This is a genomic window from Candidatus Magnetominusculus xianensis (genome assembly GCA_001541255.1).
Lineage (GTDB): Bacteria > Nitrospirota > Thermodesulfovibrionia > Thermodesulfovibrionales > Magnetobacteriaceae > Magnetominusculus > Magnetominusculus xianensis.
Window position 1 is genome coordinate 1 of the sequence record LNQR01000117.1, and the last position, 57,470, is coordinate 57,470.

At 44.9% G+C, this 57,470-nt stretch carries 45 protein-coding genes and 1 tRNA gene; 19 read left to right on the forward strand and 27 right to left on the reverse strand.

Features of this window, described 5'->3' with window-relative positions:
* Window positions 1-201: 201 nt before the first annotated feature.
* From ASN18_RS14430 to ASN18_RS14485, 11 genes are all read right to left on the reverse strand, one after another.
* A complete protein-coding gene (locus tag ASN18_RS14430; protein ID WP_085053488.1) occupies window positions 202-588 on the reverse strand; it encodes a hypothetical protein in 387 nt (128 codons plus the stop codon).
* Between the two features lie 288 nt (window positions 589-876).
* Window positions 877-1,680 (reverse strand): hypothetical protein, encoded by an 804-nt coding sequence (locus ASN18_RS14440; protein ID WP_085053490.1) that lies wholly within the window; start codon window positions 1,678-1,680, stop codon window positions 877-879.
* Between the two features lie 82 nt (window positions 1,681-1,762).
* Entirely contained in the window at window positions 1,763-2,896 is a 1,134-nt protein-coding gene (locus ASN18_RS14445; RefSeq protein ID WP_085053491.1) for a type IV pilus twitching motility protein PilT, read from the reverse strand.
* 16 nt (window positions 2,897-2,912) lie between these two features.
* Entirely contained in the window at window positions 2,913-3,998 is a 1,086-nt protein-coding gene (locus ASN18_RS14450; RefSeq protein ID WP_085053492.1) for a P-loop NTPase family protein, read from the reverse strand.
* Window positions 3,995-4,603, reverse strand: a complete 609-nt coding sequence (locus ASN18_RS14455) for a DUF454 family protein (RefSeq protein WP_085053493.1) — start codon at window positions 4,601-4,603, stop codon at window positions 3,995-3,997. Before ASN18_RS14455 ends, ASN18_RS14450 begins: the two co-directional genes overlap by 4 nt.
* Window positions 4,596-5,207: a hypothetical protein gene (locus ASN18_RS14460; protein ID WP_085053494.1), complete on the reverse strand. Its 612-nt coding sequence runs from the start codon at window positions 5,205-5,207 to the stop codon at window positions 4,596-4,598. Before ASN18_RS14460 ends, ASN18_RS14455 begins: the two co-directional genes overlap by 8 nt.
* Window positions 5,204-5,440: a hypothetical protein gene (locus ASN18_RS14465; protein WP_085053495.1), complete on the reverse strand. Its 237-nt coding sequence runs from the start codon at window positions 5,438-5,440 to the stop codon at window positions 5,204-5,206. Before ASN18_RS14465 ends, ASN18_RS14460 begins: the two co-directional genes overlap by 4 nt.
* A 1-nt stretch (window position 5,441) precedes the next feature.
* Entirely contained in the window at window positions 5,442-5,675 is a 234-nt protein-coding gene (locus ASN18_RS14470) for a hypothetical protein (protein WP_085053496.1), read from the reverse strand.
* 65 nt (window positions 5,676-5,740) lie between these two features.
* Window positions 5,741-8,050 (reverse strand): heavy metal translocating P-type ATPase, encoded by a 2,310-nt coding sequence (locus tag ASN18_RS14475; protein ID WP_085053497.1) that lies wholly within the window; start codon window positions 8,048-8,050, stop codon window positions 5,741-5,743.
* A gap of 27 nt (window positions 8,051-8,077) precedes the next feature.
* Window positions 8,078-9,193 (reverse strand): calcium/proton exchanger, encoded by a 1,116-nt coding sequence (cax, locus tag ASN18_RS14480; protein WP_085053498.1) that lies wholly within the window; start codon window positions 9,191-9,193, stop codon window positions 8,078-8,080.
* Window positions 9,184-10,158, reverse strand: a complete 975-nt coding sequence (locus ASN18_RS14485; RefSeq protein WP_085053499.1) for a calcium/sodium antiporter — start codon at window positions 10,156-10,158, stop codon at window positions 9,184-9,186. The genes cax and ASN18_RS14485 overlap by 10 nt, the downstream gene beginning before the upstream one ends.
* 216 nt (window positions 10,159-10,374) lie before the next feature.
* On the opposite strand from ASN18_RS14485, the gene ASN18_RS14490 reads away from it, so the two are divergent.
* The gene (locus ASN18_RS14490; RefSeq protein WP_236861788.1) at window positions 10,375-11,667 is read left to right on the forward strand and encodes a cation:dicarboxylate symporter family transporter; all 1,293 of its coding nucleotides are present in this window, start codon (window positions 10,375-10,377) and stop codon (window positions 11,665-11,667) included.
* A 6-nt stretch (window positions 11,668-11,673) separates the two neighbouring features.
* Here the strand turns inward: ASN18_RS14490 and ASN18_RS14495 are convergent.
* Together ASN18_RS14495 and tadA are read right to left on the reverse strand one after the other, a co-directional pair.
* Window positions 11,674-11,763, reverse strand: a tRNA-Ser gene (locus tag ASN18_RS14495).
* Window positions 11,741-12,229, reverse strand: coding sequence for a tRNA adenosine(34) deaminase TadA (gene tadA, locus ASN18_RS14500; RefSeq protein WP_085053501.1), 489 nt, complete (start codon window positions 12,227-12,229; stop codon window positions 11,741-11,743). Before tadA ends, ASN18_RS14495 begins: the two co-directional genes overlap by 23 nt.
* A 154-nt stretch (window positions 12,230-12,383) precedes the next feature.
* Here tadA and nifJ point away from each other — a divergent pair, with 154 nt between their 5' ends.
* The 4 genes from nifJ to ASN18_RS14520 all read left to right on the forward strand — a co-directional run bounded on the left by nifJ (window position 12,384) and on the right by ASN18_RS14520 (window position 19,492).
* Window positions 12,384-15,962, forward strand: a complete 3,579-nt coding sequence (gene nifJ / locus ASN18_RS14505) for a pyruvate:ferredoxin (flavodoxin) oxidoreductase (protein ID WP_085053502.1) — start codon at window positions 12,384-12,386, stop codon at window positions 15,960-15,962.
* Window positions 15,963-16,424: 462 nt separating this feature from the next.
* On the forward strand, window positions 16,425-18,059 hold the full coding sequence (locus ASN18_RS14510) for an ArnT family glycosyltransferase (RefSeq protein ID WP_085053503.1): 1,635 nt from the start codon (window positions 16,425-16,427) through the stop codon (window positions 18,057-18,059).
* The gene (locus ASN18_RS14515) at window positions 18,052-19,128 is read left to right on the forward strand and encodes a molybdopterin-binding protein (RefSeq protein ID WP_085053504.1); all 1,077 of its coding nucleotides are present in this window, start codon (window positions 18,052-18,054) and stop codon (window positions 19,126-19,128) included. Before ASN18_RS14510 ends, ASN18_RS14515 begins: the two co-directional genes overlap by 8 nt.
* A 76-nt stretch (window positions 19,129-19,204) precedes the next feature.
* Window positions 19,205-19,492 carry a type II toxin-antitoxin system TacA family antitoxin gene (locus tag ASN18_RS14520; protein WP_085053505.1) on the forward strand — a complete coding sequence of 96 codons (288 nt, stop codon included), beginning with the start codon at window positions 19,205-19,207 and terminating at the stop codon, window positions 19,490-19,492.
* Window positions 19,493-19,615: 123 nt separating this feature from the next.
* On the opposite strand, the gene ASN18_RS14525 is transcribed toward ASN18_RS14520, so the two are convergent.
* The 6 genes from ASN18_RS14525 to ASN18_RS14550 all read right to left on the reverse strand — a co-directional run bounded on the left by ASN18_RS14525 (window position 19,616) and on the right by ASN18_RS14550 (window position 26,805).
* A complete protein-coding gene (locus ASN18_RS14525; protein ID WP_085053506.1) occupies window positions 19,616-21,427 on the reverse strand; it encodes a GspE/PulE family protein in 1,812 nt (603 codons plus the stop codon).
* Between the two features lie 6 nt (window positions 21,428-21,433).
* On the reverse strand, window positions 21,434-22,180 hold the full coding sequence (larB, locus tag ASN18_RS14530; RefSeq protein ID WP_085053507.1) for a nickel pincer cofactor biosynthesis protein LarB: 747 nt from the start codon (window positions 22,178-22,180) through the stop codon (window positions 21,434-21,436).
* Between the two features lie 11 nt (window positions 22,181-22,191).
* Window positions 22,192-23,190 (reverse strand): NAD(P)H-dependent glycerol-3-phosphate dehydrogenase, encoded by a 999-nt coding sequence (locus ASN18_RS14535; RefSeq protein ID WP_085053508.1) that lies wholly within the window; start codon window positions 23,188-23,190, stop codon window positions 22,192-22,194.
* Window positions 23,191-23,253: 63 nt separating this feature from the next.
* Window positions 23,254-25,131: a hypothetical protein gene (locus ASN18_RS14540; protein ID WP_085053509.1), complete on the reverse strand. Its 1,878-nt coding sequence runs from the start codon at window positions 25,129-25,131 to the stop codon at window positions 23,254-23,256.
* Between the two features lie 185 nt (window positions 25,132-25,316).
* On the reverse strand, window positions 25,317-26,177 hold the full coding sequence (locus ASN18_RS14545; RefSeq protein ID WP_236861789.1) for a cyclic nucleotide-binding domain-containing protein: 861 nt from the start codon (window positions 26,175-26,177) through the stop codon (window positions 25,317-25,319).
* A 190-nt stretch (window positions 26,178-26,367) separates the two neighbouring features.
* Complete coding sequence (locus ASN18_RS14550) at window positions 26,368-26,805, reverse strand: hypothetical protein (RefSeq protein WP_085053511.1); 438 nt, start codon at window positions 26,803-26,805, stop codon at window positions 26,368-26,370.
* 518 nt (window positions 26,806-27,323) lie between these two features.
* On the opposite strand from ASN18_RS14550, the gene kaiC reads away from it, so the two are divergent.
* From kaiC to ASN18_RS14565, 3 genes are read left to right on the forward strand one after another with little or no spacing between them, the layout of a single operon-like run.
* Window positions 27,324-29,027, forward strand: coding sequence for a circadian clock protein KaiC (kaiC, locus tag ASN18_RS14555; protein ID WP_085053512.1), 1,704 nt, complete (start codon window positions 27,324-27,326; stop codon window positions 29,025-29,027).
* A 28-nt stretch (window positions 29,028-29,055) separates the two neighbouring features.
* Window positions 29,056-29,208 carry a hypothetical protein gene (locus ASN18_RS14560; RefSeq protein ID WP_157073022.1) on the forward strand — a complete coding sequence of 51 codons (153 nt, stop codon included), beginning with the start codon at window positions 29,056-29,058 and terminating at the stop codon, window positions 29,206-29,208.
* Window positions 29,198-29,512, forward strand: a complete 315-nt coding sequence (locus ASN18_RS14565; protein ID WP_085053514.1) for a circadian clock KaiB family protein — start codon at window positions 29,198-29,200, stop codon at window positions 29,510-29,512. Before ASN18_RS14560 ends, ASN18_RS14565 begins: the two co-directional genes overlap by 11 nt.
* 188 nt (window positions 29,513-29,700) lie before the next feature.
* On the opposite strand, the gene ASN18_RS14570 is transcribed toward ASN18_RS14565, so the two are convergent.
* Complete coding sequence (locus ASN18_RS14570) at window positions 29,701-29,916, reverse strand: type II toxin-antitoxin system HicB family antitoxin (RefSeq protein ID WP_085053515.1); 216 nt, start codon at window positions 29,914-29,916, stop codon at window positions 29,701-29,703.
* Window positions 29,917-30,642: 726 nt separating this feature from the next.
* Here ASN18_RS14570 and ASN18_RS14575 point away from each other — a divergent pair.
* Window positions 30,643-32,553 carry an HD domain-containing protein gene (locus ASN18_RS14575; RefSeq protein ID WP_085053516.1) on the forward strand — a complete coding sequence of 637 codons (1,911 nt, stop codon included), beginning with the start codon at window positions 30,643-30,645 and terminating at the stop codon, window positions 32,551-32,553.
* A gap of 945 nt (window positions 32,554-33,498) precedes the next feature.
* Here ASN18_RS14575 and ASN18_RS14585 read toward each other — a convergent pair.
* From ASN18_RS14585 to ASN18_RS14605, 5 genes are all read right to left on the reverse strand, one after another.
* Window positions 33,499-34,026: a Uma2 family endonuclease gene (locus tag ASN18_RS14585; RefSeq protein ID WP_085053518.1), complete on the reverse strand. Its 528-nt coding sequence runs from the start codon at window positions 34,024-34,026 to the stop codon at window positions 33,499-33,501.
* Window positions 34,027-34,231: 205 nt separating this feature from the next.
* On the reverse strand, window positions 34,232-35,995 hold the full coding sequence (locus ASN18_RS14590) for a formate--tetrahydrofolate ligase (protein WP_085053519.1): 1,764 nt from the start codon (window positions 35,993-35,995) through the stop codon (window positions 34,232-34,234).
* A complete protein-coding gene (fdhF, locus tag ASN18_RS14595; protein WP_085053520.1) occupies window positions 35,985-38,678 on the reverse strand; it encodes a formate dehydrogenase subunit alpha in 2,694 nt (897 codons plus the stop codon). Before fdhF ends, ASN18_RS14590 begins: the two co-directional genes overlap by 11 nt.
* Window positions 38,679-38,699: 21 nt before the next feature.
* The gene (gene nuoF / locus ASN18_RS14600; protein WP_085053521.1) at window positions 38,700-40,508 is read right to left on the reverse strand and encodes an NADH-quinone oxidoreductase subunit NuoF; all 1,809 of its coding nucleotides are present in this window, start codon (window positions 40,506-40,508) and stop codon (window positions 38,700-38,702) included.
* A complete protein-coding gene (locus tag ASN18_RS14605; protein WP_085053522.1) occupies window positions 40,495-40,998 on the reverse strand; it encodes an NADH-quinone oxidoreductase subunit NuoE family protein in 504 nt (167 codons plus the stop codon). Before ASN18_RS14605 ends, nuoF begins: the two co-directional genes overlap by 14 nt.
* Before the next feature lie 449 nt (window positions 40,999-41,447).
* Between ASN18_RS14605 and ASN18_RS14610 the strand changes: the two genes are divergently transcribed.
* Both ASN18_RS14610 and ASN18_RS14615 read left to right on the forward strand, forming a co-directional pair.
* Window positions 41,448-42,692: a hypothetical protein gene (locus ASN18_RS14610; protein WP_085053523.1), complete on the forward strand. Its 1,245-nt coding sequence runs from the start codon at window positions 41,448-41,450 to the stop codon at window positions 42,690-42,692.
* Window positions 42,693-42,745: 53 nt separating this feature from the next.
* A complete protein-coding gene (locus ASN18_RS14615) occupies window positions 42,746-45,250 on the forward strand; it encodes a hypothetical protein (RefSeq protein ID WP_085053524.1) in 2,505 nt (834 codons plus the stop codon).
* Between the two features lie 53 nt (window positions 45,251-45,303).
* On the opposite strand, the gene ASN18_RS14620 is transcribed toward ASN18_RS14615, so the two are convergent.
* Together ASN18_RS14620 and ASN18_RS17295 are read right to left on the reverse strand one after the other, a co-directional pair.
* Complete coding sequence (locus tag ASN18_RS14620) at window positions 45,304-46,233, reverse strand: 1-phosphofructokinase family hexose kinase (RefSeq protein WP_085053525.1); 930 nt, start codon at window positions 46,231-46,233, stop codon at window positions 45,304-45,306.
* Between the two features lie 24 nt (window positions 46,234-46,257).
* Complete coding sequence (locus tag ASN18_RS17295; protein WP_157073023.1) at window positions 46,258-46,410, reverse strand: hypothetical protein; 153 nt, start codon at window positions 46,408-46,410, stop codon at window positions 46,258-46,260.
* A gap of 156 nt (window positions 46,411-46,566) precedes the next feature.
* Between ASN18_RS17295 and ASN18_RS14625 the strand changes: the two genes are divergently transcribed.
* The 8 genes from ASN18_RS14625 to ASN18_RS14660 all read left to right on the forward strand — a co-directional run bounded on the left by ASN18_RS14625 (window position 46,567) and on the right by ASN18_RS14660 (window position 57,253).
* Window positions 46,567-47,280 carry a cytidylyltransferase domain-containing protein gene (locus tag ASN18_RS14625; RefSeq protein WP_085053526.1) on the forward strand — a complete coding sequence of 238 codons (714 nt, stop codon included), beginning with the start codon at window positions 46,567-46,569 and terminating at the stop codon, window positions 47,278-47,280.
* Window position 47,281: 1 nt separating this feature from the next.
* Window positions 47,282-48,133: a radical SAM/SPASM domain-containing protein gene (locus ASN18_RS14630; protein WP_085053527.1), complete on the forward strand. Its 852-nt coding sequence runs from the start codon at window positions 47,282-47,284 to the stop codon at window positions 48,131-48,133.
* Window positions 48,130-49,266 carry a DegT/DnrJ/EryC1/StrS family aminotransferase gene (locus tag ASN18_RS14635; RefSeq protein WP_085053528.1) on the forward strand — a complete coding sequence of 379 codons (1,137 nt, stop codon included), beginning with the start codon at window positions 48,130-48,132 and terminating at the stop codon, window positions 49,264-49,266. The genes ASN18_RS14630 and ASN18_RS14635 overlap by 4 nt, the downstream gene beginning before the upstream one ends.
* A 4-nt stretch (window positions 49,267-49,270) precedes the next feature.
* Window positions 49,271-50,566 carry a UDP binding domain-containing protein gene (locus ASN18_RS14640; RefSeq protein WP_085053529.1) on the forward strand — a complete coding sequence of 432 codons (1,296 nt, stop codon included), beginning with the start codon at window positions 49,271-49,273 and terminating at the stop codon, window positions 50,564-50,566.
* Window position 50,567: 1 nt separating this feature from the next.
* Complete coding sequence (asnB, locus tag ASN18_RS14645; RefSeq protein ID WP_085053530.1) at window positions 50,568-52,232, forward strand: asparagine synthase (glutamine-hydrolyzing); 1,665 nt, start codon at window positions 50,568-50,570, stop codon at window positions 52,230-52,232.
* Between the two features lie 149 nt (window positions 52,233-52,381).
* Window positions 52,382-53,206, forward strand: coding sequence for an RpnC/YadD family protein (locus tag ASN18_RS14650; protein WP_085053531.1), 825 nt, complete (start codon window positions 52,382-52,384; stop codon window positions 53,204-53,206).
* Between the two features lie 53 nt (window positions 53,207-53,259).
* Window positions 53,260-55,077: an RCC1 domain-containing protein gene (locus ASN18_RS14655; RefSeq protein WP_085053532.1), complete on the forward strand. Its 1,818-nt coding sequence runs from the start codon at window positions 53,260-53,262 to the stop codon at window positions 55,075-55,077.
* 64 nt (window positions 55,078-55,141) lie between these two features.
* A complete protein-coding gene (locus tag ASN18_RS14660; RefSeq protein WP_085053533.1) occupies window positions 55,142-57,253 on the forward strand; it encodes a S8 family peptidase in 2,112 nt (703 codons plus the stop codon).
* The last annotated feature ends 217 nt before the right edge of the window (window positions 57,254-57,470 follow it).

The following is a 57,470-nucleotide window of genomic DNA, read 5'->3' on the forward strand; positions in this document are numbered from 1 at the left end:
TGCTGATAATTGTAGCTTTAGGACTGCTCTCAACCTCTACCGTAAATTGTTAAGCAATTCCTGTACCGCACAGTATTGGATGTGTCCCTAATACCCACTACTTCATATCCACCCCTCCTTGTCGGTTATGAAGATAGTATATCACAATTACTACGTCATATCATAGTTGACATGACACTATATAAGTCATCGCCATATTTTTCAGGTTTGTGAACGCGAAAAAAACTCGTGGCCGGGGGGGGTATGAAATTGAAATTGCTTGACTCCGTACTCTGCTTTGAGTTTGTTCTTAAAATAATCCACAGTTAAATTATTAAGCGCCATCTTGTTACAACTGGCAAATGCGGTTCGAATTTCACGGTTTAACAATAATATCTCAAGAGACATGGACAAATCCTGTTTCCTGGACTGTAACTCACTGCTATATACTTTCTCGAAAATAACAATAGATTCCCTGGCGTCATTAATAATCTTTATCTCCCCTTTCCTGTAGTCATCAGCAGTGAGAACTATTCCGAATACAGACATCACGATAACAATCACTAAGAGTATCTTTGTCTTAAAACTGGTAAATTTCTTACTATTCATAGCAGCCTATTATGCCCCCCATAATTAAGATAGCATTACTCCTTTTGTGATTGAAGTCATAGAATGCCATGATATAGGTATTTAAGTCAAGTGTAATGGCAGGCCTGCAGCAATTCCCAATTGAAAACGCTTGCGCACCAAAGGACAGATGTCTTTTTATCTTCATAAATAAACATATCATAATGATATGCTAAAAATATAGTGTCAATATTCTGACACTACTTGCCGCGCTCTTTGCGAAAAATATTTCTCATTTCCTTTGTACCCCCTTATTCTACGCCTTCTTTCTTATTCATTGAGAATTGCTGCTATGATATTACCATTTTGATTAACGATGAATGTATCCATAAGCACTATTTTGTCATTAGTGTCACTGTCAGATTCCTTGTTGGTATCGATTTCAATTCCACCAATGTAAATGATGTCTATCTCGTCTTTTTGGGCAAGTTTTCTCAGTTGTTTCTTCATCCAAGGAATCTGATCCTTATATGCATTGACAGTAACATCTAATAGATCATAGCCAAGCGGCTTCGGTTCTATATTATGAGTTGAAATAGTCTTCTTTATATACCTGCTAAGGGCTCTCAGGTCTGAGTCCGACGGCATTTTCATGCCCTTGAGTATTTGGTCATAGCAAGACGTTATAGCCCCACATGCCGCTGTGGAACTGTTGTGTCCATACCTTATAAATGCGCCAAACTCCTTTGTGTTTGCGTCATAGCCAATGTGTGATAGGTTTAAAATCATTAACTTATCGTCTTCTTTTACCGGCACATGATGCGCAGCAGGCATCAGGCTCTCGTAAGTCTTTATATGAGGTAAAAATAGTCCTCCAAAAAGGCGCATATTGTAGAACATTTCTATTTTAATCAACGTATCATTATTTGATATTTCTGGATAATACATTCTCATCCCATACTTGATATTGTCAATGACTGTAGTGCATTGCTCATCGAGGCAGTTGATTACAACGACAACGACATTTACACCGAGATATATTTTATATCTTTCCATTATACCATTGATGATTTTGCACAACTGGGGTATGTCAATTGCATTTTTAATAAAACTATCAACTGATACTTGTTCCATATTTACATCTCCAGTTGTTGAAGATAAAAGGGTAATTAAAATTTCAAAAAAGAACAATGCCCTGATGGGTCACATTCCGCCATCACAATAATGCCAGCAGGTACTTTCCATACCTGAATGCAAGTGATACGTTCTCCTCAAGTTCGTGAACGGTTTTAAGGAAATCAAATGACTGCTCCATTGTTTGCATCCCAAATGCGCTGCCCTTTCCAACTTCTTTGTTGATCTTCTCCAGTTGATTTGTCCTTATCAGTTCAGATATTTTTTTCGTGTTATGTAAGATTTCCATCGCCGGAACTGTCCCTTTGAAGTCTTTAAGAGGCAGGAGATGCTGCCAAATGATTGATCTTAAAACTCTTGAGAGTTGATATCTTGCGTACCGCTGTTCTCCTTCAGAGTAATAGTTTAGCATTCTGAATATTGCCTCGCCAGACCCGCCAAATGTCCGCATCACTGCAATTACCAGGGTACCTGCCTCTGCTGCGTTCATGGCCAGGTTTATGGCGTCTTTACACTGTACATCGGTAAGAATTATTACGTCTGCCTTGCTTCTGATGGCGGCATTTATTGCGTTTGAAAATTCAAGCGTGTGGACACCAACCTGGCGCTGTTCTATCAGAGAAGACTGGTTGGCATGATGAAATTCGATAATATCCTCTATGGTCACAATAAATTTCTTCTTGTTAATATTTATATGTTCAACTATGGAGGCAAGAGTTGTGGATTTGCCTGATCTGGCCTCTCCTGTTATCAGCACTAAACCGTCGTCAAGTTCAGCAATCTTTTCAAGCGATTCTTTTGGCCCTATGTCATGCAGCTCAGGGATTTTGCGTGGAATTATACGGCACGCCGCTCCAATGCCATCCTGAGCGTGGTACAGGTTAATCCTGATACTCCCGGTGTAGTCGCTTACGTACATCAGCTCCATATCCAGCCGCTTTTCAAATTGCTGTATCTGGGATTTATTTAAAATCCCGTATACCAGTTGTTTGAGTTCCTCACTACGGTAAAAAGGGCTTTCCAGGAGTTTATAAAACTTTCCATGCCGTTTGAGTACGGGACACTCATCAACAGAAAAATAAATGTCAGATGCGTTTATCTCACGTGCCGCTATAAAATAATTAACTATCTCAGGTGCATCGGCCTTGGGCTTTTTGGTCGCCTCGATTTTATATATAAAATCCTCACCCTCTGATCTGTGTTCTATATCATCCATTTCCTCTTTCCTCCATTCAAGAATATGCCTCTTTTACCGGATTGACATAATAGGTATAACTATATTCCCTGAATCTTTCTATGACCGCTTTACTGATAATCCCTGCAGTTGAGGCCTCAGCCAGTGCCTGGGTTATGCTCTTCATCCCTCTGCCTGCCCCTGCTGCCATTGTGGGCCTTAGTAGATGATATTGTTCATTGTATATCAAAGTCGATATCACAGGGTCGTTGAGGAGTATTTCAAAGACGGGTACAACTGCCGTACCTCCAGGTAACAGATTTTGCCAAAACAGCGCTTTCAGGGTCGTTGCGAGAACTTTTCTTGCTGTGTGTCTGTCGTTTTCAGGAAAGCACTCAATCATCAGTCTCAGAGCCTCGGAGACTCCGCCATTTGCACGTATCGCAGCTATTACCAAAAGACCTTTTTTCAGGGCTGAAAGAGAAAACTTTAATGTCTCATACATCGAAAAGCCATCGATGGCAAGCACCGATGCCTCACTTATTGTTCTTTCAAATGTGTTTGAAGAATCAAAAACTTCCGTCAAACTGACAAATGGCTGCTTTACTATCGAGAGCCAGTCTTTGTGAAAATACCTGGTAGGATTTTCCATCACAATGATTCTCTTGTTATAATGCTTATTTATGTAATCAACAAATGAAGCCAAAGTTTCGCTCTTGCCGGAATTGTGCTTTCCGATTGCCAGTATAAGCCCTGATTGTGTGTGTACAAGATTTTTGATTACGTCAGGCAAATCCAAAGAGTGTAGCTCAGGTATCTCCTGATAAATAGGGCTTATTGACAGCATGTAACCATTATGACCATTGGCTGCCAGCACCTTGAATGTCCCAGCCGCTTTGGATTCATAGTTAAAGCTTGATTCCTTTACAGGTTTTTCAATCTTTGCGATTGAGAGGGTTATGAGTAAGTTGACAAAATCAGAGGTCATTTTCTTATCAATCGGAGCGACCGTGTCGAGTCTTGAAATGGTATCTCCGATTCTTATATATGGACTGTCACCAGGGGCCAGGTAGAGCATCGAGCCTCTCTTTTCTTTTAAGAGGGTGCAAAAAGAATCAAACACATCAATTTTTTTTAATTTCATTTCTTAAAGCTGCCGGAAGGCGCAGGGGTAACCGCTTTCTTCAGGTACTTACCTATGTATTCATTTTCAAGCAGTTTTTTATATAAAGGACCAGAACTCCTCGACAGAAAATATGCAGAAAGAAGTAAAATCGGTATGCCAGGGATACCCGGTACTATGACGCCAATTACTCCAGCCCCGGCCAACACACCGCCGACAGCCTCATATAACCTGTTAGGTTTGCTGACCTGCTCAATCAGTGATTCAACCGGCGATTTATTCGGCGATTCATTGTAATGGCTGCTGGTATCTGACATACTGATAGTACTCAGATTCCTTAAGATGCAAGGCTCGCTGATTAATTTTTCGTCATAGAATATGGTCAGGCTGCCACAACTACCGTTTAAGGATGTCCCTGTTATACCGGACAGTGTGAGGAGTTTTGTGTTAACGGCATCAAAAAGTGCCTTATTTAATCTGAATGCCTCAGATACCACCCTCAGACGCCCGGGAATGGAATGTTTTACCTCAACAGGAATGAATATGTCAGCTCCTATGGCCCTTAAATTTTCAATCGGCCCTAAACTATCTTCAAACAAGACACACGGTGCGGTAGGGTTATCCATTGGCTGTAGTTTGCTCAGGCTTTAGTGTTTGTAACAGGAGCTGTTCTATCGCCTTAGTGGACTCGTATTGTTTAAGGGAACTATAGCCGAAAATCATTAGAACCAGCCACGCAGGGGTTGGAAGCGCAGGGGCCAGCAGAAGCGTAAGAAGCCCTGCTGATATAACAGATGCAGGAAGAACGGTGTCCTTAGCGAATGGTTTTGAGGCCAAAAATGATTTCACTACCTGTTGCGCCGGATACGCTACAGAGATTGAATTACCTTCGATATTTATCTCCATCTCATCTGCGCCATCGAAACACAGGGCATTTAATATCTCCTCGTAAGCGTTGGCAAAGTTTGAAAGCGACATGATAAAATCAATCTCGCTGCCAAGCTTCACCAATAAAGTTTCACGGGCATTGTCATTTTCGCCGCTGTCGTCAAAATAGAGTGTCACCGATGCCGCAAAACGATTCAACTGCGCCTTTTTTATCTTATTTACCCTTTTTATGGCAGCACTCAAAAAGATAAAAAAGACACGCATATCCATATCGGTTTCAACCTTCAGCCTGAGTCTGCCCCTTATATAATGGGCCGCTTTGAGTCCGAATGCGGCAGTCATTTCTGAGTGGCTCTTGTTTGTGCCTCTTTAATCTTCTCAAGCTCGTATTCTGCCCTGCTCTCTGCCGCTATATCTTTGAACTCCTCATACGAATGGCCTAAGGCAGAGAGTAAGGCGTCTTTCAACGAATAAAAGAGCTTTATCAGAGTCTTGATGAAACCTCTGTTAGGAACCATCTTTATAAAAAAAACTACGACCAGTCCCCCAACTATCCCTGCAATTACGTATCCCATATTACGCCTTGACTGCTGCCTCGGCTTTAGCGGCTTTTACGGCTTCATACTCGGCCTTGCTTTCAGCCATAATATCTTTTAGAGACTCCAAGGTCTCTCCTCCACCGGACGTAACGGCATCTGCAACTGAATATCCCATCTTTATTATCCCCTTTAAGGCACCACGCATGATATCAGACTTGCCTGCAACATAAACCACTGCCCCACCAAAAATACCGGCCAATAACTCCTCCATACCATACCTCCTTTAATCAATTGATTTATTTAGTATTACATATGGCGTTCACTAATTGCAAGATGTCAACGCCCCTTTAGCTTCATTCTTATTATAGGTTTCATCCCGTTTAAACACGCTATAATGGCCGAGCCATTGCTGATAAGAGTGCTGAGAACAGGAGATATCAGATTTAAGGCTGCAAGGGCATAAGCCGCTGCATTAAGCCCTCCGGTTATGGTATAATTCTCCTTGATGAGTGTTATGGTTTCCTTGCTTATCTCAAAGGCCATAGGAATCTTGTTAAGATTGTCGTCAAGCAGTATTACCCCGGCAGTCTCTTTTGTAATATCAGCGCCTCCTTTTACTGAAATCCCGATGTCTGCATAGGAAAGCGCTACTGAGTCATTTATCCCATCGCCAACGAAGGCCACTATATGCCCTTTGTTCTTTAAATCTATAACGACATCTGCCTTTTGCTCAGGGAGTACCTCGGCGATGCACTGGTCTATGCCCAGTGCTTTTGCTACAGGATAGGCCACTTTTTTCACGTCTCCTGTAAGCATGATTACGTTTTTAACGCCTACACGGTGAAGTTCGTCTATCATCGACTTAGCCTCTTTGCGTATCTGGTCTCTGAAGGAGATAATACCGCCAAGCCTTCCATCTATCGCAATATACAGCGCCGCCTTGCCGTCGCTGATAATCCTGTCGGTGATGTCTGCAATCTCGCCGTCTGTGGGTATAGCGTTTTCTTCAAGCATTCTCAGGCTTCCGACAAGTACGTTTTTGCCAGCAATCCAGGCATCGACGCCACGCCCGACACAGTACTGAACCGAATCACGCCTCATAAGCCTGATGTGATTGGCCTCAGCGTGTTTTACAACAGCCTCAGCTATAGGGTGCGTCATCTGAAGCTCCGCAGTAGCCGCAAATGAGACTATCTCCTCTTCCCTGTAGCCGTTAAAAGCAGTAACATCCTCCACTTTTATTACTCCGGTTGTAAGCGTCCCGGTCTTGTCGAATATTATGGTGTCGGATTTGTATAGTTTTTCCAGATAACTCCCGCCCTTTATTAATATCCCATGCGATGTAGCCGAGATCATACAGGACAGTACAGCAGTTGGCGCCGACACCCTTACTCCGGTGCCGAAATCCACTGTGAGAAGCGCTGCCAGATGGTAAAGATTTAATGTAGTAGCAAAAATTAAACCTGTTGTGATAAGCGAAGGCGCCACGATTCCATCTGCAAACTTCTCGGCGTGGTTCTGTATCTTGGTTTCATAAATTGGCGCTTCTTCCACCATTTTAACCACCTGAGCCACTTTTGTGTCATCGCCGGTTCTGAGCACTCTTACGTAGGCCTTGCCGTCCTTTATAACGGTTGCAGCAAGTACTGTATCTCCGGTTTCTTTATGAACAGGGAATGATTCGCCGGTCAACACCTGTTGGTCCACGATTATCTCACCCTCGGTTATCTGGCCATCAACCGGTATAAGATTTCCGACATTTAAGGAAACTATCTCACCCACCTCAATATCTTTAACCCGTACCTTTACCTCAACATCACCCCGTACCACCCATGCGTAATTTTCCTGAAAATCCAGGAGCTTTCGTATGGTTCGCTGCGAGCTTGACGCAGTGAGATCACGAATGTAATCGCCAAGGTGAATCAACCACACCATAGCTGAGGCATTCATAACGTCTCCGGTAAGCATCCCTACTGTCAAAGCGGCAGCATCAAGAAAGTCAACGTTAAACCTACGTTCAGTTGTTAAGCACTTGTATGCACGTTTATAGACTGGTATGCCGATATATATAATCACCGGATAGACTATGGCAAGCGCTAGTGGTGGAATGCCGCCAAGAGCGACGCTCAGGACTGTCGCAGCCGATGCCCACTTAAAATATGAGAGAGATATGTCCTTGTCCTCTTTTTTTGACAGCGCTGGTAACGTCTTCAGAGTCACAACGTCAGTGAGCGTAAGGCTGGAGACAGAGGCCATGATTATATCCGGGCGAACGGCATCCTTATCGTAAACAACGGTAAAACTCCCACAGAAGTGGTTAATGTTTACATCGGTCACACCAGGTTGTTTTCTTAGATAGCTGCCCAGCGTTCCACATAAATCCTTATATGACGCCAAAAGAGCAATATTAAAACGAAGCCGTCCCGTTATTGAGTGTTTAATTACACATTTAAGCTGCAATTTGAGCAAAGAGGTATTAATCTCTAAAAAAACAGCCGAATTTTTATGGATGTCTTTTTTGTATTCCTCTATATTGACAACGGCAGATTTAGCTGCCGGGACAGCCACATGGTCATCACTCCTGAAGACATTTTCCGATGTGCTGTAATAGGTGATTTGATCGAAATCACCGTCCGTTCTTAGCATTGTGTCCCCCTGGTTTTCACGATTCGTTTAATAAATAAAGAAATATGCAATGCCTAAAATTACATATAGTGCCAGCAGTTGTACCCCTTCCATCCAATGTGTCTGTCCGTCAGCGGAGATAAAATTGACCAACAGCACGGAGAACACTATGGATAGGGTCTCAAGGGCAGTAAAAGACAAATCCATTGGGGCAGGACCAATGAAGTAGCTTAGAAACACCATGATAGGAGCCAGGAACATGGCTACCTGAGAGCTGGAGCCAATAGCTATCGAGACCGAAACGTCCATTTTATTCTTGAGCGCCATAAAGATTGCTGTGCTGTGTTCGGCAGCATTACCAACCAGCGCCACAACTATAACTCCAACAAATACCTCGTTCATCCCTAGCGACTTAGTTGCCGATTCAAGAGATTTAACTAAAAATTCACTCATAAAGCTTATACCAACCGTTGCCGCCAGAAGTACGGACAGGGACTTACCGGTACTCCAGCCCTCTGCCCCTTTGTGGCCCTCTGCCTCTTCATCGGCAGCTCCGTACAAGTGTTTGTGGCTTTTTAGTGAAAACACAAGGCTGAACACATAGGTAGTAAATAGTACTATCGCAATGGCCAGGCTTATTGTGTTGTTCAGGCCATCTATAGCTGCGTTGGTTATCGATTGGTTTTTTAACAGCGAATGGATAACGGCTGGAACCACGAGGCCGGAAGTGCTGAGAATCAGCATCGTAGAGTTTAGATTAGCTGCCGTTGCATTGAATTTCAAAGATTTCTGTTTTAGCCCTCCGGCAAGGAAACTAAGTCCGAGGACAAGCAATATATTGCCGATTATCGAACCCGTTATCGATGCCTTGACAACACTAAACATCCCCTCTTTAATCGCAATGATTGCGATAATCAGCTCTGCGGCGTTTCCAAATGTTGCATTGAGAAATCCACCTAACCCCGGGCCGAGCTTTTCAGTCAGATGTTCGGTTGCCTTGCCCATAATTGCAGCCAGGGGTATAATGGAAATTGCCGATGCAGCAAAAATATATGTCCCGCTGCCGTGTGTAAGCTCAAGATACACCGCAACGGGGACGAAAATTAACAGGTAGTCCAGCAAACCTATTTCGATCTTTCCCAGTCCCTTTAAATTTAAAACCATTTCAGCATCCACCCAAGATAAAAAACATAGATTAGTAAAAACATAGCACCCTCATACTTTGACGGCTTCTTGTCGATAACGACAAAGGTAAAGATGATGGCGGCGAATGCCATCATCGGCAATCCCTTAGTTATAGTATCTTCAGCTACTAAAAGCACGCCGGGCTTGGGCGTAAAATAGCTGAACAGCGAGGCCACTCCGATTACTGAGAAAAAGTTAAAAATCCCCGAACCAACAATATTTCCAAGTGCAATATCCAGCTTACCCTTTCTTGCATACTTAAAGGAAATCATAAGTTCCGGCAAAGAGGAGGCAATGGCAACGGCCGTACCGGCTATGACACCTTGATTAATGTGATATATTTCAGCTATTTCATTGATATAATCGACAGTCCACTCGCCGCCAAAGTACAGCATCACGGCGCTGATGGCAAGCAGGACGTATGTAAACGCAGTTGCAGGGGCGGCCTCACCCTCATTCTCTTTTTCACCCTCCTGCTCAGAGTCGGTTTTTCTCGTAAACACCGACCAGATATATATAGCCGCACCGAAGAGAGAAAGGACTCCGTCGGCTGCTTCATAGTGACCATCATGGGTCATAAAGATAAAAAGGGCAGTGGCAGAGATATATAACGGGATATCCAGGCTGATAAGATTGATTTTTACATATTCGCCTTTAAAGAATAAAAAGGCTACCCCGAGTACTAAAAAAGTGTTAGTTATATTTGAGCCTATGACGCTGCCAGCAACGATTTCTGTCGTTCCCTTCATAACAGCAAATATTGATGCTATCATCTCGGGCAGGCACGTGCCTATTGATATTATTACAGCCCCGATAATAAATCCTGGGAGTTTAAGGGTTTTGCCTATGCGTTCGGCGCAATATGTAAACTTATCTGCCCCAAATATTAAAAGGGCAATCCCTACGGACAGCATAAAAAAAACGGCGGCGACACTATGACCCATTTATGAAGTCCTCATGAAGTACGGCTTTGCTGTGTTCAACCATAGCAGTACTATAACAAATCGTAACGTTCAAAATAAAGTGTTTGCCCTGGGTGCAATTCGCAATGTGGAAAAAAGTTGACACATATGTTATCATTAACAGCGAAACCATTACAGGGGTCGGTCATAATATGCAAACATCGCTTCAGTAACAGACAGCAGCCAGAGAGGGCAGCAGTGAATTATAGAGTTATATTTAATTCCAGAAAGCTTGAGGCATTAATGCCGGTGATAGCCATAACCTTTCTTTTTTCAGGCATAATGGCAGCAAAATTATCACAAACCTTAAGTAATTATGTTGCATCAGGGCTTTCCTCGCTTATCGGTTGTTACAAGTATGCTTCCCCTTTAGTCATTTTTCTCGTTTTGACCTATTCTCTGTCTTTTATTTTGAAAGAGAGCAGGGGGGCGTTTGCTGCGCGGTCGATTTTGTTTTTTTTAAAGACCAGGGTGCTGGCCTGCATTTGGGCGGTAGTGTTCACTTCTCTTTGCCTGAGACTATCGTTTTTTCCGCAGGCGTTTAATGGCTCATTCAATGAATTCAGAGGGTCGGTCATTACGATGATAATGTCATTGGCGCAAAATTCATTTTCATATGCTATAGCATTGGCAGTTGTGGTTTCTTTGTTGTCAAGCAAGTTTCCTTTAATCTTCAAGATAGTCAGCGTTCCCACCAGATTGATTGAGAAATTTGGCGATATACTATTTCCGCTAATACCGGTTTTCATGTTTATGGTTGGGGTTTACATCTATTACCTTCCTGCCGAGGTAAACAATATTATGATGAAAGAAGGTGCAAACGCTTTAGATTTCAGCAAGTTTAAAGTTTTTGGCATGTCGCTTGCGGTTGACAGTGCGGGGGGATTGTTCGGTATTTATATCGCTATATCAATGCTGGTTGGCATCGCTACATTGCTGTGGCATTTTGGATTTGTCTTATTTATAAGGAAGGCCGTAAGCGGGTTTTCCATTAAGCACTATTTTTCAAATTACTGGATACAGATGTTTCCTTTTTTGTTTGCCACAGCCTCAGAGTCATTGTCCATGCCTCTGAATCTTGTTTTGGTTAATAAGCATTTTCCTGATATTAATAAAATGGTAAAAGACTTCACCGTTTCCATTGGGAGTTATATAGGTATTAACGGAACTTCGATATGTGTGTTTGTGATGGCTGCGTTTGTGGCGAAATTAGTCGGGGTTGAGCTTTCTTTTGTTGAGCTTTTGATGAGCATCCCTATAGTTATTATAATCGGGCTTGGGGTGCCAGGCATTCCGGGGGAGCTGCTGCTTTTTGGCGCTCCGCTTGCGGCTTTTTACAATCTGCCGCCTTCTGTCTCTACCGTTTTTATAACTATCTTCGTGGGATTGCAGTTAGGGCTGCCGGATTCGTTCCGTTCGGGGGTCAATTCCACGGACAACAGCTTGGTTTGCATATATCTGAACTCGGAATATAAAGAAAAAAATATATAATTAAGATGGCGGAGAGGGGGGGATTCGAACCCCCGGTGGAGTCACCCCCACAACGGTTTTCGAGACCGCCGCCTTAAACCGCTCGGCAACCTCTCCGTAGTTCTGCAAAAAAATCCTTCAAAAGCCCGGCGCACTCACCCTCAAGCACACCCCTTGTGACCTCTGCCCGATGGTTCAGGCGCTCATCCGTACACAGCGCAAACAGACTCCCTGCTGCCCCACCCTTTACATCGGCACATCCATATACTACACGACTGAGCCTCGCATTTACAATCGCCCCGGCGCACATTATACACGGCTCCTTTGTCACATACAGGGTCATGCCGCTGAGCCTCCAGCCTTCAGCACTCCGTGCAGCCGCCATTCGTATTGCCGTCAGCTCGGCATGTGCCGTCGGATCATGCAGCCGCTCCTTTTCATTACACGCACTGGCGACTATCTGCCCTTTGGCGTCTACAATTACCGCCCCTACTGGTACCTCACCAGCCGAAAATGCCTTCAGTGCCTCTTTCAGTGCACATTCCATAAAATATTTGTCCGATTCTGCCGCTAAATCATCCATACGGTCAGATTATACACGAAATTATAAATTAAATCACTTGAAATTATTTATGTTGTTCATTTATACTTGTACTTTGATAAAGAGACGGGCAGTGATATAATTTGACGGTTATCGTGTCAAATATAACTATTCAATCAAACTAACGGAGGGTATCATGAGCAGAAAAATGGTAATAATGGATGGCTGCGGTGCGTGCGCGCATGTCGTTCACGCAACAAGCGAGATCATAACGATCTACCCGATAACGCCATCGAGTCCGATTGCCGAGCACTGCGACGCTAAAAGCGCCGCTGGCAAAGTCAACATCTGGGGTAATGTTCCAAAGGTAGGTATGATGCAGTCAGAGGCCGGAGTTGCCGGTGCCGTACACGGCTCGCTGGCTGCCGGTGCTCTTGCCACGACTATTTCTGCATCACAGGGACTATTGTTAATCGTCCCCAATATGTACAAAATTGCGGGTGAATTAACCCCCACCGTATTCAGCATCACTGCCCGTTCGCTGGCCGCACAGGGTCTGTCGATATTTGGTGACCACAGCGACGTTATGGGCGCAAGATCAACCGGATTTGCAATGATTTGTTCAAAGAGCGTGCAGGAGGCAATGGACTTTGCGCTGATAGCCCAGGCCGCCACTCTTGAGTCACGCATACCGTTTATGCACTTCTTCGACGGCTTCAGAACCTCTCACGAAGAGGCCAAAATTGAAGAGCTGACCTTTGACGACATGAGGGCGATGATTAACAACGACCATATCTTTGCCCATAGGTCAAGGGGACTCTCACCAGACAATCCCACAATGCGTGGTACGGCACAGAACCCTGATGTATATTTCCAGGGCCGTGAGACAGTAAATAAATACTACAATGCAGTCCCAGGCATAGTGCAAAAGGCAATGGACAAGTTCGCCGGTCTGGTCAACCGCCAGTATAAACTCTTCGATTACTACGGGGCGCCGGATGCAGAGCGCGTAGCCGTTATTCTTGGTTCAGCGGGCGACGTGATGTTAAGCACGATAAATTATCTCAACGCAAAGGGCGAAAAACTTGGTCTTATCCAGGTCAGACTCTACAGGCCATTCGACACGGCAGCCCTGGCCTCAGCGCTTCCTTCTACAGTTAAGGCTATTGCTGTATTAGACCGCACAAAAGAGCCGGGCGCGGTAGGTGAGCCTCTGTACATAGACGTAAGGACAGCCATTGGCGAGGCAATGGAGCTTGGCATAGGCAATATAAAGAGCTGGCCAAAGATAGTCGGTGGTCGCTACGGTCTCGGCTCTAAAGACTTTACCCCCGGCATGGCAAAGGCCGTATATGACAACCTCTCGGAGGGCAAGCCGAAAAACCACTTCACTGTCGGTATTGACGACGACGTAACTCACACAAGCCTTAAATTCGACAAAGGCTTAAACATTGAAGGTAAGGACGTATTCCGCGCAATGTTCTACGGACTTGGCGCTGATGGTACGGTTGGAGCTAACAAGAATACAATTAAAATCATAGGCGGCGAGACAGAAAACTACGCTCAGGGATATTTTGTCTATGACTCAAAGAAATCAGGGTCGATTACCACGAGCCACGTGCGTTTTGGTAAAGAGCAGATATCTAATCCATATCTCATCTCCCAGGCACAGTTCATCGCCTGCCACAATACCTCGTTCCTCGAGAAATACGACATGCTGGCAAATGCCGAAGAGGGCGCCATATTCCTGCTCACCACGTCAGACACCAAAGACACCGTGTGGGATAATCTGCCTATCGAGGTGCAGGAGAGCCTGATTGCCAAGAAGATGAAGTTTTATATAATAGATGCTATAGCCTTAGCGGAAGAACTAGGACTTGGCTCAAGAATCAACATGATAATGCAGACCGCGTTTTTTGTCATCTCTAACGTCATCCCTAAAGACGAGGCGATTAACGCAATCAAGGCAGAAATCAAGAAGACATACTATAAAAAGGGCGACAAGGTCCTCGATATGAACTATGCAGCCGTTGATGTAGCGCTGAAAAATATCGTTGAGGTCCCAATCCCGGCAACTGCAACCAGCAAGCTGACTATGCGCAAGGCAGTCTCTGACGATGCCCCAGACTTTGTAAAGAATGTAACGGCAACAATAATAAAGGGCAAGGGCGATACTCTTCCTGTCTCAGCCATTCCTGACGATGGCGTCTGGCCGACTGCCACTACTCAGTATGAAAAACGTGCCATTGCTGTAAATATACCGATTTGGGAGTCTGATGCATGTATCCAATGTGCTACATGTTCCTTCGTATGTCCTCACGGTTCAATAAGAGTTAAGGCATATAACGAATCTGATTTGGCCAACGCACCAGCAGGCTTTAAATCAGTCAAGGCAACTGGTAAGGAGTTCGAGGGTATGAAGTTCACGGTTCAGGTTGCCCCTGAGGATTGCGTAGGGTGCGGCTCATGTGTTGAAGCATGTCCCGGGCGCAAAAAGGACGCTGCTGGAAAGAGAACGGAAACTCGGGCAATCAACATGACAACGCTTACTGGGGTTCGTGCTGCCGAGGCTGAAAACTATAAGTTTTTCTTATCGATTCCAGAGTTAGACCAGTCCAAGGTTAAACTTACGACGGTCAAAGGGACACAGCTGGTAAGGCCTCTGTTTGAGTACTCCGGTGCATGTTCCGGCTGCGGCGAGACTCCATATATAAAACTCCTCACCCAGTTGTTTGGTGACCGCCTCTACATTGGAAATGCAACCGGTTGTTCATCTATTTACGGTGGTAATCTTCCCACAACGCCATACGCAAAAAGATCAGACGGCAGAGGCCCGACGTGGGCAAACTCACTGTTTGAGGACAACGCCGAGTTCGCACTTGGTATGAGGCAGACGGTAGATTATTTCGCAAAGCAGGCAAGAGAGCTGCTTGACCGCATTGCCCCATCATACTCCGGCGCAAAGGGGCTGTTAGATGAGCTTAAGAATGCCGATCAGTCCCATCAGGAGGCCATAGAAAAACAGCGCGGCAGGGTCGATGAACTGCTTAAACTGATTGCAAATGACAACTCAGACGACGCGAAGATGCTTAAATCATGCGCAAACTATCTCGTGAAGAAGTCCGTATGGGCACTTGGCGGCGACGGTTGGGGGTATGACATAGGATACGGCGGAGTTGACCAGGTGCTGGCCTCCGGCGAAAACATCAATATAATGATAATGGACACCGAGGTGTATTCAAACACGGGCGGGCAGATGTCAAAGGCAACCCAAAGGGGCGCAACGGCACAGTTCGCAGCCGCCGGTAAGTCAACCGCCAAGAAACAGATAGGTCTGATAATGGCGACCTACGGCAATGTATACGTAGCTCAGACATGTTTTGGAGCTAATCCTTCGCAGATAATAAAGGCAATGCTTGAGGCGGAGGCGCACGACGGTCCATCGTTAATAATTGCCTATTCACCGTGTATAGCGCACGGCGTTAATCTAACCAAGGCTGTAGATCAGATGAAAGAAGCTGTTGCCTGCGGTTACTGGCCGATTTACAGGTACAATCCGGCTCTTGAGGCAGAGGGCAAAAGCCCGATGCAGTTAGACTGCAAGGAGCCAAGTTTCAACATAGCCGACTATGCCTACTCGCAGACACGCTATATGTCTCTGAAGTCCTCGAACCCGGAAAGGGCAGCAATGCTCATGAAGGAAAACGAAGCAGATGCCAGGAGAAGATGGGAAATGCTGAAACACTGGGCGAACTGGGTACCAGCAAAACAGTAACATATAATTAACCATACCACGGGGACACTGACCTATAGGGTCTGTGTCCCAATTTTAAGGAGGTACTCAGTGGGTAACAAAGAGGTGTCTATGAAGGCATTCGTTAGGAATTGGCTATATAGAGTCTGTCCATAAACTATCGATTTTCAGGTTTGTGATCATGAGGCAGCCACAACAGACCATTGTTTTTCCCTGAGTTCATCCTCTTGTCTTTAACAGACATGGACAGTAGCGCTTTTATCAAGATTTTAGACATGGGTATCCCTTTCATTCGTTTTTTTCTATCAAAAATACATTATATCATTGTAGTTGTGGTTGTATTTTTGATAGAAGAGTATCAGTATAGTTTCAATGTTTTTACTCATCACTATATTCTTAAGCGACCTTTGAGTTATGCAGAATGTGTGAGCACATGACAGGATATGTTTTGATATTTTAGACCGTTACAGTTATAATACCGCTATGAGAGCTGAGAGCAGTATTCCCGATGAAAAGCATGTTAGTCTGCTGTACTGGTCTTTTTTTATCCTTACGATATTAACCGTTGTCTTTATTCGGCTCAGACTGCTTGGCGTTCCATTGGAAAGAGACGAGGGTGAGTATGCCTACATGGGGCAGCTCATTGCTCAGGGCATCATCCCGTATAAAGATGCTTACAGCATGAAACTCCCCGGCACTGCCTTCATGTACTATGTGATTATGTCCATATTCGGCAAGGGTATTGCGGGCATTCATTTAGGGCTGACAGTCGTAAGTCTGGCTGTCTTGCCAGCATTATTCATGTTAACTAAAAGGCTTATCAGCGAGCGGGCTGCCACTTTAGCATCTGCCTCCTGCGCAGTCATTTCTGTAAGTGTGCCGGTGTTTGGCCTTATGGCTCACGCTACACATTTTGTTGTTTTTTTTGCCGTTTGGGGCGTTTATTTTTTATATGTGGCAATAGAAGATAACAAGACATGGCTTTTGGCGGCCTCTGGCCTGTGTTTGGGAATGGCCTTTCTGATGAAACAGCATGGGATATTCTTTATCTTTTTTGCCATCACCTATCTCTACATTACGCGGGTCAGCATTAAGAATTTTATAATCAACGCCATTATCCTTACGCTTGCGTCCGCACTGCCGTTTGCGATTACATTGTTTATAATTTACAGAGGCGGGATGTTAGGTAATTTTTGGTTTTGGTGTTTTACTTACTCTGGTAAATATGTATCAAGTCTGTCGCTATTTGATGGACTGAAAAGATTTACGACTATGGCGCCAAGAATGGTCAAACATTTTACAGCATTCTGGATTTTTGGCGTTGCAGGTTTCTTTGTCCTGATTAAATCACAAATTAAGACCACAGCCCCGCACAGGCTGTTCATTTTGCTTTTTTTTATATTTTCATTCATGTCTATATTGCCGGGTTTATATTTCAGGGAACATTACTTTGTTTTAATTATTCCGGCGATTTCTATATCGGCAGCTTATTGCATAGAGCTTCTGAACAACGCGCTGACAGCGAAATTCAAGAATAAGATAATCTATACGCTTCCCATTGCCGTATTATTATCAAGCCTGATATTTACATTTACAGTGCAGGGTGAAATATATTTTAAGCTGCCTCCTATGGAGGTATCCCGCAAAATCTACACTTTGAATCCATTTATCGAATCGGTTAAGATAGCAGAATTTCTCAAAAGCCGCACCAAAGACGGTGACACTATTGCCATATTGGGTTCAGAGCCGCAGATATTATTTTATTCCGGTATTCGTTCGGCAACCGGTTATATTTATATGTACGGGCTTATGGAAGACCAGCCGTATAATCTGCAAATGCAAAAGGCGATGACCGCTGAGATTGAAAAGGCCATGCCTGCCTTCATAGTCTTTGTAAACATCCCGGCATCATGGCTTCCTTTAAAAAACACACCGCTTTACATATTCGATTGGGCAAGAAATTATATCGAGGCAAACTATGTCCTCACCGGCGTTATAGATTTTATTTATTATGACGATATTGTATACAAATTTGATGCTGAGGCGTTAAACTATAGCCCGCTGTCAAAAATATATATATGTATTTACAAACTAAAATATGGAGGTGGACATGGGTAAGGGCACAAAAATAGTTCCGGTGAGCCAGGCGGTTGGTCTTGTCCTTGCTCACGACATTACTGAAATAAGGCCGGGTGAGTTTAAGGGCAGGGCGTTTAAAAAAGGTCATGTGGTTACAGACCAGGACATAGAACACCTTCAGAGGCTTGGTAAGGAGAACCTTTTCCTGCTTGACATTGCAGCAGATGAACTCCATGAAAACGATGCTGCTCTGGCTCTGGCTAATGCCCTGACAAGGGACCGTACAAGCGGCGTATCCTTCGACCCCGAACCTAAAGAAGGGAAAATAACCCTAATCGCAGAAATCGACGGCCTGTTTAAGGTCAACAAGGACGCACTTCTGCAGTTCAACATGCTTGGCGATGTGATGTGTGCAACCCTGCATACGAACTCTGTGGTGACCAAAGGCCAAACGGTTGGGGGTGTGCGTGCGATACCGCTTGTGGTAAAAAAAGAAATCATTGAGAGGGCGCTCAATACCGCTTTGAATAAGGATACCGGTGATGGGCAGGCGCCATTGTCAGTACTGGGGATGAGGCGGCCTAAGGTTGGGGTTGTCATAACTGGAAACGAGGTCTATACGGGCAAGATACAGGATTCATTTTTGCCTGTGGTCAGGAATAAGATAAAACAATTTAACGGTCTTATTGTTGGGCAGTACTTCGCTCCGGACGACGAGGCGTTCATAGCAGGGAAACTTACAGAGCTTGCGGCAGGCGGGGCAGACCTGCTGATAACTACCGGTGGACTTTCAGTTGACCCTGATGATGTCACCTCGGCAGCAGTGCGCAGACTGCCGGTTACAGACGTGTTTTACGGTACAGCGGTGCTTCCCGGCGCCATGTTTTTGATTGCGTATATGAAGAAACCCACCGGTGACGGGCTGATTCCAATACTATGTATGCCGGCCTGCGGTATGTACCACAAGATAACGGTGTTTGACCTGTTGCTGCCGCGCGTGCTGGCTGGTGAGTACATTGACAGAGGCGCACTTGCTGAGATGGGACACGGCGGCCTGTGTTTGAACTGTAAGGAATGCAAGTATCCTGTCTGCTCATTTGGGAAATAACGGCAGCGACTGCTGCTGACGCCTCTTGACCTGTACGTCTATATGTCGTACAATATGAAAATAGGAGGTAAATACTATGCCATCAACGGAATTTAATCCGAAAGGTGAACGCTTGGAGGCTAGGGTCAGCAGCGAACAAAAACGCTTATTTAAACGGGCAGCGCAACTGCAGGGCAGCACATTGACTGATTTTGTTGTATCCACGCTGCAAGCTGTGGCAACAAAAGTCGTCAAGGAACATGATGAGGTTATGGTGCTGGATGAGCAAGACAGCAAAATCTTCCTCTCGGCGCTGTTGGATACCGAATTACCATCCGGCCGACTAAAGAAAGCGGCAGAACATTATAAAAAGATAATGGATTGACATGCCAGGATTCTTATCCTGTAACAAAGCTATTGTGCCGCTTAACAAGCATCACTATCGGGAGCCTTTCCAAAAATGTTTCTCTGAATAACTCATTTTGGGCAGCAGAGTCAGTTTACGGTTTTACGTCATAAATATGACCTCTTCGTAGGTGGTGATGCCCTCGAGCATTTTACGAATTGCGGCCTGGCGCAGGGTTATCATCCCATCGGCTGCTGCTGCACTGTATATGGCATTGAGGTCGGCATTGTCCGAAAGTGTCCTTCTCACCCTCTCTGTAAACTCCATCACCTCAAAGATAGCGGTTCGGCCCCTGTAGCCTGTGCCGCGGCACTCTATACAGCCCTCGCCGTAACTTATTGTGTGTGTGGTATTTTTATCCAGTTGCAGATATCCCGCTTCGTCCTCTGTCAACACACGCTGGCGCTTACAGTGTATGCATATCTTTCTGACAAGACGCTGGGCGATTACACCTATGAGCGTTGAACAGATGAGAAATGACTGAATGCCCAGGTCTAAAAGACGTGTAATAGAGGACGGGGAGTCGTTTGTGTGCAGCGTTGAGAGGACGAGGTGCCCGGTAAGGGCAGATTGAATGGCGTTGTCTGCGGTCTCCTTGTCTCTTATCTCACCAACCATGATGATGTCAGGGTCCTGACGCAGGATGGTGCGAAGCATTGTGGCAAATGTAACACCGATTGACTGCTGTACGCTGACCTGATTAAACTCCTCGATGACCATCTCGATAGGTTCTTCTATTGTTACAATGTTTATTTCGGGGCTGGACAACACCCTCAGTGATGAGTACAGAGTGGTCGTCTTGCCGCTTCCCGTTGGGCCTGTGACTAATATTATGCCGTTTGGCCTTTTGATAAATGAATCATACAGTTTATACTCACGGGGATAAAAGCCCAGTTTTTCAATATCCTGCATAAGCATATCGGGGTCGAATATTCTTATGACAATCTTCTCGCCAAAGGCCGTCGGCAGCGTTGATACTCGCAGCTCAAGCTCCTTGTCCTTGTGATTGGTTTTTATTCTGCCGTCTTGCGGGCGGCGTTTTTCAGTTATATCCATTCGGGAGAGCATTTTTATTCGCGAGGTTATAGGGGCGTGAACTGCCTTCGGGGTTGAGTGAACTGTATGGAGGATGCCGTCGATACGCAGTCTCACTATGGATTTTTCTCTTTTTGGCTCGATGTGTATATCGCTTGCCCGCTGTTCAAAGGCGTACTGAAAGAGATACGTTACAGCCCTGACTATGTGTGAGTCTGTGGCCTCAATTTCCCCTTGTCCTTTGAGTTTTACGAACTGCTCAAGGTTCCCAAGGTCAACGCCGGGCTGCATCTCTGCCTGTGCCGCCGCTATTGAGGAATGAAACCCGAAAAACTCCCTGACGATTCTCAGCACATCGGTCTTTGAGCTTAACACGAGGCGTGTCTTTAGATTCTTTGCGTGTTTGAGGCTCTCTACTGCCTCCATATCGTATGGGTCTATTACAGCCAGCGTGATTACCCCGGCAGTGTTCTCAACCGGCACTATCATATGCCTTAAGGCGAAGGGGCGTGGGATATGCCCTGTTACCACATCAAGCGCGAGTTTAATTGGGTCAAGCTTCTTGTACGGTATGCCTGTCTCTGTGGCTATTACTTCGGTTATGGTGTCTTCGTTGAGAAGTTTGCCCTTTGCGCCAGGTATCTCAAGCTCTAAGGCGGCAATTGCCTCAGCCGGAGTAATGACCCCGATGCCCTGTGAGGAGTTCTTAGCACCACCGGCTTCGTTAAGCTGCTGCAGCCTGAGTATCAGCTCCTCGCCCCTTGCCACGATGTCTGTGTATCGCTCTTGTGTTATCAACCGCCTTTTCAGCAGGAAGGAGGCAACTGTTTCAACTGTCAGGCGTTTCTTCGATGATTTGTCGGGCTGCCTAGTTGTCACGGGTTGTCAACCGCGCTCCGCCAGGGTATTTATCTTATGAGCAAGGCACCCAGCCCCAAAACCATTGTCTATGTTCATAACCGCTATACCGGGCACACAGGAATTCAGCATTGCAAACATGGGCGTTAGTCCGTTTAAATTAACGCCGTATCCCACAGAGGTTGGCACTGCTATGACTGGTTTGTCTATAAGCGCCCCTACTACTGAGGGCAGCGCGCCTTCCATCCCCGCTGCTACGATTACTACATTGGCGCCTTCAAAAATACCCATGTTGTTAAGCAGCCTGTGCAGTCCTGCAACCCCGACATCATAGAGCTTCTCCACCTTGCTTCCCAGAAAAGAGGCCGTCACCGATGCCTCCTCGCAAACCGGTATGTCCGCCGTGCCCGCGCTGACTGCAACGATTCGTCCCAGTTGTGTGCGCCCCTGTCCTGCCTCGATTATCCTCGATGCGGCATAGTACCTTGCGCCATCGATTTCAAGGCCGTCGTATATCTCCTGTGATGCCCTGGTTATCAGCACCCTGCCGCTCATTTTATATATCCTGCGGGCTATTTCGATGGCATCCCCGGCGGTTTTCCCTTCTCCATATATAACCTCTGCAATGCCGCCTCTGAGGTGCCTGTGATGGTCTATTTTCGCAAACTCAAGGTCTTCATAAGGCAGATGTTTTAGCTTATTCAGCGCCTCGTCAACGGTGGTTTGGCCGCCTTGTAGTGAGACAAGCAGTGCCTTAATCGCCTCTTTATCCATGTCTGAACTCCTCATCCATGCCTGAACTCCTCTTTCAACTCCCTTGACATGAGATGCCGTACAGCCGCAGCCGGGTCCCTGGATTCATGAATCACTCTATAAACCTGTTCGACAATAGGCATTTCCACACCGGCACGGTTGGCAAGCGCAAAGGCCGATGCTGAGGTCTCAACACCCTCTGCCACTGCCTTCATATCAGAGAGGATTTCAGCCGGAGTCTCACCCCTGCCCAGGCGCAGACCCACCGTATAGTTTCTCGACAGATTTCCTGTGCATGTCAGCACAAGGTCTCCCAGACCGCTGAGTCCGGAAAATGTGTTTTCCTTAGCCCCAAGCACTACACCAAGCCTGATTATCTCTGACAGCCCCCGTGTAATCAATGCAGCACGGGCATTAAGCCCCAGCCCCAGCCCGTCACATATGCCGGAGGCTATTGCAATGACGTTTTTCAGCGCCCCGCCAAGCTCAACCCCTATAATATCCTCGTTCGTATAGACCCTGAAATACTCAGTGTAGAACATCTCCTGTAGCGCATGTCCGTATTTAGAGTGGCTTGCAATGGCGAGGGTGATGGCCGTTGGCCTTTTCTTTGCCACCTCATCGGCAAAACTCGGCCCGGAGAGTACTGCTATTTCATTGCCGGTGAATTCTCTGATTATTGCAGAGGCGGTTTTAAGCGTACCGCGCTCTATCCCCTTTGCAGCGGTAACAATAAGCGTGTCAGGGGCAATAGATGCCTGCACTTGTAATATGCCCCTGATAAACTGTGTCGGCACAACGAGTATGATATACTCTGCCGCCCCAACCGCTTCTATCAGGTTGTCTGTTGGTATGAGCCGTGCTGAGAGCTTCAGGCCGGGCATAAATAACTTGTTTTCCCCTGTCTCCTTAATGGATTCAACGGTCTCCTTCTCGTATGCCCACAGACGAACCTCATTGCCCTTTAATGCCAGCAGATTTGCTATAACTGTTCCCCAGCTGCCGGCCCCTATGACGCTTACTGTATTCACTCTGCCTATATCTTATAACTTATTTGCATAAAATTAAAACCGCTGGCAATACTTTATTTGCGCTCACAATATCCCTATTGCAGCGTGGTGGAGGTGTTGAAAACCACTAAGACGGTCGTCCTTGTCGTCGATTTGCCATTCCTGCTGCCCCCCTGTCTCGATGTCAACCAGACCTATTGTCCTTGAAGAGAACACATCATTCTGAAAGGTGCAGTAGGTATATGCCATATAGCCGTTGTTTATCTGACACGATGCTGCCCGAATGTCCCCTGATAAGGTGTTTTTAATCAGACCGCCATTCTTTATTCTATACACGATGTAGTATGTTGTAACCGTAGGGTTGCTTATATGCTTAATTACCGGGTTAGGGATTGTGCCGTCGTTTACGGTTGGCGTATCGTTTGATTCCATGAAATACACATAGCTCTTCTGATATATGATAATAAAGGTATTCGCGCCGTCCATGTTATCGAAGGCCATGACGTGTATATCCCTGTAGCCTTCTTTTCCGGCCTCGTGCCTTTCCCCAACAGAAATCGGCCACATGCGTACATTGTTGCGCCCTGTTGAGGTGTTAAAAAATTCTTCAACCTTTACTGTGGCATTAAACTTACCGGGGCCTGTCATGCCTCCGCTTGCTGATACAGCCCCGTCTACAAAGCCCCCATGCGCATCCCCTGAGTGACTTACCAGCGTCATCCCTGGAATCGCACCCGGTATCCAGTCAAGCCGGTTACTGTCATATCTTGATTCCTCGTATTGTGTCTCTTCGATTTCCATCTCCCCCACCATCAGCCTCTCTGTCCTTTTACACAGGACATCAAAGATTGCTGTCTGGCCGTTATAAACCCATGTATCTGAGGTTACAAAGAATTCCGGTGGCGTCTTATCCAGATACCACCTGTTTGTCACTTCTAAGTTCAAGGTAAATGGATGCTGCACATTGCTGCCCCTGATAATTTTATTGCTTTCGATTTTTACAAGGGCGTTGTCTTTATCAAAAACGTCTATTACCTGATGGGTCTTCCAGTTGTATCCTGTCTGCCAGGGGGTGCCGGTTATATAGTCGCTGCCTATGAGCTTGCCGGTAACATAGCTGCTGTCTTGCGGTGTTGATTTATATGCTATCTCGTTTTTCCAGAGCTGATAGAACTCCTCATCAGGGTACAGGGTCAACTCCCTGTACATCACACCAGTGCCAAGCAATGTCTGCTGATTTTTAAACATGCAGGCATTTATATAGCCGTCACTGTCAGTTGTGTATGGGTGTCTGCTGCCGGATATACGCATTAACTGTGCGGCATCTTCTATAAATTTATCCTTCCCGTTTACTTGTGTTTTTGTCCAGTTGCTGACATAGTGGCTGCCTACGATTCTCTGCTGATATAACACTACTAAAGTCGAACTCCACGATGTCTTCATAAATTCTGCATTGTCTATTGTGCCGTTATAGACATAAATAGAAGGCAGCTCTGCCGCATAGACCCCATCACCAGAGTGGATGTTCAGCGTAAGACCAGTGTCTGAGATTGTCAGTCCGTCTCCCATCATACCATCAGGAGTTAATGCAGCCACATCATCGCTGCTGTTGTCATACTTATAGAGCAGTGCCCTGTAGTCCCTACCGTTGTCCTCTCCAGTTGTGACATAGACTAATTCGTAACCATAGGCGTCAGGCTCAGTGGATGTGTCTCTTATGTATATGAGCAGGACACGGGCCTTAGCAGACTTCCCTGTGATTCGAATATAATCCATGCCGGGGATAGATTTGACTAATATCTCCGCATCACCTGTGTCTATGACGCGATTGTCAATAGAAATGCCCCTCATGGCCATCAAACGCTTCATTTCTCTGAGTTTGTTTTTTGCAAATGACAGATAGACCTCACCGCCTTCGATGTCGAGCCTCAACGGATTATTTTCGTTTGCAAGGTATTGCATAGTTCCCCCTCAGACAAAAAATGATTCAGGCAGCCGCCCTCATCTGGCACATAAGCATTACCAGATAATCTATAGTAACACAATAAATGTTAATTGTCAAGCAAATAATATTACTGAAGCGTGGAGGCAGCAGCTATTATTGTTTTTGCAGGCTGCTATGTGCTGTTATGTGCTGTTATGTGCTGTTATGTAACGGGGGTGTCATGCGAGCGGTCTTTTAACTTTGCCTGATCTGCCATCATTTGTTTTATCTTTGCGTTAGCGCCACGCAGACGTCTGCTGAAGATATGCGTCAGTTTCTTGAAGAGTTTAAGCGTAACAATGTCGTCATAGCCTTCCATTATCCTTCTGTCAAACTCAAGCAGTACGGTGTCATCGTGTGCCCTTGCCCTTGCTGTTCGTGGAGAGCCGTCAAGTATGGACATCTCACCGAAGCAGCTGCCACGCTTTAAACGCGCCAGTACAGTTTCCCGTCTTTTGTTGACCATCTGTGAGATGATGATTATCCCATCCACTATGACGTAGAATCTATCGCCGGGCTGACCGTCCTCAAATATGAGGTCGTTTTCTTTGTAGTTTCTGCACTTGCTGATTTTCAGAAGCGCTATCAGTTCTTCGTCGGTTAGAAAGGAAAAGAAGTCCAGTTCCCTTATCTTTCTGATTGTCTTACTAATGGCCATTGGAACGCTCCTGATGGAGTCTTCTATGGCCTTTTCCATCTCATTGAGCTGGAATGGGTATTTTATAGTTGCGGTTATGCCCTCTCTGTACATTTTTTTGAGGTCTTGTACCGCAATTTCGCTGTCTATCAGGAGTATAACTTTAATTGGAACCTGACCGGGGTTTTCCCTTAAGGTCTCAAGAAAGTCCTCGCCATACATGCTAATAGTCTTGTAATCGGCAAAGAGCAGATCAAACTTTTCAGATTTAAGTAAATTAAACACCCTGGCAGGCACAGAAACCCCTGTAATACTAACATACCCCAAGTACTGCAATATCCCCTTTGTAGCATCAATGCTCTTCTGGTCAAAATGCAAAATCATCATTCGCAAATTATTATCAGCCATACCGTAATATTAAATCAGATGACCATGAATTGTCAATATCAAAAATACTTTTGTCAAGCTATGCTTGGGGGACATAATGGTATCTAAGCGGTTTACGGTTAGTTGATATGGAAAATGTGAAACAAAAGGAGTATGCGTACATACTCCTTTTGTTATGGTGATTACGGTATTACACTTTCTTTAATTGTGTGCCGCAGCGGCATTTACCGGGCTTGTCCGACACTGTGTTGCACATACAGCCATCGGAGCAGCCACACGCATACAGCCCTTTAATGCTTACCTTCTTCACTACCTTGCCACAGCCGCACTTCGTAGGGTCATCTTTGTCCAGTTTGCACGAACAGCCCTTTCCACACGTACACAAGAGTGTCTCATCGCCCTCTATCTTCAGTACATGCATCTGTACAAGGTCTTGCCCGCAGGTACATTTGCCGGGTTTTGTCATTACGGTATCACACGTACATGTATCACCGCAGTTGCATACGTATAGTATATCGCCTGGTTTACGCTTGGAAGACCCCTTCTTTTTACCTTCAGCATATGCCAGACCAGCGCTCAGTATCAGCACTAAAAACAACGACAAATACACAACAACTCTTTTCTTCATAAGATTCTCTCCTTGTAGAATATTTTCTTAGTGTGAGTTAACATAACATAGTTGGCTACTGCTTGTCAAACACCGCTAATTACAGGGCAAACGCATTTGAAAAATTAGGCAGAAATTGCCTATAGTCTTAGCTCCAACCGATGCTTTCCTGGATTCCAGCTTGCGCTGGAATGACAAAAAAGAGAATAGAATGATATTGTTAGGTGTTCTTTGCTCGGTTTTGTCTACCATTTCTATGTTTTTTATCCTGTCATTCCTGCGAAAGCTGGAATCTATAGGACGAAATGGCTATTGCTATTTTCAAATGCGTTTGCCCTGGAATTGCTGACCTGTCATCACTTTTTTTAGACTGGGATTTGTTATAATATATAGTGCTGAATATCACCGGAAATCATAAACCGGAAATCAATGATAGTGCGGGGTGTCTTAACTTGACGCCACTGCTCATTAAGGAGCCTATAACATGTATCTGATGTCAAAGAACATATTTTGACACATGCTAAAGAGGGGGGATATCGATGAGTAAGAAAATCCACACGACTGATGTACAGAAATATAATTTGAAGAAGTCCTTGACAGGAATACATGGGCTTGACGAGATTACAGGGGGACTTCCAAAAGGGCGCCCTACGCTGGTATGCGGCAACGTTGGATGCGGGAAGACGCTTCTGGCAATGGAGTTTCTTGTTCACGGAGCTAAGGAATATGATGAACCAGGCATTTTCATGTCTTTTGATGAGACAGCGGAAGATATTGTCGTTAATGTTGAATCTCTCGCTTTTAATATTAATGATCTGATGAAGAGTAAGAAGATTATACTTGATCATGTTTATATAGACCGTAAAGATTTTGAAGTCACTGGGGAATATGACCTTGAAGGTCTTTTTATCAGACTTGAGTACGCTATAAACACAATTGGAGCAAAGAGGGTAGTCCTCGACACCATAGAGTCACTGTTTGCAGGGCTGCAGTCTCATAACATCCTGAGAGCGGAATTAAGAAGGCTATTTAGATGGCTGAAGGAAAAAGGACTAACCGCAATCATCACAGCTGAGAGAGGTGATGGCGTACTCACACGACACGGGATTGAAGAGTATGTTGCAGATTGTGTAATACTCCTTGACCACAGGGTAGAAGGTCAGAGATCAACCCGGCGCCTGCGTGTTGTCAAGTATCGTGGTTCAACCCATGGTGCGAACGAGTATCCTTTTCTTATAGACACAGCGGGCATATCGGTGTTCCCCATCACATCACTTGGGCTTGAACATAAAGCGTCTACTGAGCATATTTCCACCGGCATTCCCCGCCTTGATACAATGTTGGACGGCAGAGGCTATTTCTGTGGAAGTTCTATACTAGTCTCTGGCACTGCAGGCACAGGAAAGACAAGTTTAGCAATACATCTTGTTAAATCAACATGCCAACGGGGTGAACGCTGCCTATATATCGCATCAGAGGAATCAATGTACCAGATAATCAGAAATAGCAGATCAATAGGCATTGACCTTGAACCTTTTATTGAGAGCGGCATTCTCAGGTTCAATGCAAGCAGGCCAACGTCCTTCGGAATGGAGAACCACCTGGTGACAATCCATAAACTGATTGACGAATTCAACCCATCAGTGTGTGTCATGGACCCTATCTCCAATTATAGTGATATAGGCAGCAATGATGAGGTAAAGATACTCATGATGAGGCTTGTTGACTTGATGAAATCTCGTAACATCACTTCCATTTACACTACCCTCACTGCACAAGGGGAATTCATTGATAATACAGATATAGGTATTTCATCACTAATGGATACATGGATAGTCCTGAAGACATTAGAATATAACGGAGAGCGCACAAGAGGGCTTTATGTTATAAAATCAAGGGGAATGTCCCATTCAAATCAGATAAGGGAGTTTATTATTACCGACAAAGGCATTGAACTTCTTGACGCTTACACAGGTTCAGGGATGGTGCTTACAGGAACTGCACGGATAGTTCAGGAGGCAAAAGACAGGGCGGATGATTTTATAATAAAGCAGAAGATGGAACGCAGGCTGCGTGAATTAGAATCAAAACGAAAAGAGGCAGAGGCACGGGTAGAGGCGTTGATGTCTGCTATTGCCAATGATCAGGCTGAAATTGATATGATATTATCCCAGGAAAGTGCAAGGATAGATATCAGAGAAAAGGTAACCGCCGAAATTTTGAAGAAGAGACAGCCTGAGTAACATGTTCCTGGCAGCAGAGGAGGAAGCTTTGGATAATAAATCTGTTAAGAAGTCATCGCTGAGAAAGGGCGAATTGAATGATGAAAAACTGACATGGAAGCTCCGGCTTTATTCTGAGGCAGAGAAGGTACCAGCAGGGCTTGATATTAAGGTAGTGATGAGAGAACACAATGAAATATGATATCAACAGGCCTGAGAAAGAGACTCAAGATGAAAAAGAGAAATATGTTCTGAAGCTGTATGTGACAGGTAATACACTTCTTTCTATGAGGGCAATAGACAATATAACGAGATTATGCGAGGAGCATTTCAAAGGACAATATAAACTTAATATAATAGATATATATCATCGGCCATCGCTTGCATGGCGGGAACGGATAGTGGCAACACCGATGCTATTAATAGAACGCCCCCTTTGCCATAGAAGCTTTGTTGGAGATTTGTCTAACACTGAGCTGCTTCTTGCTGAACTTAAGAAACTATGACATGAACAGTTAGACGCGATAATATCGTTCCATTTACCATGGAAAGGTGCTTTGGTTAATCGGCGGGAGGAGCCTTCCCTCTACCCCATCAGTCTCCTGCTACAATTTTCAACTGAGTTTGCCATGCTATTTGCCAGTTGAGCTTCTCTGGCTGTTTACCTAATATATTTGAAAATTTACTCATGTGGCTATACGGCTACTATTATCTCTTTACATTCATTGTTCCATTGAGCGGCATAATGTGATTTTTGATTTTCAGCCCATAGCCATGCAGTGATAGCTTCTTTTATATTCTCTATGGCCTCTTCCTTGGGTTTACCCTGCGATACGCAGCCAGGCAACGCCGGTACTTCCGCAACTATACAGCCATCTTCGGCATGTTCTATTTTGACATAAAAATGCATTGTGCTATCCTCTGTTCAGTATTATACAGGTTCCAAGTCAAAAAGACTTAGGCAATGGACTTAACGTCTATTAAAATGTCTATCCCCATTTTAGTCATTATGGTGTACACCAATTGTATAGAGAAAAATAGCTAAGGATGTCAGTTTATCTGGATTTTTGTAAAGACAATAAGTGTCAACGGCACACGCAGAGTCAGGAGGCCGACGGGAAAACACCTATTGACATAAGAATCAATTTGTTAGATTGATTGTATGAGTTCTATGAATAAGATACCTAATTGATGCGACTGTGTTTAAAATTAGGAGCCCCAGGCCAGTCAAGGTTAGCGGGCGGTGATTAGAAGCTATATGAAAGAATACTTTTTGTCTAATGTTCAAAAACATCTTAACCGACGTAGACGGTCGCTGTACCTCTTTAGCCCTCCTCTCTTTAACATCCCTCTTTAGCTGAAAAGATAAAATAGTCACTGACACTATTATCTCATGGACACTATTACAAAGGACTACATATGTAGAAGATATAATTGCCTCCAAACTGTTTGTAATCAAGCAGCTTTTTAAGCTTCTTAATAATATACTTATGAATATCTATTTATTTACGTCCCAATACCTCCTTTCGGGAGAACAATATTGACAAAAAAGAGTTACTTGGTCTAGTATATAGCCAGGTGGTTGGAAATCTATTGGAATTGAACTCATTAATTATGAGAGAGGCATAACAAAATTATGGATATTTCCCTTGACGATATAGTAGCCACATTATCAAAGCAACCGAGAACAGGTTGGCTGATAAAAGGTATTGAACACCCTGAGATGGTTTCAGACCACACTTTTGGAACATTGTTCTTTTCATTTTTAATTAAAGAATTGTATAATTCAAAAATCGATTTACCTAAAATCGATTTACCTAATCTTCTCGCTATGACATTAGTTCATGATATGCAAGAAATATTTACTGGAGACATAACTCCTCGATTAAAAAGCTATTTTACTCAATCACTTATCGGTGAAACATATAAAGACCTTGAATTTATGTATTTAAATAAGCTGCTTGACTATTTGCCGGACAAAAGTAAAATATTTATAGGTGAATTATTTAATGAATTTTGTAAAGAGGAAAGTTTACAGGCGAAAATAGCTCGTAAGATTGATATTGCTGAAATGTTGGCACAAGCATATGAATACGAAAAAATCGGTCATAGAAGGCTTGATGAATTTTGGAGCTGGGCAGATTTATGTAACAATGATGATATTATTAGTAAACTGATGGATGCTATTGTTAGAAAGCGGTATTTCCTTCAAGCTGTTTTGTCAATTTCTTATCAAAGATTTGAGTCAAGCTGTCATCATCAAAGCAAGGAACTTGCAGAAAGAGTTAAACGTATAGATTATGATCGCTGGTCGAAGCGTGACACTAGTATAAAGGATTATTTTACACAAGAACATAAGCTTTCAAGTATGGATATTTCAATTAACGTATTAGATGTCGGATGTGGGTTAGGTAGTTTTTCACGTTTTTTCCTTGAGGAAATGCCCGATACATCAATAGTTGATGGTATAGATATAAACCCTTTCCTATTAAAAGAAGCCCATCAAAGATGGTCGGGAAGAATTAACACTTTATCTCCTTGTGATATTGGCTGGTATTGGGATATACCATCTGAGGAATATAACGTTATACTAATAGGTGAGGTACTTGAGCATGTTTTCAATCCGCGATTTGTGTTAATGGAATCTTTTAGAGTATTGAAGTATAGAGGTCTTTTGATTATTTCTGTACCGAATAGTTTTCATAAGGAAAAAATGGAAAGATATGAAACACAGCAAAGAATAGAGTTGCGATCTCAGGAACAACATATTAGATATTTTAGCCCTCAGTCAATAAAGGAAGAGGTAGGATATGCAGGTTTTAAGATTATTAAGATGGTAGGCCTGGAGAAAGAATGGGTAAACTCTTTTGACATGGATATTAATGACTTGCTATCCGAGAAGCCTAAGGACGCCTGGACTATATTAGTTTTTGCCGAAAAAATGGATGAACGAGAGATCAATGATATAGGAATAATTCCTGCACCAGATAGAATGGGTGAAGATAAAACTTTATATAAATTTATCAAAGAGCACCATATGTTTAATTCTTACTGTAAAATACATGCTTTTATAGAAGCTGTATACAAGGCAAAACTATTACGGTTTAATATTCAAGATAATAATTCAGAAACGATAGCACAACAGACATTTAGATTATCTTTCTTTGCATTGGTAATAGCAATTGAATTTGGTTATGACTCAGAGTTGGCTATAAAATGTGTGTTGTTACAAGGACTTGAAGAAACACATCTATGTGAATTTATTCATTCCATCAGAGCATTAATCAATTTAGATACGAGAAGAAAAGCAGTAGATGATTTGCTTTCATTTTTACCATCAGATATAAAGGACGCTATCTTAAAAACATATGATGATAATTTATACAATGATTTATCTGATGAGGGTGCAATTGCAAGATTTCTCCTGCAAAGAGACTATATGAGACACAACATTAATTTTAAAATTATTAATTCTTATAACTATCCGTTTGATAAGTTTATTTCGCTAATAAATTCTCTCCAAAATCAATATCACCATGAAAGTTGAGAAAAATTATATCCCCTTATTTATATGGTATGTTCTTCCGGGTATCAATGCCCTATGTCTCTTAGTTATTTTTCCTATATTAATTATAAATACTATGTTTATATTTAATAATATGTCTTTAGTATCTGTTATCGGGTGGATTTTATCAGGTCTTATTATTGGTTTTTTAATGGATTCGATGAAGTTATATAGATATACTTATAAGTATAATGAAACTTCTGATGACTTTTTTTGCAATCTATCACTTATTATTGACGGAAAAGCAGATAAGGTAATAGGCAGGAAAATATTCGGTTTATTAGGATTTATACTAAGAGATGAAGATAAACATTTTCCGTTATTTGAGCACTCAAGATGGGTAATGATTAACCATTCATCGAAAGTTGCCTGGTTATCATGCTTTATATGGTGTTCCGTTGGAATTCTTTCTTTTTTGACATCAGAATTTGATCATTTATATACAAATAGTCTTATGAAAGTATTATACGCCAAGTTATTGATATGTTTATTGTCAGCATTATATCTACTCATAGGATTTCGTCTTAATAAAGTAAGTAATTATATTAGACAAGAAGCAAATGATTATTATACTCATTGTGCTAAATTATACAAAGCAAAACTTACCGAAAACATGAATTAAACTGTAGTGGACCCTCAAAATGGGACAATCGGTTAAGATATAGCTGATAAAACCCATTAGGAGGTAAGCAGATGAAAAACAGGGTTAAGCAGGAACAGCGACCGTTATTTTCATAGTTAAAAGATAAAGTTGTCGCTGACCCCCCTTAACGACCGCTGCCACTATTTTCTGTCCACATTCATAGAATCCCATATTTTCATCCCTGACAAGAAGGCATCTCTGAACACATTTCTATGAAGCAAGGTTAAGGTTGCTAATCAATTTCGGGCAAACAGCGCATTCTCTGACAAGTGTAGACACTAAAGTCAATTTCTATCCTCGAAAATGTCTTTGATATTGACGTCAAGCCCCTCAATAACCCTGGACGTAACCACGCCCTCACCTTCGGCATAGGAATAGAGCTTATACTTGCCTTCCTCAATGGTAAAGACTTCAAATATTTTAAGCTCCGGGATGATTATCCAATACTCCGGTACGCCGTATTTTTCGTATATCTCTTTTTTTACATTGGTATCCCATCGGAATGACCCTTGTGAAACTATCTCACAAAGCATGTCCGGTACACCTCGTATCCAATCCTGAATGATGGTTGTGTTTTCTTTCCTGATAAACAATATGTCCGGTTGAAGCCTGTTTAAACCTTCCTCAAGAATTACGTCAAGTGGAGAGACGTATAACTCCCCTAAACCTTTTGCTTCGATATGGCGGTTTATTGCTATGATGAGCTTCATTACTATTCTTTGGTGTTTACTAAAAGGGCTTGGCGACACAACTTCCTCCCCGTTGATTATCTCCGTTAAGTCTAAATCCCGTTCGATTGTAAGTGCTTCCATGACTGTATTCTACCTTCAATCTTACCTGTTTGTCTATAGGACAGGGTCTATGATAATCTTAGGATACTATGGTCTGTAGGATATACTTGGGGTCAGCGACTGTTTTATCATGCTCATTTGAATTGTTGCACAACCAATATCAAAAAATATAGGAAGATGGGGATTTTATAAGGGAAGGATTTAAATCCTTCCCTTATCGTCTTCTTTAGAACAAACCCTTCACTTTACCGGTCTCTACGTCAACATCTACCCTTCTGTAGGCTGGGTCACTCGATGTGCCGGGCATTAGCTTTATATCTCCGGCTACGGGGACGACAAATCCCGCGCCCTTAAAGAGCAGTATATCTCTTACGAAGAGTCTCCAGTCCTTGGGCACTCCCTTCTTGTTTGGATTGTCAGAGACACTCAGGTGTGTCTTAACCATGCAGGTACCAAGCTTGCTGAGTTCAGGGTCAGTCTCAATGGCCTTCGCCTTTTTCAGTGCATCAGGGGAGTAGTCCACGCCGTCTGCTGCGTATATCTGTGTCGCTATCTTTTCGATTCTCTGAGTCAGAGGCATCTCAAGCGGATAGAGGAACTGGAAGTTATTGGTCTCGTTACAGGCGTCAATTACTGCATCGGCCAGCTCAAGGGCGCCTTCACCGCCCTTTTCCCAATGCCTGGACAGCGCCACCCTTGCGCCTGCCGCTTCTGCGTTCTTTCTTACTGCGTTGATCTCTGCATCTGTATCTGTGTAGAAGGCGTTGATACATACGACAGGATTGATACCTGCTGATTTAACGTTCTTAAGGTGATGGATAAGATTTACGCAGCCCTTGTCAACCCAGCCGACGTTCTCTGACTTGTACTCCTCTGGGATTGGCTTGCCGGGTACGGGAATCGGCGCTCCACCGTGACACTTCAGCGCCCTGATGGTTGCTACGATGACTGCGGCATTGGGCTTGAGGCCGGAGTAGCGGCACTTTAAATTCCAGAATTTTTCAAACCCTATGTCAGCACCAAAACCGGACTCAGTGACGTTATAGTCAGCAAGTTTTAGGCCAACTCTGTCAGCTATTACTGAGGACTGCCCTATTGCTATATTTGCAAACGGCCCGGCATGAACCAGCACCGGCTGCCCCTCTATTGTCTGAAGCAGATTCGGGTTCAGCGCTTCTACCATCCATGCAGTCATAGCGCCGTCAACTTCGAGGTCCTTAGTGGTAACAGGGTTTCCTGCCCTGTCATAGGCAAGGACTATCCTGCCCATTCTCTCTCTGAAGTCTTTCAGGTCTGTAGCAACTGAAAGTATTGCCATTATCTCTGACGAGACGGCTATGTCAAAACGGGACTCCATCATAAAGCCGTCCATCTTGCCGCCTATTCCAATTATCATCTTTCTCAGTGACTGGGCGCAAAAGTCCATTATCCAGCCCTGCTGCACACGGCGCGGGTCTACGTCCAACCTCCTGAGTTTTCTCTTGGCAAGCTGGTCATCCGTGTAGTTCAGCTCGTGCTGCATTCTGGAAGTCAGCGCTACCATTGACAGGTTGTGGGAGTTTATTATGGCGTTAATGTCGCCCGTAAGACCAAGTGAAAACGGGGTCAGGGGGACGCACTGCGAGAGCCCACCACCTGCTGCCGAGCCTTTGATGTTCATCGTAGGGCCGCCGGAAGGCTGCCTTATTGCCGCTATGACGTTCTTTTTCCTCTTGCCAAGCCCTTGTACGAGACCGATAGTCGATGTCGATTTCCCTTCGCCAAGCGGTGTTGGGGTTATTGCGGTGACATCGACGTATTTGCCGTCGGGCCTGCTGGACAGACGGCTTAGCAGGCGCTTAAAGTCGATTTTTGCTACATAGTGCCCGTGAGGAAGGAGTTCATCCTTGGGCAGGCCTAACTCCTCGGCCAGTTGGTACACTGTCTTCATGTTCTTCTCCGCTGCCTCGGCTATTTCCCAGTCAGCGTGTTTTGTTGGATCAAGCGGCATGATTTTGGTCCTCCTGTATTTTTTCTAATTTTACGGCACAGACTTTCAGCTCAGGTATCTTACAGATTGGGTCATATACGGGGTTTGTCAGCACGTTGGCAGCGGCCTCGCTGTAGTGGAAGGGGATAAACACCACCCCAATGTCCGGCACGTTGGTAACCTTTGCCTTCAGCATTATTGAGCCTCTGCGTGACGTAACCCGCACCATGGCGCCATTGTCTATGCTCATTCGACCTGCATCTGCAGGGTTTATTTCTACATATGCCTCGGGTGCTGCCTTATCTATTGCCTTCACGCGGCGCGTCATCGTGCCTGTGTGGTACTGAAGCAGTTGCCTGCCCGTTGATAGCGTAAATGGGTACTCCTCGTCTGGCAGCTCCAGCGAGGGGTTAAACTTTATAGCCGAGAATTTAGCTTTACCTATTGGAAATGTGCCCTTAAACATATATGGTGTGCCCGGATGGTCAGTCGTTGGACACGGCCACTGAATACCGCGCTCTTCGATGCGGCGGTAGTTTATGCCGGCTACGTTTTTCCACAGACGCCCGACCTCATCAAACACCTCGGACATACTGCCATAGTTCATCTCATATCCCATCGCGCGGGACAGTTCCATGATTATCCATGAGTCATCGCGTGCGTCACCAGGCGGGTTTACTGCCTTTCTTACCCTCTGCACACGGCGGTCTGTGTTGGTAAACGTGCCGTCTTTTTCGGCAAAGCACGCAGCAGGCAGCACTACGTCGGCCAGTTCCGCTGTCTTTGTCATAAATATATCCTGCACTACCAGAAACTCCAGGCTCTTCAGGGCATGAATGGTGTGTTTCTGGTCTGCGTCTGACATCACAGGGTTTTCTCCCATGATATACAGTGCCTTTAGTTTACCGGCATCGGCGGCGTACATCATGTCGATTGCCGTCATGCCTATCTTGTCTGAGAGGTTTACCTTCCACTCGGTCTCAAACTTAGCGCGTACCTCTTTGTCAATTACCTTTTGATACCCGGGAAATACGTTTGGGGCACAGGCCATATCGCTTGCCCCCTGTACGTTGTTCTGTCCTCTCAGGGGATTAAGCCCTACGCTCTCGCGCCCAAGATTACCGGCCATCAGCACAAGATTGGCAAGGCTGTAGACATTGTCCGTGCCGTGGCTGTGCTGCGTTATACCCATTGTGTAGTATATAGCGGCATTTTTCCCTGCTGCATAAATCCTTGCCGCCTCGATTATCTTCTCTTTTGGAACGCCGGTTATTTTCTCACCAACTTCAGGGGTATATTCCTCTACGGCAGCGGCGGCCTTTTCAAAGCCCTCTGTGCGCTCCTCTATGAAGTTCTTGTTTACCAGACCTTCTTTTATCATAACGTGCATCATGCTGTTAAGCAGCGCTACGTCCGTGCCGTGTCTCTGCTTGAGCCACAGATGGGCATGTTTGACAAGGGGTACGCGCCGCGGGTCGGCAACTATCAACTTTGCCCCCTTTTTCACCGCTTTTAGCATTCTCAACGCCACAATCGGGTGATTCTCCTTCGTATTCGAGCCAATTATAAATAGTACATCGTTATTCTCCGTCTCAGGGACTGAGTTTGTCATTACGCCAGAGCCAAATACTGTGACCAGACCGGCCACCGTGGGGCTGTGTCAGAGACGGGCGCAGTGGTCAACGTTGTTCGTCCCTATCACTGCGCGCATAAATTTTTGAAATAGAAAGTTCTCCTCGTTCGTACACCTGGCCGAAGAAAGCCCTGCAAGGGCGTCCGTGCTGTGGTCTTCGACTATTTTTTTGAACCTTGCCGCTATATATGATATAGCCTCATCCCATGTTGCCTCTGTGAATTTCCCGTCTTTCTTTATCAATGGGGTCTTAAGCCTGTCAGGGCTGTTTATGAATTCGTAACCAAATCTGCCCTTCACACACAGCCATCCCTCGTTATGATTGTCCGGTTTGGATGAGACACGGGCTATCTCGTTGCCCCTGACATGGAGATTCAACTGACAGCCGCAGCCGCAGTATGAACATGTAGTCTCGACTTCCTTTACGTTAATCGTCCGTCCTTTCTTTGCCCAAATACGCCCGGAAAGCGCCCCTGTCGGGCATACGCTCACGCACTGCCCGCAAAATTCACAATCTAAGTCCTTCTCAAACGACGGGCATACCTTCGCATCAAATCCCCTGTAGGCTATATCTATCGCCCCAACACCCTGCACCTCGTTACACACACGCACGCACAGGCCGCACAGGATACACTTGTCCATGTTTCGCTCAAGAAATGGATTTTCGTCCTGCTTCGTGTACTGCCTTCTCTTGCCGTAGAACCTGTTCTCTCTCAGCCCGTAGAAATAGGCAAACTCCTGAAGTTTGCAATCCCCCGCCCGTTCGCATATCATGCAGTCATTGGGATGGTCTGAAAGCAGGAGTTCTATCACCGTTTTTCTCAGCCTCTCCACTGTCGGGGTGACGGTCTTTACCTTCATTCCCTCAGTGACCGGCGTTGTACAAGAGGTTGTGGGCTTGGGCATTCCCTCTACTTCGACAAGACAAAGCCGACACCCGCCATATGGCTCAAGGGCTGGATTGTCGCAAAGCGTGGGGATGTATATCCCATAGTCTCTGGCCGTCTGAAGGATTGTAGCGCCGGGACGTGCCTCAAGCTCTTTGCCGTCTATTGTTAATTTAATACTCATCGTCAATCCTCCTAATTCTTATCATATCTTTAGAACCGACTTAAACTTACACACGTCAAAGCACGAACCACACTTAATGCAGAGCTCCTGCGTAATGAAATGCGGTTTCTTCTTCTCGCCCGTTATGGCGTTCACAGGACATGCCCTGCCACATGCCATACACCCTGTGCATGACTTCTCCACTATAGTAAACGTTATCAGGGGCTTACAGACAGCCGCCGGACAGCGCTTTTCGTTAATATGTGCCTCGTACTCCTCTCTGAAATTCCTGAGTGTGCTGAGTATTGGGTTTGGGGCGGTCTGCCCGAGACCACAGAGGCTTGCAGCGCGAATGTCCTCTGAGAGCGCATCAAGTAAATCTAAGTCGCCCTTTCTGCCCTTGCCATTGGTAATTCTCTCAAGTATCTCATACAGCCGCTTCGTCCCTATCCTGCACGGCGTACACTTGCCGCATGACTCGGACTGGGTAAACTCAAGGAAATATTTTGCAATATTTACCATGCAGTCATCCTCGTCCATGACAATCATACCACCGGAGCCTACAATAGAGCCGGCCTTTGCAATGCTCTCATAGTCTACGGGTGTATCAAGCATCGCAGAGGTCAGGCAGCCACCTGATGGCCCGCCCGTCTGAACCGCCTTAAATGCCCTGTCATTGGGTATCCCGCCGCCTATGTCGTAGATTATCTCCCGCAGGGTTATCCCCATAGGAATCTCTATCAATCCGCCGCGGTTAATCTTACCGGCAAGTGCGAAGACCTTCGTGCCCTTGCTTTTTTCTGTCCCGAAGGATGAAAACCATTGGGCACCCTTTAAGATTATTCGCGGTATGTTGGCAAGCGTCTCTACGTTATTAATTACAGTGGGCTTGCCCCATAGACCTTTTTGGGCTGGAAACGGTGGTTTAGCACGCGGCATTCCCCGCAGCCCCTCAATTGAGGCGATAAGGGCGGTTTCCTCTCCGCAGACAAACGCACCTGCGCCTTCTTTTATCTTAATATTGAACTTGAATCCAGAGTTTAACACGCTGTCACCAAGGAAGTTTCTCTCATGCGCTTCTTTAATGGCAACCTTCAGATTACTTATCGCCAGCGGGTACTCTGCACGGCAGTACACATAGCCATAGCTTGCCCCAATGCTGTAACCGGCAATGAGCATACCTTCGATTATTGCATGGGGGTCGCCTTCAAGGACGCTTCTGTCCATGAATGCCCCGGGGTCACCCTCGTCGGCGTTGCAGATAATATATTTAACATCAGAGACGGCCTTGCTGCAAAACTCCCACTTTAGTCCTGTTGGGAACCCTGCCCCGCCTCTCCCTCTCAGACCGGATGCCTTTATGATTTCAATCGCTGTATTTGGGTCACCCGCGCCAATCACTTTTTTGACGGCCTCATACCCGCCGTGTTTTATGTAATCCTCAATGGACAGAGGGTCTATGAATCCACAGTTTGACAGCACCACACGCTCCTGCTTGTCCATGTATGGAAGCCGCTCAAACACCGGTATATCGTCGTATACTTTCCCGTATGACGGCATCTGCGCGATGGTATATTTCATTACGGGCACATTTCCAGCCGCATGTGAGTCGATTATTTCCTCTATTGCCGCTGCTGTCACATTGCCATACGTCACGCGGGCAAACCCGTCAACCACCACATCCACAAGCACCTCGCTGTGGCACATCCCAATGCACGAGGTCGAGGACAGCTTTACGTCAAGCCCTTTTGCCTTTGCTTGGTCAGCGGCAAGGGCATAGATATCTGAGGCGCCTGCCGTTATCCCGCATGTCCCCATTCCTACGATTATCTCTGTCTTAGCCTTTTCCATTTCCCTCACCACCCATATATTTTTCCAATGTCTTTTTCGCCTTCTGCGGCGTTATCTTCCCGTACACATCTTTTCCTACTATGAATATTGGCGCCCTTGCACAGGCCCCGACACACGCTACATGCTCTACTGTAAAATTCCCGTCAGGGGTAGTCTCACCAACGCCTATGTGAAGCATGGTTTGAATGTCATCGCTAATCTTTTCTGAACCCTTGACGTGGCAGGCCGTGCCGCGGCATATCTTCACTACGTTTTTCCCAGGCTTTACAAGATGAAACTGACCGTAGAACGTGGCCACTCCGTAAAACCGCGAGGCAGACAATCCCGTCCGCTCAGAGACCCACATTACGGCCTCCTCTGGGATGTAACCATACCTGACCTCCATGTCCTGCAATATTGAGACTATACTGCCCTCGCTCTGGTAATACTTAGCGAGTATGTCGTCTAAACCCTCCATCGGGCCTTCCATCTTAACACCGTCTTGCAACATAGGGGATACCCTCCTCCTGCCATGTGTTTAACTGTTGAGTAAGCATGTTTGGCACCTGCTCTCTTAAGGAGATAAGAGTAGCATGAATTTGTTTAAATGGTCAATAGATTCCCTAAAATTTTATCCTACTGCCTAAAATATTAGTAGATAATCGTATGCACGAAATAAAATGGGAACGAAAAATGAAGAGTAATGACAAAAGTGCATAATCGACCGTATCGCCTTCAAAATCCCCTGCTGTAGTTTAAGCGCAACTCAAGCTCTCTGGCACATCCTACAAAATTGTAGTATTTCTGTCTAAACCCCTCATTTTCACATCTCATGCGAATAGGAGATCGGCATAAACACTGGGTAAAACACACATTCATGCGAATTTCAGCTATATATAGGGATGCGTGAAGCACTTAGTGCCTGCTATCTCATTTTTACTATTTTAGGAGGACGAGTAAATGGACAGTGAATTTTGGATTCAGGCAGAGGATGGAAAATTCGCGGGTAGCAAACCCGGAGTACCAAAGCGGGGTGGCGGTCACTCTACGGCAAGCGGCGAATCTAAAAACCCGAGCCAATTAGAACAGGCGAAGGAGGAGTTCTGGGACTGGGCGTCAAGACAAAGCGGCATAAATATCCAGGGAGACAGCCCTTTAAAGGATAAGGCCGAGGCAGTCGCGATGGACGTAAGAATGGGCCGCAAGGACTTAGAGCAGGCATATGAAACACTTGCAAAAGGACGCGGTCAGATATCTGCCTACAGAAACGCCAGGAAACTGATTGAAGGCGACATGATGTTTTGGAACTATTACCGCACAGTAGGTGGGTCGAGGTTGACTGACGATATGCTGGTACGGTTTGCCCACGGAGTAGCCCCCGGCGCTACAGACTTTGTGATGAAGCTGAACAGTGTTCCAGACGCCGGTCAGAAAGACGCTGAGGCTGAGAGGCAGAAAGCGATAATCGAAGAGGCCAGAAAAGATGACCCGGGCTATGTTGACAGCGTAATGAAGGCGATCTCACAAATCAGCATGGCGGACTTAAGAGAGGCACTTAAGAATCCAGAGGTTAGGAAAGCCATTGTCGATGCTATTCTCGATTTAGAACCACACACGGGAATCCCTAAGGGGGTCATTGAGGGCATTATAGGAAGCTCGCTGATAGCAGGCACCCCAATGGAGTGGTGGGAGCGGGTCGTAGGATTATTACCAGTTGTTGGTAAGGCGCTTGCCAAAATTAAACTTCTGGGGAAGGTTGCGATTTTGGCGCAACTGAGAAATGACTCAAACTCGATAAGAGCTACAGAACTTACTTTAAGGACTAAAATGGCAACTGAAAGCCTTAAAGGTCTCGAGAAAACTTTAGAGAAAGCTAAGTCTCTTCCAGGTACTCGAGGTACAAACACTGTTAAGCAAACTCTCCTTACCAATGCTGAACGTGAGGTTAAAGGAGTTGTCAACGATCTTGATAGTTCTATTTCTTATCTGAAAACTCAAGTTGAGGAAGGGATACGAGGCAACAAAGCAGAGACTGTCGACAAGCTAAGGAACAGTTATGTTATACTAAGGGAGAAGCTAGATAACCTTATAAGTATGACTGGGAATAATAAGGAGCTTAACATAGCGAAAGATGCATTTGACAAATTGGATAATCAGTTAAATGCAGTAAAAGGTATGTTGAGAGAACAGGGTATAAGGATATAAGACAAAATCTTACAATAAGCCGTGAGCACAATGTAAATACTGATAGATTTACTGTGCTTGCGGCTTATCTTTCAGGTTATGAACTTGATAAAGACATCTTTTCTGCGAAAGAAGATGTCTATTACAATAGACGATCAATAAGAAATTTGAAAAAGTATCCATTGCCTAATAGTGATGAATTTATCAAAGAGTATAAATGTAAACTCAAAACAAATAAAAGACTTGCTTTTTTATATACAAAATATAAAGACAGTCTAAAAGGAGGAAGACATTTAACTTTAAAAGAGGATAAAGAGTTGTTTAACCGCTATTTTACTAAACATAGTTATAGCTCACAGGAGTCAATTAACGCAGGGCGTAATGAAGTGCGTGCAATGTTGACGTACATATTGGGTATAAAGAGCTATGTTCAGGATAACCATAAATATATACATGAGCAAATTAAGAAGGAAAAATACTTTAGTAAGTGCAAAACAAATGATTTTCTGGAATATTGTGAGCGATTATGCATTAAGTATTTAGAACGTCCAAATGAATTGTCTAAAGAAGATTTGAATAACGTTCCACATCTTGGTCGTCTCATACAGTTAGTAGTATTAGCCTTAAAACCTGAAACACGCATGTTTTATGAAAAATATTGGGAATTCATGAATGCATCAAGTCCAACGTCCGAGTCAAATACACCTTACGAACAAAGCACATGGAAAGAAGACCAGTTAAAAAGTGATCTTGAAGAAACCCATAAACTCGATGTGAATACTGATAAGTTCACCGAACTTGCTGGCGTTTTTTATGGCTTCACAGACATAGATGACGATATTGACTATCTTAAGAAGCAAAAAATAAAACCCAGCGCCTCAGTTATCAACAAACAGGAAAAAGCAAGATTTATTTACTTATTAAACGAATATAAAAAAGGCATCCAATTAGACGATGATGAAGACAGAGAGTTGTTTAACTTATATACAATGTATTTTAGTCATCGCTCTCCCAAGTCTATAAACGAGGAACGCGATAGAATACGGGCAATACTTATATTAACACACAGAATGGATGATTGCGATGAATATAAGATAAAATGGGCAATGCCTGGAGAAAAAAGAGTTGTCAATAATTGTAAAAATGATTTAATGCATTTGTGTGAAAACTTGTTGAATAACCCCAAAAAAGTGACTTACTATGGCTATATAGCATTTAAAGTCTATTTCAACCTTATCGCATACGTGGTGCGTACAATCCCTCAATATAGAAAATGTTGGAAAGAATATATAAAAACAGAGGGCGTACACAAAAGATTTATCGTACATCTTGACAGTATAGATAATATCATCTCGAGAAGCCGTGAGAACGATTTAAATATAGAGAGTGCTGCTGTGCTTATCGAAGATTATCTGGACCCATATGAGGATTTAAATGAATACATAGGTTATATGAAATACAAGATAAGTGCAGACATGGAATTTATAAAATTCTATAAAGAACAGCACCAGGTGCAGCCATATAACGACGATTATTTAAATAAGCTTAACTCTGCGATCACAGAAAAGAGGAGGTTTCGGTTTTTACTGAAGACATACATAAAGAGTAAAGAAAAAGGGATACCCTTAAGCAAACTGCACGACAAGGAACTATTCCGGCTGTTCATTGCATATAAGGGACAGTCAAGCACAACGAAATTGACAATAAATGAAAATCGTGACAGATTTCGCGCATGGTTGACGTTATTGTCGGATATCAGGGATAGCAGTGATAAACTGACATGGAGATCAAGACGCGAAAAAGAAAGTGTAAGCCATTTCCTTGATATTTTTAAGGTACTATGTACCTCTTACTTAGAACAGCCAAGCAAGCATACTCATCATCTATCCTTTCTATACAAATACCTTGTCATAGTTATCACAAAGTTTGCCCAAACGAGACAGCCGTTAGATAAGCATTGGATAAAATATAGATTATCATTAGACGAAATTCATGACAGACATCACAGAAGCAAAGATAACGTAATCACTATGAGCCCAGAGCATGACGTAAAGACTGATAGATTTACCGAGCTTGCAGAATATTTCTATGGATTTGACAAACAGGAAGACGCACTGAAATATTTTACATACCTTTTAAAAAAGGATGAGGCATTACAAGCTTATTATAAAGAAAATCCTGACAAACAAAATCCTGAATACAGCCTCAGTGATCTTATATTCACTCTAAGAGACAATAAACCGCTGGTATCGTTAATGACCAAATACCTGAAGGGCAAACGATTAACCCTCAGAGAAAACCGAAGGCTGTATAGATTATACATAGAGTACCGCGCCATCACGTCCCCGATAGAGATAAACAGGGAACGTGAAAGTAACCGAAAGCTATTGACATTAATATCTTCTATGAGAAAAAACGTCAGATATGCGGCCTGTGATAGATGTGATTTAGATAAATTAGAGTACCTGTGCATTAAACTTCTGGAGCGGCCAAAAGAAGTAACCTCCTCAGAGTACTCTGAATTCGCAGGACTTCGCGATAGTGTACTTGCATTGAAGCCGAAAACTAATCAAAAGTAACATAGACACATTTACATTTAATGCAGTAAGCGGGGCGAGAGTTGGCAGAATTATCAGAGTTTCTTTATTGTGGTCAATGACGACAACTTTTTGACGCCGTCTTTGTCAATAAAACCTGCCCCATAGGACAGCGCATTTTGTGTCCCAGCAGCTATTGCCTCAACCAGTGTCTCTTCAAACGGCATATCGCGTTCAATCCCACGGGCAAGGGCAGCGCTTACGCAGTCCCCAGAGCCAAGTGTACTGACTGCCTCAACTCGCGGTGGCTGCACGCTCCATATCTCACTGCCGCGCAGCGCCAGCGCCTGATGCCCTCCATCAGTTATTATCACGCGGTCAATGCCCAATCCCGACAGTGTTTTCATCTCTTCTATTATCTTTGGTCGGCTGTTCAGCGGTTTCCCGGCGAGGCGCTGCAGTTCGTGCTTGTTTATTTTTAACACGTCGGGGATGGCCTTAATCCCGGCAGTCAAAAAGTCACCGCTTGCGTCAAGTATTGCCACAGCGCCTTTTTCATGGGCAGATTCTATAAGCTCAAAAAATATCTCATTGTCTATTCCCAGGGCGGCGCTTCCTGATATGACTACAATGTCCTGTTTTCCTATTGCAAGGCCGTACATTGACTTGAAACTCTGCTGCTCCTGCTGCGTTACTGAGGGGCCGTTTTCATTGATTACCGTCTCCGTTTTTTTCACAGAATCTATCAGCGACAGGCAGGTTCTGGACTCCCCGGCAATAGGCGTATAGTGAAATACAATCCCTTCGTTTTTGAGCAGTGAGATAATCCCTACACCTGTTGCCCCGCCAAGCAGAGTCAGTGCCAACGAATCGCCCTCAAGTCTTTTTACCGCCCTTGAGACGTTTATTCCCTTGCCACCGGCGGTGATTTTTAAAATATCTGACCTGACGACCGAGTTCAGCTTCAGGCCGTCTGCCTGCAGTGTCTTGTCCTGTGAGGGATTAAGCGTTATAGTGATAATCATTCTGCCCCGCCTCCTGTGGCAATTTTACACCAGGCATTTTGATTTTTTACACAAGTTATAGATATACAAGACAACTTTTATCCTCTCGTTGAGTGGGTGTGAGAAATAGAGGTCCTCTGTTTCCAGGCATACAACCATTGCTTCTTTCAAAATCTTCTGGTGTAATTGCTTTAACATAGCAGCCTCCTGCACGGGTGCATTTGATTCATATACTTCATATATTTAGTATTGCAACAATCATGCCGTACAATCTTCCTCATCACATCTATATATCGGCTGTTTACCTCAAAATGTTTATTTGTCCTCAAAAGAGGAAAAATGTTATAGTCGCTTATGAAAAAGGCCGTTATAATTCAGGCACGGATGTCGTCGTCGAGGTTTCCGGCAAAGATGATGAGCGTTTTGGCAGGCGTGCCGCTTGTCCGGTTTGTATATGAGCGGTGTCTGAACTCTAAAGAGGCCGACATTGTTGCCGTTGCCACATCAAATGACCCGTCTGACGACAAACTCTATGAATACTGCCGTGCTGAGGGCATACCCGTGTTTCGCGGCAGCCTTGATAATGTGCTTGAGAGATATGTCCGGGCTGCTGAGTTCTATGGAGCTGATGTCGTCTGTCGTGTCTGTGGCGATTCCCCGTTTGCTGACCCCGCACTGTCAGACAATATGTTTAATATCCTTGATGCCGAGGGTGTTGATTATGCCGCCCCGGTCAGTGGTACCTACATTGCAGGGCTGGATTCAGAGGTAATCAGGGTCAGCACCCTTAATATGGCACTAAGGCACGCCGCAGACAGCTATGAACTTGAACACGTTACCCCGTATATAAAAAAAAACGCCGGTATTTTCAAGATAAAACTCATAGATGTAAATCTGAGGCCAAACGAACTCAGCGGCCTTGTCCTCACTGTGGACTATCCAGGGGACCTTGATATCTGCAGCAGGATTGCGGCCCTTTTAGGACAGGGTTACAATTTTACATCACATGATATATTCGACGCATTGTTGTATAATAAAGCAATTCTAAAAATGAACCGCGGACTATGACATGAACCTGATTTTTCCTAAGCGGCTTGAGATAGAGCTGGTAAGCAGTTGCAATCTGCGCTGTGTGTACTGCCCGCGCCGTCATTTGTCAGACCTCAGCGGCTTTATGGCGCTTGATTTATTTAAAAAAATCATTGAAGAGGCAAGGCACTACCCCGATACTATCATCGTCCTGCACAGAAGGGGTGAGAGTCTGCTTCACCGCAACTTTACAGAGATTTTAAATATCATTGCCGGTAAGTTTAAAGAGGTACAGATTGCCACCAACTCAACCCTCCTGACTGAAGAGAAATTCGAGGCCATAACCAGGGCCGTCACATTTATCTCATTCAGCCTTGACGCCCCGGCTGCATATGACAACACGCGTGTACCGGCAAAGTACGAAGACGTGGAACAGAAGATTTTAAAATTTCTTGACTTCAACAAGGGCAGGGTAAAGACACAGGCATCAATGGTCAGGACCCAGCATACCCCTGAGGACAATGTAGTCGTATTTAAGGAAATATGGAAGGACAGGGTTGACCGTGTCCGGGTCTACGAGGAACACTCAAAGGACGGCGTCTTTGGGGCTATTCAAAACCCCAGGGGGCAGCGCAAACCCTGCGTAATGCCCACATATGAAATGCTTATCTATGACGACGGCAATGTCGGCAGATGTAACCATGACTGGAACGGCAACCCGCTTGGTGATATTAAGACACACTCGATTAAGGAAGTTTGGACAAATGCGGCCTATGAAGCCCTCAGAACTCAGCACGAGCGGCTTGAGCTGACAGACCCGGTGTGCAAAAACTGTGACTCGTGGTATCCTGAGATGGGAAATCAGGGCACAGGGGAGGTCATCGAAAAGTGATAAGGGAGGATTTTTTACCGCTTGCGCGGCCAGTTGTTGGCCCTGATGAGATAGCGGCAGTAACAGAGGTGCTGAAGTCCGGGATGTGGACAACGGGGCCGAAGGTTGCGGAATTTGAGAGGGAGTTCTCAGCCTATCTTAACGCTGAGGGCGGTGTACATACGGTTGCCCTTAACTCATGCACCTCCGGGTTGTACCTGTCGCTGCTTGCCCTGGGAATAGGTGCTGGGGATGAGGTTATTGTCCCAACATGGACGTTTGCCGCTACAGCGCATGTCGTAGAGTGGGCTGGGGCGAAGCCGGTACTCTGTGACATCGAGGAAGACTCACTAAATATAGATGTGCAAAAGGCAGAAAGATTAATAACAGAAAATACAAAGGCCATCATTCCGGTTCATATTGCCGGTTACCCATGTGACATGGACGCTGTGGCAAGCCTTGCCGAACAATATGACATATTCGTCATCGAGGACGCCGCCCACGCCGTCGGCACAAAATATTTTGGACAGAAAATTGGGAATTTATCAGATATTACGACATTTAGTTTTTACGCGACAAAGAACCTTGCTATGGGCGAGGGCGGCCTCGCAGCCTCTAAAGACGAACGGCTGATAGAGAAAATAAGAAAACTCAGCTACTTTGGTATCAACAAGGAGGCCTTTAAGCGGTATGAAAAGCGCGGCACATGGTTTTATGATATTGAAGCTTTAGGCTATAAGTGCAACCTTGACTCCATGCATGCCGCAGTCGGTCTCGTTCAACTGAGAAAACTTGACGCAATGAATGAAAGAAGAAGGGCAATTGCCGCTGCCTATAAAAAAGGCCTTAGCCGCCGTCTGACATTTACAAAGGACTCCGACGAACACTTTCATACATATCACCTGTTTCCCGTACTCATCCCCTCATCTATGGACAGAGACACGCTGATAACCGGACTCAGGGACAGAAACATCGGCACAAGCGTACACTTCAGACCACTCCACCTGCACAGCCACTACCGCTTGGCAGCAGAGAAATTCCCTGTGGCAGAGAGGCTGTTCCCCAGGGTTTTATCCCTCCCGATGTTCTCCTCGATGACAGACGAAGACATTGACTACGTCATAACAAATATAAACGAACTTGTGGGGAGCTGATACTATGGATAAGTTTAAAGCGTCTTTGCTTGACACTAAACTAATATCGGTCTGGGGCATAGGCTACTTAGGCTATACGAAGACCGTCAAGTTGCAGTCGAAGGGATTTAATGTTAATGTCTACGATGTTACACAATCGGGATTAGAGGGGGGATTTATTCCCAGCAGCGAACAAATCTACTCGTGGTCATTAAACGCCCATGTCCCAGCAATAGACAGTTCAAAGGCCCATATAGTGTCCATAGACACCATGTTTGACTCAAACGTGCATTTCCTTGCATTCCCGCCTGTGGACAGATATGGAAAGAGTACGCTAAAGGAGCTCTCAACAATTTTTAGCGAACATAAGGAAAGGCTGGACAATGCGCTGATTATATTCCAGTCTGCCGGAGTGCCCGGCATGATAGACAGGCAATTCACCGATGTGCTGTCAACGCACAAGGTCAACTGTAGTTTCGCAGCGGCATTTCGGGATGATTGGACGGTCGAGGAATATTTTATAAACGATAAGACACGGGTAATAGCCGCAAAAAATGAGAAATCCCTGCACAAGGCAAGGCTGATTTACGATATACTTGGGGTTAAATACAAGACTCTTTCAACAATCAAAGAGGCGGAGGTCTATGAAAATGCCAAAAACACCCTTCAGTACGCCGCCGACGTATTTACAAACCAGTTGGCCATTGCCTACCCAGATGTAAACATAAGGGAAATGGCCGGATATCTCATGGACGGCGTGAAGCTCAATGAAGCACATCTTGGCATAGGGGCAGGGGGATATAAGATGTTTTCGTCGGTCAAAAATATCCTTGATGGCAGCCCTAATCCACACATGCTGTCACTGATACAGGAAGTGCATAACAACAATCTGAGCATGATACTATACGCTGCTGAGTCGATAGTCAACAAGGGCTGTAAGTCTGCAACTATACTAGGTCTGACCACCAGAGGCAATCAGAAGAACATAGAGCTTTCACCGTCGGTAATACTTGCTGAATATCTGAACAGACTTGGCGTTGAGGTCTATGTTGATGATCCATTTTATAATGAAACAGCCCTGCTCAACATGTTTCCATTTTGCCGGAGTACTGATATACTAAAGGATGGACTGAAGAGCGACGCTCTTTTTGTTATGACAGACCATAATAAGTTTAAGTACATCTCACAGGCAGATATACGGCGCTGCGGTATATTTAATGCCTCAGTGGTAATTGACAATGTCCCCTTGTTCAAGGAGTTTGAGTTTTCCCATTCCACAATATATCATGCCGTTGGAGACGGCAGGCCGGGTTTGATATAAAATGTGCGGCATTGCTGGCTTCATCTCCGAAAACAGAGACTATGACGCAGAGAAGATAGTCGCCTCCATGCTTGGCGTGATGAGCTACAGGGGGCCTGACCAATATGATGTAAAGTCATGGGGAAGTGCGGCGCTTGGCATGGTGCGCCTTAGTATCATAGGGAGACAACACCATGAAATCCCCTACGAAGACGAGGGGGGCAGATACGCTGCCGTTTATAACGGCGAAATATATAACCATGACACGATAAGGAGCGCACTGCTCACAAAGTATGCATTTAAGACAGACTCGGACGCCGAGACCGCCCTCTATAACTATATAGATAAGGGCGTGAGGTCTTTTGATGACTACAACGGCATGTATGCGTTTGTCATTTACGACTCACAGGAAAAATCCTTTTGCATAGTGCGTGACAAGACAGGTGAAAAGCCCATGTACTACACCTGTGGGAAGGACTTCTTTGCCTTTGCAAGCGAGATGAAATCTCTGCTTAAGGTGCTGCCAGCCAGGTTTAATTCCTCTGCGATTTCATATAATGCCTATGAGTTTACCGTAGGCAGTGAGACGCTGTTTAAGGACATCCTGAGTCTTGAGCCGGGGGAATACATAAAGGCAGACGCCCGGGGCTTTACAAAACACGAGTACTGGAAGCTGTGGAATAATATAATAGAGGTCCCTGACGATAAGAAGAAAATTCTCAAATATCTCCATGAACTAGTCGAGGACGCGATTTATCTGAGGACAAAGAACTGTGTCCATCAGTTTGGCTGTTTCATAAGCGGGGGGCTGGACAGCGCCATAGCTGCATGTATTGCCAAGCCCGACTATCTCTATACTGTCCACTATGACTATGACGACTTTGATGAGCTGGACTATGCACGGCTTGTTGCCGCCAAACTAAAAAAGGAGCTTGTTGTTATCACGCCCTCTAAAGAAGATTTCCTCCGCACGAAAGAGACTATAGCATTTCACCTGGATACGCCATGCACATGGACTAGTTTTTCACTGTGGATGCTGCTTGAGCGTGCGTGTAAGGACATAAAGGTAGTGATGACCGGTGACGGGGCAGATGAGGTATTTGCCGGTTATTACAGGTACCTGCTGCTCTACCACGACGAGCAGATAAAGCAGGTTGAGGCGTTAAATATGTACTCATACCTGATAAACAAGTACTATGGCTCTGCGGCAGAGAGATATGCAAAACTCGTAAACCGGTGCGAAAACCAGTTCGACAAGGCCGTAAACACCTATCTTAGAGAAAGCATCGGCTATTATTTCGACAAGGTAAACGGCGATATAGTACATGCGATGGGGCTGAATGATTTTTATTCTACGATGCAGGTACTCCTGCAGATGTCTGACCGCCTTTCAATGGCCATGAGCATAGAGAATCGTTCGCCTTTTCTGGATTATCGGCTGGTACAATACGGCTTTTCCATGCCGTCGAAGTATAAAATTAAGGGTGGGGTAACAAAGTGGGCGCTCAAGGAGATAGCAAAAAAGATTGTGCCAAAAGAGATAATCCTGCGTACTGACAAGCGTGGGTTTTCTGCTCCGGTCAATAAGTGGTTTGAGTGGGACAAGACCGGCAAATATGACAGAACGGCATATAAAAACATGGTCTACGGAGATTGGAAAAAAATATTCAAAGTTAAAAATGCCTGACACAGATTTTTATCTCTACCATCGCCAACCTCCTGACTCAGAACTTCAATCTACGGGTGCATTAACTATCTGATTGTGGTAAAATAAATCATACTGCATTTGGAGGTGGGGAGCTGTATATTGCAGACAACTGGGAATAATGAGGGGTTATGCGCCAAAAGTATGATATTACACTAAAAGATTTATTGAAAGACATTCCAAAGGTATTCCTGAAACTGATTACCGGATATGAAACCGGCAGGTTTATCGACGTACAGTTTCCAGATATTCAGTTAAGAGAGCCGGACTTAGCGTTTGAGGTAGAGAATGGAAAGATAGTCCATTTCGAGATTCAATCGCGAAACGACAATACTATGCTGGAGCGGATGTATCTGTATTCTGGATTTATCTTTAATCAACATAGAAAATTACCGGTACAGATAGTGCTTTATGTCGGTAGTGAACCGATGAACATGAAAAATCATATCGAAGGAGAAGGGGTCAATTATTCGTATAAATTGATTGATATAAGGGAAATCGATTGCCGTCGGCTTCTTGAGAGTGACTGCCCTGAAGATATAGTGTTGGCGATATTGTGTAAAACTGATGATGTCGATGCCACGATAAGAACAATACTCGATAAACTGTCTGTACTGCCGCCAAAAAAGCGGGAAGGTTATATCAGAAAGCTGCTATATCTTTCTGATTTGAGGAGATTATATCCTAAAGTTAAACTGGAGGTAAGTAAAATGCCTATAACGATTGATGTAAAAGACAGTGATATTTTTAAGGAGGGTAAAGAGGAAGGAAAAGGCGAGGGCCTGATAGAAGGGATAGAGTTAGGGCTTGAACTCAAATATGGTCAGGCCGGGCTTGAGTTGATGCCTGCGGTTAGAGTTGTTGATTCTGTCGATAAGCTGGAGGAAATAAAAAATCTTATCAGGAAGGCTGGGTCAGTTGATGAGTTGAAAGTTTTTTTAGGGAACATCTTATAGCTGAAGATACGCTATGGCAGAAGTGGATAATAAGATGAAAGGGAGGATGTAAAATGGGTAAGACAGTGAGGTTTTTAACAACACTGCTTTTCTTTGCTGCAATGCTCTTTGTAACAAACCAGCCGGTTCATGCTGCGCAAGAGTCATACACTGCTATTGCCGCCGGTGCGGACCACACGATAGCGCTGAAAAGTGATGGAACTGTCTGGGACTGGGGGCGTAACACCAATGGTCAGTTAGGAAACGCTACCAATACGGACAGCAAAGTTCCGGTAAAGGTAAGCGGGTTATCAAGTGCTGCAGGCATCTCCGGCGGTAGCTATCATACGATAGCGGTGAAGAGCGATGGAACCGTCTGGGGTTGGGGGTATAATTATTCAGGTCAGTTAGGCAACGGCAGCAATACGGACAGCAAAGTTCCGGTACAGACAAGCTTGTTAACCGATATTACGGCTATTGCCGCTGGCGGCGCTCACACTATTGCGCTGAGGAGCTATGGAACTGTCTGGGGCTGGGGGACTAATGGTCATGGTCAGTTAGCCAACGATAATATGAGCATATCTCATAATACTCCGGTACTGGCAGGCGGGTTAACCAGTATTGCTGCCATCTCTGCCGGTGCTGCCCACACGTTAGCATTACTTGAAGGCGGGAGTGTCAAGGCCATGGGATGGAATGATTTCGGTCAACTTGGCAACGGTATGAACACGGACAATAACACCCCGGTAAATGTTCTATGGCTATCAGGTGTTACAGCCATCTCCGCTGGTGGGTATCATTCGGTAGCCTTAAAAAGCGATCGTTCTGTCTGGTGTTGGGGGCATAATGGTTATGGACAGTTAGGCAATGGCACTAAGACGGACACTAATACTGCGGTACAGGTAACCTTGTCCAATGTTACAGCCATCGCCGCTGGTACAAATCATACGATAGCGCTGTGGAGCGATGGGACTGTCCTGGCTTGGGGACTTAATGCTTATGGACAGTTAGGCAACGGTACTAATACTGACAGCACTATTCCGGTACAGGTAAGCGGCTTGTCCAATGTTAAGGCCATCGCCGCAGGTGGGAATCACTCGATAGCGTTAAAGGGTGACGGGACTATCTGGACTTGGGGGTATAACGGTTACGGTCAGTTAGGCAATGGTACAATTAACAGCAGTAATGTTCCGGTACAGGTTTCTACAGGCACAACGACATATACGGTAACGCCGTCTGCAGGCGCTTATGGAACCATAAGCCCGTCAACACCGCAGTCTGTAAGCGCTGGCAGCACGACGAGCTTTACCGTAACACCCAACACAGGGTACACGGCCTCTGTAAGCGGTACTTGCGGCGGTAAATTAGTAGGTACAACATATACAACAAACGCTATAACATCTGACTGTACGGTAGTTGCATCGTTTACATCGGGTACATCGTCGGACTACGATACCGCAAGCGCATGGATTAATGCGGTAGCCACTCAATATTCCACATACTTTGGAACATCATCTACAGGTGTGACAACCGGCACTGACTCAGGCGGCACATACTATATCCAGTGGTTTAACAATGGCACGGCGATATTAGCGTACTCAGATGGGATAGTATATTTCTATACCGGAGTGACCGGCAGCGGCTGGAACTCTTCTCTGGGATTGCTTTGGAACGAAAGTAAAAGGGCAGCCGATTGGATAAAAGCGTATCGTCTTCAGTATCCCGATTACTTTGGAGCAGACTCCGGAGATGTGGAAAAGGGAACTGATGCAGGCGGCACATACTATATCCAGTTCTATACGAACAACACTGCCCTTATGGCTGGGTCTGACGGCTATATGTATTTCTGGTCAGGCAGTAAATGGAACTCCTTTGGGCAGAAATGGAAATAGACAATCACCGTGCAGACTATATTTGCCAATTTATTTGGCTCATCAAATTTAAAGGAGGGGTCTTGTGAGAATCTGGAATTTAAGTAAGATAACCGTATCATTTGCAGCTTTGTTGTTTGCAGCTAGTGTGCTAGTGCCTTTGAGCGTATTTGCCGGTGAACTGTCAACCTCGCTCAAGAACAAGGTATCGGCCACAGGTGGATATGAAAAAGTGGCTGCACAGGCAGAGCGCCGCGGTTCAGTCAGGATTATCGTAAAGGTTGACGCTGCATTCCGTCCAACGTCAAGTTTAACCGAAACGGAAGCTGCCGTGCAACTGAGTGCGATTGCACGGACACAGGAAAAGGTAATGGGGCAGCTGGCCTCTGTCAATGTCATTTCTCACTATAAGTATCAGTTTATCCCTTACATTGCGATGACTGTTGACAGAAATGCGCTTGATGCTGTGCTTGCCATTGCTGAAGTAACCTCGGTCGAGGAAGATGAACTGTCAAACCACAAACAGGTTAACTGGGATATCACCAAGGTTGGCGCCCCTGCTGCATGGTCAAGCGGGTATGACGGCACGGGTTACGCGGTGGCAATCCTTGACACCGGAGTTGACAAAACACATCCCATTCTTACTGGTAAGGTAGTCTCAGAAGCCTGCTACTCTTCTAACGACTCAGCGTCTTTTGCCTCTTCTGTTTGTCCAGGCGGTGGGACGGACTCAATGTCAAGCGACTCGGCAATGCCGTACGGGGGGAATTGTCCAAGCGGTGGATGCGACCATGGGACACATGTGGCAGGGACTGCGGCAGGACAGAACACCGGTCAGTCCTCTGGTGTTGCAAAGGGTGCAAATATTATAGCAATTCAGGTATTTACGCGGTTTGACGATAACAGCACCTGTGATGGAGCAAGTCCTTGTACGCTGTCCTACAGCTCCGACCAAATCAAAGGTTTGGAAAGGGTCTACGCCTTAATTGGCACATATTCGATAGCTTCTACAAATATGAGTCTTGGCGGCGGAAAATATACTGCCAATTGTGATAGTTCAAATGCCAGTCGGAAGGCAGCGATAGACAATCTCCGTTCTGCCGGTATTGCGACAGTTATTTCTTCAGGGAATAGCGGATATACCAATGCGATAGGCGCCCCGGGATGTATCTCTACGGCTGTCAGTGTTGGTGCAACGGACAGCTCGGACGCCGTTGCCTCATATTCGAACAGCGCGAGTATGTTAAATTTACTTGCACCTGGTTCAGATGTTACATCATCCCTACCTAACGGTGGATATGCATCATGGAATGGTACCTCAATGGCTGCACCGCATGTGGCCGGTGCCTGGGCAGTGCTGAAGCAGGCGAAGCCGAAGGCATCGGTTTCGGACATTCTAACTGTCCTGACCAACACCGGCGTTTCAGTGACGGATTCGCGTAATAGTATAACAAAACCACGAATTCAAGTAGACACGGCATTAAACTATTTATTAAACAGCACTACCCTGACTGTAACAAAATCTGGCCCAGGCACGGGCACTATAACGAGCAACCCCGCGGGGATAAGCTGCGGTTCAACCTGTTCAGCCACATTCACATTGGGCACATCGGTAATACTAACTGCAGCGGCAGATCCCGGTTCTTCGGTTACAAGCTGGTCCGGGTGTGATTCGTCAAGCGGCTCTCAATGTACTGTTACAATGTCGGCTAGTAAGTCTGTATCGGTAGTAATATCAATAAGCGATACGAACTACATCGCTGCAAGTGCCTGGATTAATGCAGTAGCATCACAGTATTCCGCATACTTTGGGACAAAGTCCGGAGGTCTTATAACTGGTACTGATGCAGGCGGCACATACTACTGCCAATGGTTTACCAATGGTACGGCAATTTTAGCGTACTCGGACGGGATTCTATATTTCTATACTGGTAAAGTCGGCAGCGGCTGGAACACTTCACTTGGATTGCTTTGGAACGAGCTCATCAGGGCAACTGCATGGATAAACGCATTTTACAGCCAATATTCCTCAGTTTTTGGGACAAAATCAGGAGATGTGACAACAGGAACAGATACAAGCGGTACATACTATATCCAGTTCTTCACAAACGGCACTGGTCTAATGGCATGGACTGATGGGTATGTGTATTTCTATTCAGACGGCAGGTGGAACTCTTTTGGGACAAAATGGAAATAAGCAAACACAGTGAAACCAACTGAAGCGCTGGTTTAAGTTATTTATAAATGGCGGCTTAAATGCCGCCATTTGTTTTATGTTCTATAAAATTTATAAAGATTAAATAAGATTATAAATTATTTTTATTGAGAGTATCACCTTATGATAGATAACAATTCATTAATATTTCCATTTACTCTAAACCTCGCGAACAGGCGCATACTTGCTTCCATCATAC

Bases quoted from the DNA above. Each gene is read 5' to 3' on its own strand.
- ASN18_RS14590 (WP_085053519.1), bottom strand. From the start codon at position 35,995: ATGCCGCTTGATCCAACAAAACACGCTGACTGGGAAATAGCCGAGGCA.
- asnB (WP_085053530.1), top strand. From the start codon at position 50,568: ATGTGCGGCATTGCTGGCTTCATCTCCGAAAACAGAGACTATGACGCA.
- ASN18_RS14625 (WP_085053526.1), top strand. From the start codon at position 46,567: ATGAAAAAGGCCGTTATAATTCAGGCACGGATGTCGTCGTCGAGGTTT.
- ASN18_RS14585 (WP_085053518.1), bottom strand. From the start codon at position 34,026: ATGGAAGCACTTACAATCGAACGGGATTTAGACTTAACGGAGATAATC.
- nuoF (WP_085053521.1), bottom strand. From the start codon at position 40,508: ATGGAAAAGGCTAAGACAGAGATAATCGTAGGAATGGGGACATGCGGG.
- ASN18_RS14485 (WP_085053499.1), bottom strand. From the start codon at position 10,158: ATGGGTCATAGTGTCGCCGCCGTTTTTTTTATGCTGTCCGTAGGGATT.
- ASN18_RS14515 (WP_085053504.1), top strand. From the start codon at position 18,052: ATGGGTAAGGGCACAAAAATAGTTCCGGTGAGCCAGGCGGTTGGTCTT.
- ASN18_RS14550 (WP_085053511.1), bottom strand. From the start codon at position 26,805: ATGAAGAAAAGAGTTGTTGTGTATTTGTCGTTGTTTTTAGTGCTGATA.
- ASN18_RS14650 (WP_085053531.1), top strand. From the start codon at position 52,382: ATGCGCCAAAAGTATGATATTACACTAAAAGATTTATTGAAAGACATT.
- ASN18_RS14575 (WP_085053516.1), top strand. From the start codon at position 30,643: ATGGATATTTCCCTTGACGATATAGTAGCCACATTATCAAAGCAACCG.
- ASN18_RS14610 (WP_085053523.1), top strand. From the start codon at position 41,448: ATGGACAGTGAATTTTGGATTCAGGCAGAGGATGGAAAATTCGCGGGT.
- kaiC (WP_085053512.1), top strand. From the start codon at position 27,324: ATGAGTAAGAAAATCCACACGACTGATGTACAGAAATATAATTTGAAG.
- ASN18_RS14470 (WP_085053496.1), bottom strand. From the start codon at position 5,675: ATGGAGGAGTTATTGGCCGGTATTTTTGGTGGGGCAGTGGTTTATGTT.
- ASN18_RS14540 (WP_085053509.1), bottom strand. From the start codon at position 25,131: ATGCAATACCTTGCAAACGAAAATAATCCGTTGAGGCTCGACATCGAA.
- ASN18_RS14440 (WP_085053490.1), bottom strand. From the start codon at position 1,680: ATGGAACAAGTATCAGTTGATAGTTTTATTAAAAATGCAATTGACATA.
- ASN18_RS14510 (WP_085053503.1), top strand. From the start codon at position 16,425: ATGAGAGCTGAGAGCAGTATTCCCGATGAAAAGCATGTTAGTCTGCTG.
- ASN18_RS14570 (WP_085053515.1), bottom strand. From the start codon at position 29,916: ATGCATTTTTATGTCAAAATAGAACATGCCGAAGATGGCTGTATAGTT.
- ASN18_RS14620 (WP_085053525.1), bottom strand. From the start codon at position 46,233: ATGATTATCACTATAACGCTTAATCCCTCACAGGACAAGACACTGCAG.
- ASN18_RS14630 (WP_085053527.1), top strand. From the start codon at position 47,282: ATGAACCTGATTTTTCCTAAGCGGCTTGAGATAGAGCTGGTAAGCAGT.
- ASN18_RS14605 (WP_085053522.1), bottom strand. From the start codon at position 40,998: ATGTTGCAAGACGGTGTTAAGATGGAAGGCCCGATGGAGGGTTTAGAC.
- ASN18_RS14475 (WP_085053497.1), bottom strand. From the start codon at position 8,050: ATGCTAAGAACGGACGGTGATTTCGATCAAATCACCTATTACAGCACA.
- ASN18_RS17295 (WP_157073023.1), bottom strand. From the start codon at position 46,410: ATGTTAAAGCAATTACACCAGAAGATTTTGAAAGAAGCAATGGTTGTA.
- ASN18_RS14465 (WP_085053495.1), bottom strand. From the start codon at position 5,440: ATGGGATACGTAATTGCAGGGATAGTTGGGGGACTGGTCGTAGTTTTT.
- ASN18_RS14455 (WP_085053493.1), bottom strand. From the start codon at position 4,603: ATGGATAACCCTACCGCACCGTGTGTCTTGTTTGAAGATAGTTTAGGG.
- ASN18_RS14520 (WP_085053505.1), top strand. From the start codon at position 19,205: ATGCCATCAACGGAATTTAATCCGAAAGGTGAACGCTTGGAGGCTAGG.
- tadA (WP_085053501.1), bottom strand. From the start codon at position 12,229: ATGGATGATTTAGCGGCAGAATCGGACAAATATTTTATGGAATGTGCA.
- cax (WP_085053498.1), bottom strand. From the start codon at position 9,193: ATGGTTTTAAATTTAAAGGGACTGGGAAAGATCGAAATAGGTTTGCTG.
- ASN18_RS14445 (WP_085053491.1), bottom strand. From the start codon at position 2,896: ATGGATGATATAGAACACAGATCAGAGGGTGAGGATTTTATATATAAA.
- ASN18_RS14450 (WP_085053492.1), bottom strand. From the start codon at position 3,998: ATGAAATTAAAAAAAATTGATGTGTTTGATTCTTTTTGCACCCTCTTA.
- ASN18_RS14655 (WP_085053532.1), top strand. From the start codon at position 53,260: ATGGGTAAGACAGTGAGGTTTTTAACAACACTGCTTTTCTTTGCTGCA.
- ASN18_RS14430 (WP_085053488.1), bottom strand. From the start codon at position 588: ATGAATAGTAAGAAATTTACCAGTTTTAAGACAAAGATACTCTTAGTG.
- ASN18_RS14460 (WP_085053494.1), bottom strand. From the start codon at position 5,207: ATGACTGCCGCATTCGGACTCAAAGCGGCCCATTATATAAGGGGCAGA.
- nifJ (WP_085053502.1), top strand. From the start codon at position 12,384: ATGAGCAGAAAAATGGTAATAATGGATGGCTGCGGTGCGTGCGCGCAT.
- ASN18_RS14565 (WP_085053514.1), top strand. From the start codon at position 29,198: ATGAAATATGATATCAACAGGCCTGAGAAAGAGACTCAAGATGAAAAA.
- ASN18_RS14640 (WP_085053529.1), top strand. From the start codon at position 49,271: ATGGATAAGTTTAAAGCGTCTTTGCTTGACACTAAACTAATATCGGTC.
- larB (WP_085053507.1), bottom strand. From the start codon at position 22,180: ATGGATAAAGAGGCGATTAAGGCACTGCTTGTCTCACTACAAGGCGGC.
- ASN18_RS14545 (WP_236861789.1), bottom strand. From the start codon at position 26,177: ATGATGATTTTGCATTTTGACCAGAAGAGCATTGATGCTACAAAGGGG.